The 57,345-nt window shown below is 43.1% G+C and carries 65 protein-coding genes, 1 tRNA gene and 2 pseudogenes; 60 read left to right on the forward strand and 8 right to left on the reverse strand.

Translation table 11 applies throughout. The annotated features are described in order from the left end of the window. The 54 genes and pseudogenes from NT010_12185 to NT010_12450 all read left to right on the forward strand — a co-directional run. Window positions 1-122 (forward strand): elongation factor Tu (locus NT010_12185; GenBank protein ID MCX5806800.1); only part of this gene is annotated, 122 nt, incomplete at its 5' end. An 11-nt stretch (window positions 123-133) separates the two neighbouring features. Continuing rightward, window positions 134-439 carry a 30S ribosomal protein S10 gene (gene rpsJ / locus NT010_12190; GenBank protein MCX5806801.1) on the forward strand — a complete coding sequence of 102 codons (306 nt, stop codon included), beginning with the start codon at window positions 134-136 and terminating at the stop codon, window positions 437-439. 10 nt (window positions 440-449) lie between these two features. After that, window positions 450-1,073 (forward strand): 50S ribosomal protein L4, encoded by a 624-nt coding sequence (gene rplD / locus NT010_12195; GenBank protein MCX5806802.1) that lies wholly within the window; start codon window positions 450-452, stop codon window positions 1,071-1,073. Then, window positions 1,070-1,357, forward strand: coding sequence for a 50S ribosomal protein L23 (locus tag NT010_12200; GenBank protein ID MCX5806803.1), 288 nt, complete (start codon window positions 1,070-1,072; stop codon window positions 1,355-1,357). The genes rplD and NT010_12200 overlap by 4 nt, the downstream gene beginning before the upstream one ends. After that, window positions 1,357-2,184 carry a 50S ribosomal protein L2 gene (gene rplB / locus NT010_12205; protein ID MCX5806804.1) on the forward strand — a complete coding sequence of 276 codons (828 nt, stop codon included), beginning with the start codon at window positions 1,357-1,359 and terminating at the stop codon, window positions 2,182-2,184. The genes NT010_12200 and rplB overlap by 1 nt, the downstream gene beginning before the upstream one ends. A 10-nt stretch (window positions 2,185-2,194) precedes the next feature. Beyond that, a complete protein-coding gene (rpsS, locus tag NT010_12210; GenBank protein MCX5806805.1) occupies window positions 2,195-2,485 on the forward strand; it encodes a 30S ribosomal protein S19 in 291 nt (96 codons plus the stop codon). A gap of 5 nt (window positions 2,486-2,490) precedes the next feature. After that, a complete protein-coding gene (gene rplV, locus NT010_12215) occupies window positions 2,491-2,823 on the forward strand; it encodes a 50S ribosomal protein L22 (GenBank protein MCX5806806.1) in 333 nt (110 codons plus the stop codon). Between the two features lie 13 nt (window positions 2,824-2,836). Next, window positions 2,837-3,481, forward strand: a complete 645-nt coding sequence (gene rpsC / locus NT010_12220; GenBank protein MCX5806807.1) for a 30S ribosomal protein S3 — start codon at window positions 2,837-2,839, stop codon at window positions 3,479-3,481. After that, entirely contained in the window at window positions 3,481-3,897 is a 417-nt protein-coding gene (gene rplP / locus NT010_12225) for a 50S ribosomal protein L16 (GenBank protein MCX5806808.1), read from the forward strand. The genes rpsC and rplP overlap by 1 nt, the downstream gene beginning before the upstream one ends. Continuing rightward, on the forward strand, window positions 3,894-4,088 hold the full coding sequence (gene rpmC / locus NT010_12230; GenBank protein ID MCX5806809.1) for a 50S ribosomal protein L29: 195 nt from the start codon (window positions 3,894-3,896) through the stop codon (window positions 4,086-4,088). The genes rplP and rpmC overlap by 4 nt, the downstream gene beginning before the upstream one ends. Window positions 4,089-4,169: 81 nt before the next feature. Further along, on the forward strand, window positions 4,170-4,481 hold the full coding sequence (gene rpsQ, locus NT010_12235; GenBank protein MCX5806810.1) for a 30S ribosomal protein S17: 312 nt from the start codon (window positions 4,170-4,172) through the stop codon (window positions 4,479-4,481). Beyond that, window positions 4,462-4,830, forward strand: a complete 369-nt coding sequence (rplN, locus tag NT010_12240; GenBank protein ID MCX5806811.1) for a 50S ribosomal protein L14 — start codon at window positions 4,462-4,464, stop codon at window positions 4,828-4,830. The genes rpsQ and rplN overlap by 20 nt, the downstream gene beginning before the upstream one ends. 7 nt (window positions 4,831-4,837) lie before the next feature. Further along, a complete protein-coding gene (gene rplX, locus NT010_12245) occupies window positions 4,838-5,161 on the forward strand; it encodes a 50S ribosomal protein L24 (GenBank protein ID MCX5806812.1) in 324 nt (107 codons plus the stop codon). A gap of 29 nt (window positions 5,162-5,190) precedes the next feature. Next, the gene (rplE, locus tag NT010_12250; GenBank protein MCX5806813.1) at window positions 5,191-5,718 is read left to right on the forward strand and encodes a 50S ribosomal protein L5; all 528 of its coding nucleotides are present in this window, start codon (window positions 5,191-5,193) and stop codon (window positions 5,716-5,718) included. Between the two features lie 11 nt (window positions 5,719-5,729). Continuing rightward, window positions 5,730-5,915: a type Z 30S ribosomal protein S14 gene (locus NT010_12255; GenBank protein MCX5806814.1), complete on the forward strand. Its 186-nt coding sequence runs from the start codon at window positions 5,730-5,732 to the stop codon at window positions 5,913-5,915. A 10-nt stretch (window positions 5,916-5,925) separates the two neighbouring features. Further along, entirely contained in the window at window positions 5,926-6,327 is a 402-nt protein-coding gene (rpsH, locus tag NT010_12260) for a 30S ribosomal protein S8 (protein ID MCX5806815.1), read from the forward strand. A gap of 8 nt (window positions 6,328-6,335) precedes the next feature. Beyond that, entirely contained in the window at window positions 6,336-6,875 is a 540-nt protein-coding gene (gene rplF, locus NT010_12265) for a 50S ribosomal protein L6 (protein MCX5806816.1), read from the forward strand. A gap of 10 nt (window positions 6,876-6,885) precedes the next feature. Then, window positions 6,886-7,251 carry a 50S ribosomal protein L18 gene (rplR, locus tag NT010_12270; protein MCX5806817.1) on the forward strand — a complete coding sequence of 122 codons (366 nt, stop codon included), beginning with the start codon at window positions 6,886-6,888 and terminating at the stop codon, window positions 7,249-7,251. 32 nt (window positions 7,252-7,283) lie between these two features. After that, window positions 7,284-7,772: a 30S ribosomal protein S5 gene (gene rpsE / locus NT010_12275; GenBank protein ID MCX5806818.1), complete on the forward strand. Its 489-nt coding sequence runs from the start codon at window positions 7,284-7,286 to the stop codon at window positions 7,770-7,772. Between the two features lie 3 nt (window positions 7,773-7,775). Then, window positions 7,776-7,961 carry a 50S ribosomal protein L30 gene (rpmD, locus tag NT010_12280; GenBank protein ID MCX5806819.1) on the forward strand — a complete coding sequence of 62 codons (186 nt, stop codon included), beginning with the start codon at window positions 7,776-7,778 and terminating at the stop codon, window positions 7,959-7,961. Beyond that, window positions 7,962-8,405: a 50S ribosomal protein L15 gene (gene rplO / locus NT010_12285; protein MCX5806820.1), complete on the forward strand. Its 444-nt coding sequence runs from the start codon at window positions 7,962-7,964 to the stop codon at window positions 8,403-8,405. It abuts the gene before it with no gap. Further along, window positions 8,405-9,712, forward strand: a complete 1,308-nt coding sequence (gene secY, locus NT010_12290) for a preprotein translocase subunit SecY (GenBank protein ID MCX5806821.1) — start codon at window positions 8,405-8,407, stop codon at window positions 9,710-9,712. Before rplO ends, secY begins: the two co-directional genes overlap by 1 nt. 18 nt (window positions 9,713-9,730) lie before the next feature. Further along, entirely contained in the window at window positions 9,731-10,480 is a 750-nt protein-coding gene (map, locus tag NT010_12295) for a type I methionyl aminopeptidase (GenBank protein ID MCX5806822.1), read from the forward strand. Between the two features lie 6 nt (window positions 10,481-10,486). Next, on the forward strand, window positions 10,487-10,705 hold the full coding sequence (gene infA / locus NT010_12300; protein ID MCX5806823.1) for a translation initiation factor IF-1: 219 nt from the start codon (window positions 10,487-10,489) through the stop codon (window positions 10,703-10,705). A gap of 65 nt (window positions 10,706-10,770) precedes the next feature. Further along, complete coding sequence (gene rpmJ, locus NT010_12305; GenBank protein MCX5806824.1) at window positions 10,771-10,884, forward strand: 50S ribosomal protein L36; 114 nt, start codon at window positions 10,771-10,773, stop codon at window positions 10,882-10,884. An 11-nt stretch (window positions 10,885-10,895) separates the two neighbouring features. Continuing rightward, complete coding sequence (gene rpsM / locus NT010_12310; protein MCX5806825.1) at window positions 10,896-11,264, forward strand: 30S ribosomal protein S13; 369 nt, start codon at window positions 10,896-10,898, stop codon at window positions 11,262-11,264. An 11-nt stretch (window positions 11,265-11,275) separates the two neighbouring features. Continuing rightward, complete coding sequence (rpsK, locus tag NT010_12315; GenBank protein ID MCX5806826.1) at window positions 11,276-11,665, forward strand: 30S ribosomal protein S11; 390 nt, start codon at window positions 11,276-11,278, stop codon at window positions 11,663-11,665. Window positions 11,666-11,676: 11 nt separating this feature from the next. Beyond that, window positions 11,677-12,297 carry a 30S ribosomal protein S4 gene (gene rpsD / locus NT010_12320; protein MCX5806827.1) on the forward strand — a complete coding sequence of 207 codons (621 nt, stop codon included), beginning with the start codon at window positions 11,677-11,679 and terminating at the stop codon, window positions 12,295-12,297. A 29-nt stretch (window positions 12,298-12,326) separates the two neighbouring features. Further along, window positions 12,327-13,346, forward strand: coding sequence for a DNA-directed RNA polymerase subunit alpha (locus NT010_12325; GenBank protein ID MCX5806828.1), 1,020 nt, complete (start codon window positions 12,327-12,329; stop codon window positions 13,344-13,346). 15 nt (window positions 13,347-13,361) lie between these two features. After that, window positions 13,362-13,706: pseudogene (rplQ, locus tag NT010_12330) on the forward strand (50S ribosomal protein L17). A 148-nt stretch (window positions 13,707-13,854) separates the two neighbouring features. Continuing rightward, window positions 13,855-13,925 (forward strand) — tRNA-Gln (locus tag NT010_12335). A gap of 184 nt (window positions 13,926-14,109) precedes the next feature. Beyond that, entirely contained in the window at window positions 14,110-15,948 is a 1,839-nt protein-coding gene (locus NT010_12340; protein MCX5806829.1) for an ATP-binding protein, read from the forward strand. Further along, the gene (locus NT010_12345) at window positions 15,935-16,315 is read left to right on the forward strand and encodes a response regulator (protein ID MCX5806830.1); all 381 of its coding nucleotides are present in this window, start codon (window positions 15,935-15,937) and stop codon (window positions 16,313-16,315) included. Before NT010_12340 ends, NT010_12345 begins: the two co-directional genes overlap by 14 nt. A gap of 5 nt (window positions 16,316-16,320) precedes the next feature. Continuing rightward, window positions 16,321-17,826, forward strand: a complete 1,506-nt coding sequence (locus NT010_12350; GenBank protein ID MCX5806831.1) for an HD-GYP domain-containing protein — start codon at window positions 16,321-16,323, stop codon at window positions 17,824-17,826. Next, on the forward strand, window positions 17,823-18,170 hold the full coding sequence (locus NT010_12355; protein MCX5806832.1) for an STAS domain-containing protein: 348 nt from the start codon (window positions 17,823-17,825) through the stop codon (window positions 18,168-18,170). The genes NT010_12350 and NT010_12355 overlap by 4 nt, the downstream gene beginning before the upstream one ends. Further along, complete coding sequence (locus NT010_12360) at window positions 18,167-19,876, forward strand: ATPase, T2SS/T4P/T4SS family (GenBank protein ID MCX5806833.1); 1,710 nt, start codon at window positions 18,167-18,169, stop codon at window positions 19,874-19,876. The genes NT010_12355 and NT010_12360 overlap by 4 nt, the downstream gene beginning before the upstream one ends. A gap of 13 nt (window positions 19,877-19,889) precedes the next feature. After that, complete coding sequence (locus NT010_12365; protein MCX5806834.1) at window positions 19,890-21,035, forward strand: type II secretion system F family protein; 1,146 nt, start codon at window positions 19,890-19,892, stop codon at window positions 21,033-21,035. Between the two features lie 156 nt (window positions 21,036-21,191). Beyond that, the gene (locus NT010_12370) at window positions 21,192-21,758 is read left to right on the forward strand and encodes a type II secretion system protein (GenBank protein ID MCX5806835.1); all 567 of its coding nucleotides are present in this window, start codon (window positions 21,192-21,194) and stop codon (window positions 21,756-21,758) included. Between the two features lie 81 nt (window positions 21,759-21,839). After that, a complete protein-coding gene (locus NT010_12375; protein ID MCX5806836.1) occupies window positions 21,840-22,394 on the forward strand; it encodes a GspH/FimT family pseudopilin in 555 nt (184 codons plus the stop codon). Between the two features lie 20 nt (window positions 22,395-22,414). Further along, window positions 22,415-22,849, forward strand: a complete 435-nt coding sequence (locus NT010_12380; GenBank protein MCX5806837.1) for a hypothetical protein — start codon at window positions 22,415-22,417, stop codon at window positions 22,847-22,849. A 2-nt stretch (window positions 22,850-22,851) separates the two neighbouring features. Further along, window positions 22,852-23,463: a type II secretion system protein gene (locus tag NT010_12385; protein MCX5806838.1), complete on the forward strand. Its 612-nt coding sequence runs from the start codon at window positions 22,852-22,854 to the stop codon at window positions 23,461-23,463. A gap of 4 nt (window positions 23,464-23,467) precedes the next feature. Continuing rightward, complete coding sequence (locus NT010_12390) at window positions 23,468-25,834, forward strand: SMP-30/gluconolactonase/LRE family protein (protein MCX5806839.1); 2,367 nt, start codon at window positions 23,468-23,470, stop codon at window positions 25,832-25,834. 52 nt (window positions 25,835-25,886) lie between these two features. Beyond that, window positions 25,887-26,981 carry a pilus assembly protein PilM gene (pilM, locus tag NT010_12395; protein ID MCX5806840.1) on the forward strand — a complete coding sequence of 365 codons (1,095 nt, stop codon included), beginning with the start codon at window positions 25,887-25,889 and terminating at the stop codon, window positions 26,979-26,981. A 77-nt stretch (window positions 26,982-27,058) separates the two neighbouring features. Next, a complete protein-coding gene (locus tag NT010_12400) occupies window positions 27,059-27,562 on the forward strand; it encodes a PilN domain-containing protein (GenBank protein MCX5806841.1) in 504 nt (167 codons plus the stop codon). A 3-nt stretch (window positions 27,563-27,565) separates the two neighbouring features. Beyond that, the gene (pilO, locus tag NT010_12405) at window positions 27,566-28,117 is read left to right on the forward strand and encodes a type 4a pilus biogenesis protein PilO (protein ID MCX5806842.1); all 552 of its coding nucleotides are present in this window, start codon (window positions 27,566-27,568) and stop codon (window positions 28,115-28,117) included. 4 nt (window positions 28,118-28,121) lie between these two features. Next, on the forward strand, window positions 28,122-28,628 hold the full coding sequence (locus NT010_12410; protein MCX5806843.1) for a hypothetical protein: 507 nt from the start codon (window positions 28,122-28,124) through the stop codon (window positions 28,626-28,628). Further along, entirely contained in the window at window positions 28,615-30,303 is a 1,689-nt protein-coding gene (locus NT010_12415) for a hypothetical protein (protein MCX5806844.1), read from the forward strand. The genes NT010_12410 and NT010_12415 overlap by 14 nt, the downstream gene beginning before the upstream one ends. Before the next feature lie 301 nt (window positions 30,304-30,604). After that, on the forward strand, window positions 30,605-34,168 hold the full coding sequence (locus tag NT010_12420; protein MCX5806845.1) for a Swt1 family HEPN domain-containing protein: 3,564 nt from the start codon (window positions 30,605-30,607) through the stop codon (window positions 34,166-34,168). Further along, entirely contained in the window at window positions 34,169-37,195 is a 3,027-nt protein-coding gene (locus NT010_12425) for a hypothetical protein (protein MCX5806846.1), read from the forward strand. Between the two features lie 55 nt (window positions 37,196-37,250). Then, on the forward strand, window positions 37,251-38,204 hold the full coding sequence (locus NT010_12430) for a hypothetical protein (GenBank protein MCX5806847.1): 954 nt from the start codon (window positions 37,251-37,253) through the stop codon (window positions 38,202-38,204). A 367-nt stretch (window positions 38,205-38,571) separates the two neighbouring features. Next, a pseudogene (locus NT010_12435) lies at window positions 38,572-38,979 on the forward strand (BRO family protein). 355 nt (window positions 38,980-39,334) lie between these two features. Beyond that, window positions 39,335-39,577, forward strand: a complete 243-nt coding sequence (locus NT010_12440; protein ID MCX5806848.1) for a hypothetical protein — start codon at window positions 39,335-39,337, stop codon at window positions 39,575-39,577. Next, window positions 39,570-40,001: a putative toxin-antitoxin system toxin component, PIN family gene (locus NT010_12445; GenBank protein ID MCX5806849.1), complete on the forward strand. Its 432-nt coding sequence runs from the start codon at window positions 39,570-39,572 to the stop codon at window positions 39,999-40,001. Before NT010_12440 ends, NT010_12445 begins: the two co-directional genes overlap by 8 nt. A 263-nt stretch (window positions 40,002-40,264) precedes the next feature. Then, the gene (locus NT010_12450; protein ID MCX5806850.1) at window positions 40,265-41,191 is read left to right on the forward strand and encodes a ParB/RepB/Spo0J family partition protein; all 927 of its coding nucleotides are present in this window, start codon (window positions 40,265-40,267) and stop codon (window positions 41,189-41,191) included. Window positions 41,192-41,227: 36 nt separating this feature from the next. On the opposite strand, the gene NT010_12455 is transcribed toward NT010_12450, so the two are convergent. The 6 genes from NT010_12455 to mnmG form a co-directional block, all read right to left on the reverse strand. Continuing rightward, on the reverse strand, window positions 41,228-41,590 hold the full coding sequence (locus NT010_12455; GenBank protein ID MCX5806851.1) for a type II toxin-antitoxin system HicB family antitoxin: 363 nt from the start codon (window positions 41,588-41,590) through the stop codon (window positions 41,228-41,230). Further along, the gene (locus NT010_12460) at window positions 41,587-41,847 is read right to left on the reverse strand and encodes a type II toxin-antitoxin system HicA family toxin (protein ID MCX5806852.1); all 261 of its coding nucleotides are present in this window, start codon (window positions 41,845-41,847) and stop codon (window positions 41,587-41,589) included. The genes NT010_12455 and NT010_12460 overlap by 4 nt, the downstream gene beginning before the upstream one ends. A gap of 59 nt (window positions 41,848-41,906) precedes the next feature. After that, on the reverse strand, window positions 41,907-45,110 hold the full coding sequence (gene carB / locus NT010_12465; GenBank protein ID MCX5806853.1) for a carbamoyl-phosphate synthase large subunit: 3,204 nt from the start codon (window positions 45,108-45,110) through the stop codon (window positions 41,907-41,909). A 93-nt stretch (window positions 45,111-45,203) separates the two neighbouring features. After that, on the reverse strand, window positions 45,204-46,370 hold the full coding sequence (carA, locus tag NT010_12470; GenBank protein ID MCX5806854.1) for a glutamine-hydrolyzing carbamoyl-phosphate synthase small subunit: 1,167 nt from the start codon (window positions 46,368-46,370) through the stop codon (window positions 45,204-45,206). After that, window positions 46,367-47,035: a hypothetical protein gene (locus NT010_12475; GenBank protein MCX5806855.1), complete on the reverse strand. Its 669-nt coding sequence runs from the start codon at window positions 47,033-47,035 to the stop codon at window positions 46,367-46,369. Before NT010_12475 ends, carA begins: the two co-directional genes overlap by 4 nt. A 255-nt stretch (window positions 47,036-47,290) precedes the next feature. Next, a complete protein-coding gene (gene mnmG, locus NT010_12480; protein MCX5806856.1) occupies window positions 47,291-49,153 on the reverse strand; it encodes a tRNA uridine-5-carboxymethylaminomethyl(34) synthesis enzyme MnmG in 1,863 nt (620 codons plus the stop codon). A gap of 393 nt (window positions 49,154-49,546) precedes the next feature. On the opposite strand from mnmG, the gene NT010_12485 reads away from it, so the two are divergent. The 5 genes from NT010_12485 (at window position 49,547) to NT010_12505 (ending at window position 54,522) form a co-directional block, all read left to right on the forward strand. Next, the gene (locus NT010_12485) at window positions 49,547-50,464 is read left to right on the forward strand and encodes a cation diffusion facilitator family transporter (GenBank protein ID MCX5806857.1); all 918 of its coding nucleotides are present in this window, start codon (window positions 49,547-49,549) and stop codon (window positions 50,462-50,464) included. A 286-nt stretch (window positions 50,465-50,750) separates the two neighbouring features. Then, entirely contained in the window at window positions 50,751-51,602 is an 852-nt protein-coding gene (locus NT010_12490) for a protein-glutamate O-methyltransferase (GenBank protein ID MCX5806858.1), read from the forward strand. Then, a complete protein-coding gene (locus tag NT010_12495) occupies window positions 51,599-52,078 on the forward strand; it encodes a chemotaxis protein CheD (GenBank protein MCX5806859.1) in 480 nt (159 codons plus the stop codon). The genes NT010_12490 and NT010_12495 overlap by 4 nt, the downstream gene beginning before the upstream one ends. Window positions 52,079-52,141: 63 nt before the next feature. Next, window positions 52,142-53,203, forward strand: a complete 1,062-nt coding sequence (locus NT010_12500) for a chemotaxis response regulator protein-glutamate methylesterase (GenBank protein ID MCX5806860.1) — start codon at window positions 52,142-52,144, stop codon at window positions 53,201-53,203. A gap of 104 nt (window positions 53,204-53,307) precedes the next feature. Then, window positions 53,308-54,522 (forward strand): response regulator, encoded by a 1,215-nt coding sequence (locus NT010_12505; GenBank protein ID MCX5806861.1) that lies wholly within the window; start codon window positions 53,308-53,310, stop codon window positions 54,520-54,522. A 91-nt stretch (window positions 54,523-54,613) separates the two neighbouring features. On the opposite strand, the gene eno is transcribed toward NT010_12505, so the two are convergent. Further along, entirely contained in the window at window positions 54,614-55,894 is a 1,281-nt protein-coding gene (gene eno / locus NT010_12510; GenBank protein ID MCX5806862.1) for a phosphopyruvate hydratase, read from the reverse strand. A gap of 159 nt (window positions 55,895-56,053) precedes the next feature. On the opposite strand from eno, the gene NT010_12515 reads away from it, so the two are divergent. Next, the gene (locus tag NT010_12515) at window positions 56,054-56,806 is read left to right on the forward strand and encodes a DsbC family protein (protein ID MCX5806863.1); all 753 of its coding nucleotides are present in this window, start codon (window positions 56,054-56,056) and stop codon (window positions 56,804-56,806) included. A gap of 97 nt (window positions 56,807-56,903) precedes the next feature. Here the strand turns inward: NT010_12515 and NT010_12520 are convergent, their stop codons facing one another. Next, the gene (locus tag NT010_12520) at window positions 56,904-57,089 is read right to left on the reverse strand and encodes a hypothetical protein (protein ID MCX5806864.1); all 186 of its coding nucleotides are present in this window, start codon (window positions 57,087-57,089) and stop codon (window positions 56,904-56,906) included. Window positions 57,090-57,345: the final 256 nt, after the last annotated feature.

Here is a 57,345-nt window from a genome sequence, read left to right on the forward strand (position 1 = left end):
ATAATGTAACTATCATTGTTGAGCTTGTTACCCCCATTGCCCTTGAGAAAGAACTCCGTTTTGCTATAAGGGAAGGTGGAAAGACTGTTGGAGCCGGCGTTGTCACTGAGATTATAGAGTAGAGGGGAAAAAGATGAGGCAGAGAATCAGGATATGCCTGAAGGCCTTTGATCATGGATTGCTTGATCAATCGGTAAAAGAAATAGTGGATGCTGCAAAGAAAACCGGGGCACATGTTGTTGGACCTGTTCCATTGCCAACAAGAATACAAAAATTTTGTGTGTTACGTTCGCCGCATATTGATAAAAAATCGAGGGAACAGTTTGAAGTGAGAACACACAAAAGATTGATTGATATTGTTGATCCGACACAACAAACAGTAGATGCCCTGATGAAATTGGAACTTGCAGCAGGTGTTGATGTGGAAATAAAGTCCTGAGGAGTTTATAATGGCAACGGCAGATTTGCTTGATATAAAAGGCGAAAAAATAGGTGAAATTGAGATAAAGGATGAAGTGTTTAATGTCGAGGTTAAAACCTATCTTATGCATGATGTTGTAAAAATGCAGCTTGCAGGGAGAAGAAGAGGGACAGCATCGACAAAAACACGAAAAGATGTAAAAGGAAGCGGAAGAAAACTTTTTAAACAAAAGGGAACCGGAAGAGCCAGACAGGGGAATATAAGGGCGCCTATTCAAGTGGGTGGTGGTGTTGTATTCGGACCACATCAAAGAGATTACAGCTATTCTGTGCCTAAAAAAGTAAGACGAAGTGCATTAAGATCAGCTTTAACTGTAAGATATACAGAATCTAATATGAAGATACTTGATAAACTTGCCTTAGAAAATTTTAGTACAAAGACATTTAAAGGAATAGTTGATATTCTAAAACTTACAAAACCACTTTTTATTATTGACAAAAAAGATGAAATTATCGAAAAATCAGCGAGAAACATACCTTTTGTTAAAATACTAAGAACTGACGGTTTAAACGTATACGATGTAATAAAACATGAACAGCTTATTTTTACGCTGGATGCTCTGCGGAAGGTTGAAGAGGTGCTGGTACAATGATTGAGTACGATATAATTATAAAACCTATAATAACAGAAAAAAGTTCTTTTTTGAAAGAAACAGGAAATCAGTATGTTTTTGAAGTTCAAAGAGATACAAATAAAATAGAAATTAAAAAGGCAATAGAAAAACTTTTTAAGGTAAAGGTTGTTTCAGTGCAGGTAGCGAAAATGCAAGGCAAAACAAAAAGAGTTGGAAAGTTCTCAGGAAAAAAGCCTGACTGGAAAAAGGCAGTTGTTAAACTGAGTCCAAAAGACAAAATAGCTATTTTTGAGGGTGCATAATGGGTATACAGGAATATAAGCCAACATCTGCCGGTAGAAGATTCATGAGCATTAATACCTTTGAGGAGATTACAAAGGATAAACCGGAAAAATCTTTATTAGAACCTGTTAAAAGATCAGGCGGCAGAAATAATTATGGCAGGATAACAACAAGACATATTGGCGGTGGACATAAAAGAAACTACAGAGTTATAGATTTCAAGCGGAATAAATATGAAATTCCCGGTAAAGTTGCAAGCATTGAGTATGACCCGAACAGATCTGCAAACATTGCACTTATAAATTATGTTGATGGTGAAAAAAGATATATTCTTGCACCGCTTAAGTTAAAAGTTGGTGCCGTGATTATTGCAAGTAAAAAATCGGATACCGAAATAAATGAGGGAAATGCGCTTCCTTTAAAATATATCCCAGCCGGAACATTTGTTCATAACGTAGAAATGAAGCCAGGAAAAGGTGGACAGATTGCACGAAGTGCAGGTAATTATGCACAGCTTGTGGCAAAAGAAGGTGCGTATGGACATGTAAGATTGCCATCCGGAGGAGTAAGGCTCATACTTTTAACTTGTATGGCGACAATTGGACAGGTAGGAAATATTGACCACGAGAATGTCACTATAGGCAAGGCTGGCAAAACAAGATGGAAAGGTACAAGACCTACTGTCAGAGGAACGGCTATGAACCCCGTAGATCATCCATTAGGTGGCGGCGAAGGAAGATCAAAGGGCGGAAGGCATCCATGTTCTCCCTGGGGGCAGTTATCTAAAGGCTTAAAAACAAGAAAAAATAAAAGAACTGATAAATATATAATAAAGCTAAGAGGTTAGGGAGGTACATGTGGCAAGGTCTTTAAAGAAAGGGCCATTCGTAAATGAAAAGTTAATTGAAAAGGCCTTAGCAGCAAAGGGGACGAAGAGCTCAAAGGTTATAAAAACATGGTACCGAAGTTCAACTATCACACCAGATTTTATTGGGCTGACTTTTGCAGTTCACAATGGGAAGAAATTTATACCAGTTTTTGTGACAGAGGAAATGGTTGGTCATAAGCTTGGCGAATTTTCTCCGACGAGAATATTTCATAGCCATTCAGGAGACAGGAAAGCAAAAGTTGTGAAAAGGAAGGAATAAATAAAATGGAAATTGTGGCAAAAGCGAAAATGATAAGAATTTCTCCACGAAAAGTCAGAATTGTAGGAGAAGTTATAAAGAAGAAAAACGTCAATGATGCAACAGGTATTCTCATGTATATGCCTCAAAAGGCGTCTTTTATCCTTAAAAAACTTCTTGATAGTGCGATTGCCAATGCAAAGCAAAAAAAGTATGTGGATATAGACAGTCTTTTTGTTAAGAATGTAATAGTCGATGGTGGACCAATGTTGAAACGGTTTTTACCGAGGGCTATGGGAAGGGCATCTAAGATAAGAAAGAGATTAAGCCACATCACCTTGGTGCTGGATGAATCTTAATATTGGAGGTTAAATGGGTCAAAAGACACATCCTTATGGTTTTAGACTGGGAGTAATTAAAACTTGGGATTCTAAATGGTTTGCAGCAAAAAATTATGCAATTTTTTTGCATGAAGATATCAGAATCAAGAAGTTTCTGAAAGAAAAATTGCACCAGGCAGGTATATCCAGGGTTGAGATCGAAAGAGCGGCCAATAAAGATAAAAGAGTAAAGGTGAATATATTTACAGCCAGACCCGGGCTTGTTATCGGAAGAAAGGGTGCAGAAGTAGAAAATCTTAAAAAGGAACTGCAGAGGATTACGGAGAAGGAAGTTATATTGAATATTACCGAAGTGAAAAGACCCGAGGTAGACGCTCAGCTTGTTGCAGAAAATGTAGCGTTGCAGCTTGAAAGAAGAGTATCCTTCAGAAGAGCGATGAAGAGAAATGTGTCTCAGGCCATGAAATTCGGCGCAAAAGGAATTAAGGCAATGTGTGCAGGCAGATTGGCAGGGGCAGAAATGGCACGTACAGAGTGGTATCGAGAGGGACGCGTTCCGCTTCAGACAATCAGGGCTGATATAGATTATGGTTTCGCAATATCGCAGACAAAATATGGTGTCATAGGCGTTAAGGTGTGGATTTTTAAAGGCGAAGTGTATCAGGAGGCAGTGTAATGCTTTCACCTAAGAGGGTCAGGTATAGAAAACAGCAAAAAGGAAGAATGACAGGTACTGCCAGCAGAGGCAACGAAGTAAGTTTCGGGGATTTTGGGTTGCAGGCAGTTGAATGCGGAAGAATTACGGCAAGACAGATTGAAGCAGCAAGGATTGCTCTTACAAGGTATGTAAAAAGAACAGGAAAAGTTTGGATACGCGTATTCCCTGATAAACCAATAACAAAGAAACCCGCTGAAACGAGAATGGGAAAGGGCAAGGGCAGTACTGAAGGATGGGTGGCCGTTGTATTGCCTGGAAAAGTACTGTATGAAATAGAAGGCGTCCCTGAAGATAAGGCGAAAGAAGCCTTACGGATAGCATCATTTAAACTTCCAATAGGAACAAGATTTATTGCGAGAAGTGAGGAACAATGAAAGCTAAGGAACTGAGAGAGTTGACAACAGAGGAGCTCAAAAAAAGGAAAAAAGATTTTAAAGAGGAGCTTTTTAATTTAAGATTCCAGCATTCTACCGGTCAGCTTGAGAATAATGCAAGAATAGCTATAATAAAAAAAGATATTGCAAGAATAGAGACAGTTATCAGGTATAAGCAGATAAACAGTTAATAATAAATGAAAGTTTGTTATTCGAAAAAGATAGCAGCAAAGAGGCAGTATTTATAAGCTTACTATAATTTGAGGTTAAGCATGGAATTGAAAGCTGACGCAAACAAAAAGAAGATAACAGGTGTGGTAGTTAAAAATAAGATGGATAAAACGGTAATAGTAGAAGTTTCAAGATCATTTAAGCATTCGATGTACCACAAGTATATCAGTACAAAAAAGAGATACAAAGCACATGATGAGGAGAACAGATGTTCAATGGGAGATAGAGTCTTGATTGTTGAATCAAGACCATTAAGCAAAGAGAAAAGATGGTTGGTAAAAGCGATTATTAAAAAAGTGGAGCCCATTCTTGTTCAGGAAGAGGTGGTGAAGGATGATTCAGGAGAGAACTAAACTTGAGGTTGCGGATAATTCAGGCGCTAAAAAATTAGGATGCATCAGGGTCCTTGGGGGTTCTAAAAAGAGATATGGAACCGTTGGGGATATTATTGTAGCCTCTGTAAAAGAAGTGATCCCGAATTCAAAAGTTAAAAAAGGTGATGTTGTTAAAGCTGTGATAGTAAGAACAAAGAAAGAAATCAGAAGAGTAGATGGTTCGTATGTAAAGTTTGACGACAACTCTGCTGTAATAATAAATCAATACAATGAACCGATAGGAACCAGGATTTTTGGACCAGTAGCAAGAGAGCTACGGGCAAAGAAATTCATGAAGATCGTGTCGTTGGCACCCGAAGTAGTGTGAGGATAATATGGAAAAGCAATATCACGTAAAGAAAAATGATCTTGTTATGGTAAAGACAGGTAAGGATAAAGGAAAAACAGGAAAAGTATTAAGAATTGCCAAGAAAAAAGATAGATTGATTGTTGAAAAAGTAAACATGATAAAAAAACATGTGAAACCAAGCCAGAAAACAAAAGGCGGAGTAATGGAGAAGGAGAGTCTAATCCATGTTTCAAATGTAATGATTTTTTGCGAAAAATGTTCCAAACCTGTAAGGATAGGCAAAAAGATACTTGAAGACGGGAAAAAAGTTAGATTCTGCAAGAAATGTAATGAGGTTATTGATAAGTAAGCAGGAGGCATTAGTTGAAAACGGCATATATGGATTTTTATGAAAAGGAAGTAGTAACGGCGTTAATGCAAAGATTCAAATACAAAAATGTTATGCAATTGCCGAAAATTGAAAAGATTGTCATAAATATCGGTGTTGGCGAGGCAATTCAGAATGTAAAGACTCTTGATGCTGCTTCAGGTGATATTGCAATGATCTCAGGCCAGAAGCCGGTTATAACAAAAGCGAAAAAATCTATCGCTTCTTTTAAATTAAGAGCAGGTATGTCGATAGGTTGTATGGTAACACTCAGGCGGGAAAGGATGTATGAATTCCTTCATAAACTTGTCTATATTGTTCTTCCAAGAGTGAGGGATTTTAAAGGTGTTTCCCCAAAATCCTTTGATGGAAGAGGAAACTATACTCTTGGATTAAGAGAACAGACTATTTTTCCTGAAATTGATTATGATAAAGTAGACAAGGCAAGGGGTATGAATATAACAATTGGTACAACAGCTAAAACAGATGAAGAGGGTTTTGAGCTTTTAAAGCTTATGGGTATGCCCTTCAGGACTTGATGGAGGAGTAGATGGCAAGAAAGTCAATGATTGAGAAATGGAAAAAAACTCCTAAATATAGCACAAGATTCAGGAATAGATGTGCTATATGCGGCAGACCAAGGGGTTATCTGGGAAAATTTCATATGTGTAGAATATGTGTAAGGAATTATTCCTTAAGAGGAGAAGTTCCTGGAGTAACTAAATCAAGCTGGTAAGGGGGCATGTATGTCAATGAGTGACACTATAGCTGATATGCTTACAAGGATAAGAAATTCGATAATGGCTCGCCATGAGTCGGTCGATATTCCTTATTCTAATATGAAGTTGGCTATATCTAAGATATTGAAAGAAGAAGGATATATTAAAAATTATAAAATATTTGTTGATGATATGAGGAAAAAGTTTTTGAAGATTTATATACACTATGATGCAAACAATCAAAGTGTGATTACAGGTTTGAAAAGAATCAGCAAACCAGGAAGAAGGGTATACTCAAAGGTCGATGAAATGCAAAAACTTTCAAAACGTTACGGTACTGTGATTCTTTCAACCTCGAAGGGGTTGATGACAAATAAAAATGCAAAGAAGAATAACACAGGTGGTGAACCCCTCCTGTTGGTATGGTGAGGTGTGGTATGTCAAGGATAGGTAAAAAACCTATTGTATTGCCTGATGATGCGAAACTGGTTTTTAAGGATGATGAAATAACAGTATCAGGGCCAAAAGGGTCATTGAATAGAAAGCTGCTTGAAGGATTAGAGCTGTCCTTTGATGGAAACATTTTAACAGTTCTGAGAAAAAGTGAAGAAAAGAAAATAAAGGGATATCATGGCCTAATGAGAACCTTAATTTCAAATATGGTTGAAGGCGTTCATAATGGTTTTGAAAGAAAGCTTGAAATAGCTGGTATTGGATATCGAGCTGAATTGCAGGGAAGTAACATTATATTTAACCTCGGATATTCACATCCAATAATATTTCCATTGCCAAATGGGATAAATGCACAGGTTGATAAGCAGACATTAATAACAATAAAAGGTATAAATAAAGAGCTTGTTGGTGAAGTTGCAGCAAAAATAAGGGCTCTTAGAAAACCCGATGTATATAAAAATAAGGGTGTAAAATATGCAGGTGAAGTATTAAGGAAGAAAGCAGGTAAAACAGGAAAGAAGTAAGGAGTAGAAAATGCAGACAAAAGATAAAGCCGAAGCAAGACTGAAAAGAAAAAAAAGAATTAGAAAGAAAGTAGCTGGAAGTCAGGAGAAGCCGAGGCTCTGTGTATATAAAAGCTTAAGCCAGATTTACGTGCAATTGATTGATGATGTGCATGATAAGGTTGTGACCGGTGTTTCCACTCTGAATAAGGATGTGAAGGCACAGATCAAATATGGTGGCAACATAGAGGCAGCTAAAAGAATTGGTGAAAGTATCGGTAAGAAGGCAATAGAAATGGGATTTACAAAAGTTGTTTTTGATAGAAACGGTTTTAAATATCATGGCAGAATAAAGGCACTTGCAGATGCGGCAAGAGAAGCCGGTCTAATATTTTAAGAGGAGGCTTTCTATTGGTTGAGAAAAGGCGCATAGAAGTGGATGGAATTGAATTACAGGACAGGCTGGTATATATAAATCGTGTTGCTAAGGTTGTAAAAGGCGGCAGGCGTTTCAGTTTCAGCGCAATAGTTGTGGTTGGTGATGGTAATGGTCATGTAGGATATGGTTTGGGAAAGGCAAACGAAGTGCCTGATGCAATTCGTAAGGCAATAGAACGTGCAAAAAAGGATCTCGTAGAAGTTCCTGTTTCGAACGGTACGATTCCACATGAAGCCAAAGCGAAGTATGGTACAAGTCAAGTATTTATGAAACCTGCAAGTGCAGGAACAGGTGTTATCGCCGGAAGGGCGGTGAGGGCTGTAGTTGAGGTGGCGGGCATAACGAATATACTTACTAAGTGTTATGGTTCAAGAAACTATCATAATGTTGTGAAGGCCACAATAAAAGGCCTTTCTGAGTTAAAATCGCCTGAGATGTCGTTGAAGCAGCGAGGAAAAATTAAGGTTGAGGAGGCTTAAAAGGTGTCTTATCTCAAAGTAAAATGGATACATAGCATTAACAGCTGTACTAAGGACATGAGGGCTACGGTAAAAAGTCTTGGTTTTAAAAGGCTTTATGAAGAAAAGGTTGTAAAAAATACGCCCGAGATAAGAGGAATGGTAAAAAAAGTAATACACCTTGTAAAGGTGTTGGAGGATGTTCGATAGATGAAACTTTCAGATTTAAAACCATGTGAGGGATCAAAAAAGAAAAGAAAAAGAGTAGGAAGAGGCACAGGTTCCGGACACGGTACCACAGCTACCTATGGCAACAAGGGTCAGCGGGCAACTAGTGGAGGTACAAAGGGAAAATGGTTTGAGGGTGGCCAGATGCCTCTTACAAGGAGAATCCCAAAGAGAGGGTTCAGGAATCCTTTTAGAAAAGAGTATGCGCTCGTAAAAATAGTAGATCTTGAAATATTTAAGGGTAAAGAAAAGGTGGAAATTGAGGATTTTTTTACTACAGGATTAGTAAAGGAAATAAAATCAGGCATAAAGTTGTTATCTGATGGAAATATTGATTTTTCAATAAAAGTAGCTGTACATAAGGCATCTAAAAAAGCTATTGAAAAAATTCAGGCACAGGGCGGAGATGTGGAGGTATTGATTTAATGGGAGGCTTCCAGAATATTGGCAAGATCCCGGAACTTAAGCGTAGAATTATAATTACACTTGCCTTGCTTGCGGTATACAGGATTGGAGTACATATACCTACGCCTGGCATAGATGGGCAGGTACTTGCAGGAATTTTTGAAAGGGCAAAGGGCACACTACTCGGTTTCTTTGATATGTTTGCCGGTGGAGGATTAGAACGACTTTCTGTTTTTGCACTTGGGATTATGCCGTATATCAGTGCATCTATTATTTTACAGCTTTTAACAGTTGTGGTACCGACGCTTGAACGATTATCAAAAGAGGGTGATGCCGGTAAAAAGAAAATAACTCAATATACAAGATATGGCACTGTTCTTATCGCTCTTATACAGGGTTTTGGAATCAGTATTGGGCTCGAGCAGATGCGCGGAGCAGCAGGAGAGCTTGTTGTGTATAATCCTGGTTGGGGCTTCAGACTTATGACCATGATTACACTTACCGGTGGAACATCTTTTATTATGTGGCTAGGCGAACAGATTACGGAAAAAGGTATAGGGAATGGTATATCCTTGATTATATTTGCCGGTATTGTTGCAAGGATGCCAAATGCAATAGCCGGCACCATGAGCCTTGTAAATTCCGGTGAAATGAACTGGTTTGTTATTATTTTAATTGTTGCGATGATGCTGGCTGTCATCGCCTTTATTATTTTTATGGAAACATCACAGAGGAGGATACCTGTTCAATATGCAAAAAGAGTTGTAGGAAGAAGGGTATACGGAGGACAGGCAACCCATTTGCCCTTGAAGGTGAATACTGCCGGTGTTATACCGCCAATCTTTGCTTCATCTATACTTATGTTTCCTGCAACTATTGCAAGCTTTATAAATCATCCATATATGAAAAAATTTGCAGAACTACTCACTCCTGGTACTATATTGCATGAGTTTATGTATATAGGTTTTATAGTATTTTTCTGTTTTTTTTACACTGCAATTGTGTTTAATCCGGATAATGTTGCAGATAACATGAAAAAATATGGAGGTTATTTACCTGGGATAAGGCCAGGCAAAAAAACGTCTGAATATATTGAGAAGGTGCTTTCAAGGATAACTTTTGTTGGAGCGATATATATCTCTTTTGTCTGTGTTCTTCCAACCCTGCTTGTAAAAAAGTTTAATGTTCCTTTTTATTTTGGTGGTACAGCACTTCTTATTGTGGTCGGAGTTGCCCTTGATACTATTCAGCAGATTGAGTCCCACCTTATACTTAGGCATTATGATGGACTTGTCAAGAAATCTGCGCGTATTAAGGGAAGAAGATAAGGTGCTGATAGTTGCAACATGATTTTATTGAAAAATGCTCAAGAAATCGAGAAGATACGAACAGCAAGCAAATATGCGATTGAAACACTATTTTATTTAAAAGAGTTTATTAAAGAAGGGATTAAGACGCTAGAACTTGAAGCTTTATGCGAAAACAGAATAAAAAAATTAAAAAATGCAAAACCTGCTTTTAAAGGTTACAATGGTTATCCTTTTTGCCTTTGTGTTTCTGTAAATGATGAAGTTGTTCATGGGATGCCGGATGAACGTATAATAAAGGATGGAGATATTGTAAGTCTTGATTTTGGCATTTTTTATGATGGTTTTTGTGGTGACGTTGCATTGACTAAAGGTGTAGGAAAGATACCTTCAGTGGTAGAGAGGCTTCTTGAGGTAACAGAAGAATCTCTTTACAAGGGAATTAACGAGGCCAAGGAAGGAAATAGGTTACACGATATATCAAATGCTGTTCAAACATGTGTTGAAAATGCGGGTTTTTCGGTAGTAAGAGAATTTGTTGGGCATGGGATTGGAAAAAATTTACACGAAGATCCACAAATACCCAATTTTGGCGAAAAAGATACAGGAATCCGATTGAAAAAAGGAATGGTTTTGGCAATTGAACCGATGGTTAATATGGGTGAAAAAGAAGTCATTATAAAGAAGAATGGATGGACAGCAGCAACAAAGGATGGCTCGTTATCGGCCCATTTCGAACATACGGTTGCAATTACAGGAAATGGACCTGAAATATTGAGCAAAATATAGGGGAATATGCCAAAAGGAGAAGGAATAGAAATAGAAGGAACAGTGATTGAACCATTGCCAAATGCGATGTTTCGGGTGGAACTGCCCAATGGACACAAAGTGCTTGCCCATGTATCTGGAAAAATGCGTATGCATTATATAAAAATATTGAGAGGTGATAAGGTAATCGTTGAATTGTCACCTTACGATTTAAGCAGGGGCAGGATTATATATAGAGCAAAATAGGGGCAGGATTATATATAGAGCAAAATAGGGGCAGGATTATATATAGAGTAAAATAGGAGGTTGTTATGAAGGTGAAACCTTCAGTCAAGAAGAGATGTGATAAATGTAAAATTATTAAAAGAAAAGGTGTGGTTAGAGTAATATGCGATAATCCTAAGCATAAACAGAGACAAGGGTAAGGAGGTAAAACTTGGCAAGAATCGCTGGTGTTGACATACCGAGAGATAAAAGGATAGAAGTTGCTCTGACCTATATATTTGGTATAGGTAGGCATTTGTCCAGTAAAATACTCTCAGAAGCAACTATTGATCCGAATAAAAGAACCAATGTGTTAACTGAAGAAGAGGTAGCAAAAATAAGGGATATAATCGAGAGAGATTATAAAGTTGAGGGCGATTTACGAAAAGAAGTAAGTGTAAATATAAAAAGACTTATGGATATAGGTTGTTATAGAGGGTTGAGACACAGAAAAGGCTTGCCGGTGAGGGGTCAAAGAACAAGAACAAATTCAAGAACACGAAAAGGCCCCAGAAAAACGTCTATGAAAAAAAAGAAATGAGGTGAGCACATATGGCCAAAATCAAAAAAAGTACTAAAAAAAAGGTTAAAAAGAATATTCCGATTGGTGAAGCATACATCCAGTCGAGTTTTAATAATACAATTATAACTATTACAGACCCACAGGGAAATGTTGTTTCATGGTCGAGTGGAGGTGTTGTAGGTTTTAAGGGCTCGAGAAAAAGCACACCTTTTGCAGCTCAGCTTGCAGCAGAAAATGCTGCGAAGAAGGCAATGGAAAACGGATTGAAAACGGTAGATGTGTTTATAAAAGGGCCTGGTGCCGGCAGGGAAGCTGCATTGCGAGCACTTCAAGGTGCAGGGTTAAAGATACATCTGATAAGAGATGTTACGCCGATTCCACATAACGGTTGCAGACCACCAAAAAGAAGAAGAGTGTAAGGAGGAAAACCTTGTCAAGATATGTTGGACCATCATGCAGGTTATGTAGAAGAGAAGCTAGTAAGTTATTTCTCAAAGGTGAAAGATGTTATACAGAAAAGTGTGCAATGGAAAAGAGAAATTATCCGCCAGGTGCCCATGCTGAAACAAGGAGTAAAACACTTGAATATGGTATCCGTTTAAGAGAAAAACAGAAAGTGAGAAAAATATATGGCCTTGGTGAAAAGCAATTTAAAAGATTTTTTACAATTGCAGAGAGAAAGCCGGGAATAACAGGAACTAATTTTCTTATACTACTTGAAAGAAGACTAGATAATATGGTTTATAGACTTGGATTTGCTACGTCGAGGAAAGAAGCGAGACAAATTGTATCGCATAATCATATATCCGTTAATGGAAAAAAAGTAAACATCCCCTCGTATTTTGTGAAGGAAGGTGATGAAATAGGAATAAGAAATAAAGATCTCCAGAGTGTAAAAAACGCCCTTGAATCTGTTGTGAGGAGGGGAGTTCCTTCCTGGTTGGAATTAGATAAAGACGGTGTGAAGGGAATAGTAAGACTGTTGCCTTCAAGAGAAGATATTACAATGCCTATTAAGGAACAGCTTGTAGTAGAGTACTATTCAAGGTAGTTTTATACCCCCAAAGGAGGGTGCTGCATATGTTTGAAAAAAATTGGCAGGAATTGATAAAGCCAACAAAGATTGAAATAGAAAAAAAAGAGAGTGATTATGTAAAGTTTTCTTCAGAGCCCTTTGAGCGAGGCTATGGCGTAACCATAGGAAATTCGTTGAGGAGAATACTACTCTCATCTATTATGGGTGGCGCTATAACTTCAGTATGGATTGATGGTGTTGACCACGAATTTTCTACAATCAGAGGTGTCAAAGAGGATGTTACTGAGATAATACTTAACCTTAAAAGGGTAATTTTAAGGATAAGCGATGATAAGCCGAAAGAAATGAAGATCGATATTGCAGAAAAAAGGGAAATTAGAGCGAGAGATATAATTCATGACAGCAGTGTAGAAATCATGAACCCTGACCATTATATTGCCGTACTAAGTGATGAAGCAAAATTATATATGACCATGAAAGCAAGAATTGGGAGGGGCTATGTGCATGCGGAGTCGAATTATAGTGAAAATGAACCAATTGGAACAATACCGATAGATGCAGTATTCTCGCCAATAAAAAAGGTAAGTTATAATGTTACCCCAGCAAGGGTCGGAGAAAGAACCGATTATGACAAATTGACTATGGAAATCTGGACGAATGGAAGCGTGGATCCCCTGGATGCACTCTCTTTTGCGGCGAAGATTTTAAAGGAACAGATGCGCATATTTATAAACTTTGAAGATGTAGAGGATTTGAACGGAGTAGAAGGAAAGCAGATTGAAAAACAGGATTTTAATGAGAACCTGTATAGAAGTGTAGAAGAACTGGAGCTTTCTGTTAGAAGTGCAAATTGTTTAAAGAACGCAGATATTAAATATATTGGTGAACTTGTTCAGAAGACAGAGCAGGAAATATTAACAACTAAAAATTTTGGAAGGAAGTCCCTGAATGAGATAAAGGAAATTCTTTCCTATATGGGATTGAGGCTTGGAATTAAGCTTGAGAGTTTCCCGTCACGGGACGAACTGGATGAGATGGCACTGAAAAGAAAAGATCATATATAATAGAGGATTATAACCATGAGGCATTTGAGAACTGTAAGCAAATTAAGTAGGAATAAAAGCCACAGAAGAGCATTATTAATGAATATGGCAAATTCTCTGTTTCAGCACGAGAGTATAAAGACCACGGATACTAAAGCTATGGAGTTAAGAAGAGTAGCGGACAGGCTTATTACATTAGCAAAAAGAAAAGATCTCCACTCCATGAGACTTGCCTTTGCTTTTTTGCGTGATAAGGAAATGGTAAGGAAGCTATTCACCGATATCGGAGACAGATATGTATCAATAAACGGCGGATACACAAGAGTACTTAAGATTGGAAGGAGAAAGGGCGACGCAGCTCCTATGGCTCTTATTGAACTAACCCAGAAGAAAGAGAAAGAAGAAACAGAAAAGGAAGTAAAGAAAGAAAAACAAGAAAAAGAAAAGAAAGTGAAACAAGAAAAAGAAAAGAAAGTAAAGAAATTAAAGAAAGAGAAACAAGAGAACAAGTAATCTTTCAGTATTCTACTGGGAGATCGTTCAACGGCAGGACAACGGACTCTGACTCCGTGAATCAAGGTTCAAATCCTTGTCTCCCAGCTTAACAATATTAAGGAGATAACCGAATGAGGTTATCCTTTTTATTGTGCGAGTAAAATAGTCCATCATCTGTTCATCAATTTTAAAATTACAGCTTAATAAATTCATGTTAAATCCGAATATACTTGTGTAGTATGAAATCACTTCACAAAGTGTGATTCACGAGCGAGGTAATGTAGGATTTATGAAAAATGTAAAGATCGGCGCTGCGATTATTGTCATTTTATTGTTAGCCACCACTCTTTCCGCATTTCTTCTGACCAGCTATGAGAAAAAGAGACAAGTTCAGGACATTAAGGATAAAGGCACCTATCTGGTGAACCTTATCTCTCTCTATCCCATCAAAGACTTCTCTTCCGAAAGGAGGGATTTTTTCCTGAGAACACTCATGGAATCCACAATGAGCCAGGGGATCTTATACCTCATCATCCACAACGAGACCGGGCAGTCGTTTATCTCACTGGTTCCGGCTGAAATATCATCCCAGATTCCTGAAAATATTCAAACCGCATCTGTTCAAGCGACAACGCTGACAACGCAGATATATCGCCCACAGGGCTTACCATACACCGTCTACGAATTTGCCAAATCCATTTTCAGTGGCGGCCAGAAAATAGGCATTGTTCGTCTCGGACTAAGACTGCCATCGATAACAATGCTTTCCAAGGAACGAGCCAGCCTCATAACAATGATCGCATTCTTCATTTTCATTGCTCTGCTCGTGGCCTATTATGGTATGAATTCAGCCCTCAGGTCGTTGAAAGAAATGATGAATAGGAGAAATCATGGTCAGGATATGGATGCCGGCCACATGCCTATCGACCAGTCATCCTCAAAGGGGGAGCAGGTTATTCCCATTTTGAGAGATCTTGAACGGTCGCTTGCCGGCATGGATTACAGACTAAGTACAATGACTGAGGACAACCTTAAGCTAATATCGAAACTCGGGGCCAGCAGTTTTGAGAAAAACCAAATTATTAACGTCCTTGATTCAATAAACTTTGGCATAGTGGTAACCGATTTTCAGGATCATGTAACCTTAATAAATGAATACATGCTCAAACTTATAAACAAAAGCCGCGAAAACATTATCAATAGCACTCTGGAGCATATTTTTCCACAGAAGGAAGTCATTGAATTTATATCACGCAATGAGATGGGGGAGTCCACTATGGGAAGAAATGCAATTGAAACGGAATTTCCAGATCATGCAGCCGGGGAGAACTTTCAGATTTCCCTATCGCGGCTTGCCTCCGGAGAAAGGACTGCCATAGGGAAAATGATCTCCGTGAGAAACATCACTGGCATAAACATTGCGAAGAGGGCACAGCAGGAGTTTATAGCTCACGTGGCCCATGAATTGAGAACCCCCTTGACAAATATCAGGGCCTACACGGAAATGCTCATGGATGGGGAGGTGGATAATCCAGAGATGCAGAAAGAGTTTTATAACACCATCAGTCTGGAAACGAATCGCTTGACCAGCCTAATCGAAAACCTGCTCAATATGTCAAGAATGGAAATGGGGAATATTACACTTAACAAAGGTCTTTTAAGGACAGAATGGCTTGTCAGTGATTGCTTCACAACAATTGAAGTTTCAGCTCAGAGCAAAGGTATTACGTTTGAAAAGCAGTTACCCGATAACCTGCCAAATTTTATTGCAGATAAGGAACTTATTAAAACGGCGATTATTAATATCCTTGGAAATGCCGTCAAATATACCCCGGAGAACGGTAATATCCGATTTTCCATGGAAGAACTTGGTGGTTCTATTATTTTCGACATCGAAGATTCAGGATATGGAATGTCTCAAGAGGATATTCCGCATGTCTTTGAAAAATTCTATCGCTCGGGCAATTCAGAAATAACTGCCCAGACTGGTAGCGGCCTGGGTCTTGCTATCGCCCATGAAATTATCCATCTTCATGACGGAGAAATAGAGGTTCAGAGCAAGCTTGGAGAGGGAAGCCGTTTTACCATCCGACTCCCGAAGGAGGAGTATATTGTTGGCAAAGCCTAAAACTGTTCTGGTTATTGATGATGATGTACACATCAGGCGAATTATCGAGCTTAAGTTGACAAGAAGCGGATACCGCGTTCTTACTGCCCCGGACGGTGTGGACGGCTTGGAACTGGTTTATAGCATGAAGCCCGATGTTGTGATCACAGACATCAATATGCCGAGACTCAACGGGGAAGCTTTGTGCAGAAAGACGAACCTATTAAAAAAGGAAACCAGTTTCCTGACGGTTGTCATGACGGCCCGGATCAACCCCGAGGATCAAAACTGGCTGGCGGAAATGGATGATACGCGCTTCTTCGAGAAGCCCTTCAGTCCGACGCGTTTGGTTGCCTGTATAGACGAATATTTCCTCAATGTGAGCTGAAAGCAATGGAGCGATTCAAAGACTTATTGAAGAATTTTTCGGAGATCTCCCAGGTCTACTTTGCAATAGGCGATGGGAACGAGCTTATGGTGACTGTTCAACCTGAACAGAATAACGGTCATTTTCAAGAATCCATAAGGAGGTTCTCCGCAGGAGTTCTCGATGGGGATAGATTAAAGTCCGGGCTAATGGGCCAATATGACATTTACGGCATACCAGTAAAGACAGGCGACTCCTCGGCTGTTGCTCTTATTGCATACAAAGGCAAGGATTCGGACCAGGTCAATGGCTCTGAGCCTGAGAAAATGAGAAACCTTGTCCATGGCTTGGCTGGGATAATGGAAGACTATTATGCTGCCCGGAGAGAATCAGAGGAGTTAGCCGATGAATTGGCTCAGGGATTTGAGACAATATCCCTTTACTCCCGAATCACTCCTCAGATCACGGCTTTCGGCTTTTCCGATAATATGCTTAGTAGCCTTACCCAGGATCTCCTTGAAACAATGCGGGCGGACCTTGTTTTCACGAATATATCTGCGCGGGAAAGATACAACCAACTGGCGGTAAACGGGCGTTTTTCAGGGGGAGTGGCAGATTTGCGGAGATTCATTGAAAACCTTATTGATGCTATTCCCTCAGATGCTTCAAGCTTGAAAAACAAGTATTTCGTTGTCAATGATTCTAAATCCGATGGGGCCTATGAAAAACTTCATCAGGTACCGTACCGCTTTCTGGCAGCTTCGATTGAACACCAGAGTAATTTTTATGGCTGGCTCGGTGTAGTATCCTTTAACATGGAAGAAATCTTTCGTCTCAGTGAACTGAGAATGTTGACTACCGTGGCGAAACAGATAGCAATTACCTTATCCAACATCGACCTTTACAATGAACTGGACCGGTTTGTTGTCAATGTCGTCAGATCCCTCGTCTATGCCATTGAGGCCAAAGACACATATACAATGGGTCATTCGGAAAGGGTAAATCAGTACTGTATGAAAATGGCCTACAAACTTCGTCTGAGCAAAGAGGAAAGGAGGACCCTGTTCTGGTCGTCCATTCTGCATGACGTGGGCAAAATAGGAATTTCCGAAAGAGTACTGAATAAGCCTGGGTCCCTGACGGATGAAGAATACGAGGAGATCAAGACACACCCGGAGAAGGGTTATAAAATTCTCAATCCCTTGAATCAGTTGCAGGAATCTCTCCAGGCTATCCTCCACCATCATGAGCGGTATGACGGGACAGGATATCCGGGCAGGCTTAAAGAAAATGAGATTCCCCTGCAATCCCGGATTATTGCAGTGGCCGATACCTTCGATGCTATCACGTCCGATCGATCCTACCGCTCTCACAAAACGGCCGAGCAAGCTTTAGCCATTTTGGATGACGTGGCAGGCAGGCAGCTTGACCCTGAAATAGTTCAGGTATTCAAAACCGTGTATGATAACGGAATTGTGTCTGAGACCGATGAAATTCTTTTCGAAGAGATGAGACAGGGTAAGGCAAAATGACATCACCAAAAATTCAGACGACGACGGTCGGCATCAATGTGGTTGTGACAATAAAAGAATCCCTGACATTTAAGACCTGTGAAGAGCTGGAAACGATATTTAATCAGCTGATCAGGCAAAACAAAAACAGAATTGTGCTTGAATTCGGAGATGTAAACTTTATGGACAGTCAGGCTCTGGAACTCTTATTAACTATGCACGAGTCGTTGATGAATTCCGGTGGAATTCTAAAAATATTCGGTCTGAACGGGGTCTGTCGCGATATTCTTGTTACGACCCGGCTGATCAATCTTCTTAACATATATTGGGATATGCAGGAAGCACTCCGAGAGGAGTCTCCATGACCTTTCGTTTCCCCACAAGAAAGAAGCTTGGAGAAATTCTTGTAAGACGGGGAACTATAACCCCCGAGCAGATGAACGAGTATCTCCGGATGCAGAAGGAGGTCAAAAAACCTCTGGGAGAACTACTTGTCGAGCAGGGGGTAATAACGAGCCAGGAACTGACGGGATTTCTCGGGGAACAGCTCGGAATTCCCCATGTGTGGCTGCGAAAGGGCCTCGTTGATCCCAGGATAGTACATATCGTTCCAAAAGAGAAAGCTTCTCAGTTCCAGGTGGTTCCCATGTTCCGCGTGAGAAACATATTAACCTTGGCCACTGCAGACCCGCACGCCATCTTTGTGTTTGATGAAATAGCCAAAATTACGGGATTGAAAGTCCAGCCGGTTCTTTGCCGTTCTGATGATATTCTGGAAGCAATTCGCGAATGCTACAATGAAGAGGTGAGCATCGATGAGGTGATGACCAGCATCGATGAAGCGGCCATTGAGGTGGTCCGGTCCTCACCGGAACGGGCTGTCAGTGAAATAGCAGAAATGGCGGAAGGGAGCCCCGTCATCAAGCTGACGAACATGATCATCATGAAGGCCATACGAGACGGCGCAAGCGATATCCACATCGAACCGCAGGTTGATCAGTTCCGGGTCAGAATCAGGATCGACGGACTCCTGTATGAGCTTATGTCGCCTAAACAGGAGATGCATCCAGCCATTGTTTCAAGGTTGAAGGTTATGGCCAATCTCGATATTTCAGAAAGGCGGATTCCTCAAGATGGCCGAATTCAAGTGATGCTTGACGGGAATACCATCGACCTGCGGTTTTCCTCATTACCCTCCATTCATGGTGAAAAAATTGTCTTAAGAATTCTCGATCAGAGGAAAGCGATACTGGACATTAACAAGCTAGGTTTTGAAGAGGATATTCTGACGAGGTTCAAGTCTCTTTTGAAGCGGCCTCATGGCTTGGTTCTGGTTTGTGGCCCCACAGGAAGCGGTAAGACTTCTACACTCTATTCGGCAATATCTCTCCTCAACACGCAAGAGAAAAACATTGTCACGATTGAAGACCCGGTGGAGTATCAACTTAAAGGCGTCAACCAGAATCAGGTAAGGGAAGCTATAGGCCTGACATTTGCTAAGTTCTTGAAACATACCCTGCGTCAGGACCCGGACATCATTCTCGTTGGTGAAATCAGAGACCGTGAGACAGCGGAGATTGCTATTCAGGCTTCCCTTACCGGCCACCTGGTGCTCTCCACAATACATACAAATGACAGCATCAGCGTAATTACACGCCTTCTCGAAATGGGTATAGAACCGTATCTTATTTCTTCCGCCCTTCTTGCCTCCATGTCACAGCGTCTGGTCAGGATGACATGCCGGGACTGCGAAACCGGCTATTTTCCTCCGGCCACGGTGCTTAAAGAGCTGGGCGTTGATGAAGGTAAGCAGATGAGACTGTCAAAAGGCAAAGGGTGTGCCAGTTGTTATGATTCAGGATATAAGGGACGGACGGCTATTTACGAGCTTCTGGAAATGGATGATGGATTGCAGGCCCTGATTCTGAGCAACCCCACTACCGATGCCCTGCGGCGGTATACCAGAGAAAAGGGTTTCAAGACGCTGAAGCAGGATGGCTACAGAAAGGTCTTGCAGGGTATAACGACCATTGAAGAGGTCGCGCGGGCAGCTTCTACGGAAACATGGTGAGGGGGAAACCTCTATGGCAATTACTCTGACGCGAAGCACCCCTGCTCCTGCAGTAAATGGAGCGACGGGATCCTCGGCGGCTTCAACCGCTTGGAAGAAGAGCCTCTTTAGCGTTTTTAGCAAGCCCGTCAGTACGAGCGAACTGATTTTTTTCAATTCCCAGCTTTCACTCATGATGGAAATAGGCATATCTCTGCCAAACGCTCTGAGAGCTGTTAGCGATCAGACTAACAATGCTGCATTCCAGGAAATAGTTCTCGCCATGCTCAAAGATCTTGAGGAAGGGAAACAGTTATCGGATGCCATGAACAGCTATCCCGAAATATTCAGTGCCGTTTATGTCAGTATGGTAAGGGCGGGAGAAGCGGGTGGCTTTTTGAAGAAAACCCTTGACGGTATTATCGTAATGCAAGAAAAAAGACAGGCCCTCATTGCCCAGTTACGTTCAGCTCTCACCTACCCGGTCATGCTTTCTATTATGTCTATTGCAGTCATAATTTTTGTCCTGGTGGGAATTCTGCCAAAATTTGCCGTGCTGTTTTCAGGCAAGGAGACTCTCCTGCCTTGGACCACGAAGTTCCTGATAGCTGCCAGTAATTCTCTCAGGGGATACTGGTGGGGATATATCGCCGGCATCGCCGCAATTTGTACAGGTTTTTACTGCATCCTTCGTACCTCCTGGGCGCAGTCGTTTATTGACCGGGTTCTTGTGACCGCTCCCATTATCGGGAAGCTGACGAATAAGATATATACCTGCCAGTTGTTGAGGACAATTGGTCACCTGCTTGAAAGCAGTGTTACCATCGTGGACGCTTTGGCTGTGACAGGAGCCACATTCAGAAATCGTTATTATGTCGAATTTGTAGATCAATTGAGGCAGCATGTTGTGGAGGGGGGGCAGTTCTCCCGTCTCTTTGCCACTAATCCCTACATAATGGAATCGGTGAAGCAGATGATCCATACAGGCGAAGAAGTGGGAGATCTCCCGCGGGTGATGCTACGTCTGGCTCACTTCTATGACGGTGAAGTGGAGCGGGAACTGAAGACCGTAGGCTCATTGATTGAGCCTCTGGCTTTGGTGTTTCTCGGGGTGGTGGTTGCCATCATTGTTTCCTCGGTGATCCTGCCAGTTTTCAGAATAGCCGGCGCTGTTCAATGAGGTACCTGACCCAAATGAATCCTGATTTTCAAAGCAGGTTAATAATTAAAAAAACTATTTGGTTTTTGGGACTTAAGCAAATCTTTTTTTTTCCGATATTATATTATATATTCTGATATGTAAGAAGCGTTTAAGAATATAAGACAGGAGGTCTATATGACAAAATGCAGGGATCAGTTCTACAAGGTAAAGGATCAGGGAGGGTTTACTCTTCTGGAAATGTTAATAGCGATCGTTATCCTCGGAATTCTCGCAGCTATCATCATTCCGCAAATCACCACGTCATCCGATGATGCCAAGGTTAGTGCAACCAAGTCCAATCTGGCAGCTATGCGGGGCGCAATCGAGCAATACTATGTGCAGCACAATCAAACATATCCCGGTGCCAAGGATAATGCCGGGGTTGCTACCACAGACCCCACGGTCTGCGCAACGGCTTTCGTGGATCAGTTGGCAAAATACTCACAGGCTGACGGCAAAGCAGCTTCCGACCAGGCAAGTCTGACCGCGCCTATCTTCGGACCTTACATGAAGGGTGCGGCATTGCCGGTCAATTCCTTCAGCAATCTGGCTACAATTGCCTGTGATACCACTACCACTGACATTACCACGAGGACTGTAGGCGGCGGAACAGGCTGGAAATTCAACGTCAAGACTGGCGTATTGTTCGCCAACGATGGTGGCAGCACTGGTTCACCGTCAGTTGCACATAAGGATTATTAGACAGGGTCTTTCACGTGAATGGTGTCTGCGGAGCCTCCTATGGGCTTCTGGAGGCACCTTCATAAGTAGCAGAGTAAAATAGTGAAGAACTCTCTCCCATGCAAACTGTTTATTGACAGAAAAGGGGTAATACTCCTTGATCTTCTCATAGTGGCAATAATTCTGGCTATCCTGGGAATGGTTGCAATACCCATTTTTTCCTCCTTTATTGCTGACAATAAATTAGAAGGATCGGCGGGAGAATTGGTGGCCGGTCTACAGTATGCCGGAAATCTGGCAGTGCAGTATCAGAGACCCTTCGGTCTTTGTGCCGATGTGGCAGGGAACTGGTTCAAGGTCTTTGATACGAGTCCTTCGCCAAACCCGACGCCCCCGGCAAGACCGGACAATATACCTCCCGTTGACGAGAATGGTATCGTACTCAATCCATTTGACAAGACCTGGTATGTAAAGGACTTTGACACGATGGACATCTATAAGGGAGTTCAGATCACTTCGATTCCTTCGGGGGGTACGGTTCAATTCTATCCCGACGGCCATTCCGGTTTTACTGACAGCGTTTTTTCAATCAGCTATGGAGGAAAGCAGAAGACCATAACGGTAAACGGCACAACAGGTCTGATTACGGTGCAGTGATGTCGAGGACGGCAACAGGAATGAAAAGAAGAGTCCCTGATCCATTTGTTAAGGGTATGTCTAAGACGGCCGGCTTTACGCTCTTCGAGGTGGTTCTTGCCATCTTCATACTTCTTACAGCTATTGTCCCCATGATAAACGCCTTTGGACCCTCTCTTTTTGCCACAGTTTCCGAAGAAGCTACCATTGTCTTCACCAATTACGCGAGACAGACGCTCAACCGGGTTGCCGTTCTTGATTTCAAAATACTCAACAACCTTGTTCTGAACAATCAGGCAAACCCTGTTAATCTGAATATTCTTTTTGCAGACGGAAAAGAAGCCTTTTCCCTCAGAGGCACGAACTATATTCCGACGGTAATAATCACCGATGCCAGCGCAGGAGCCGGCGGTTTGCTTGAAATAACTGTCACACTGAATCAGGTCGTCCTGAAGACCCTGAAGGCGGATTACTGAGAATGGATATGGACCGAAAAACAGGCGGTTTCACTTTGATGGAAATGCTCATCAGTATCGTTCTTCTCGGGATTATCATGTTCGGTCTGGAAGGGCCGCTAAGCACTGCCCTCTCCTCTTACAAGGGCACGAAGGGAAAACAGGATTTGCTCGTAAAAGCTCGTTTGGCCACAGAGCGCATGGTCATGTTCGTCCAAAAAACAGACCGAATCGAGAATCCCACAGGAACAAATGAAGAAGTTCTCAAGATCAGCGAACGACTGCTTGACACGTACAATAACAACAGCCATGCCTATATAGTCGCGGGAGACGGAAAGCTGGACGCCGACAACAATGGCGATGGAATCGTAAATGTCGGCACCGACGATTCCGTAGAGTACATCACATATGATCTTGATAAATCTGACAGCGCCAACTGGAAACTGATGGAACAGTTGCCCGATTACAGCTCTGCCCCGAGCGGACTGCTCACGAAGAAAGTGGTCTGTGAGCATGTGACCGAGTTCAAGGTGAGTCGTTTCTCAAACAGCCTTGTCGAAATCCGTCTGTCCGTTAATGAAGGAAATACGGGCTTGAGCCTTCAAACGAGAGCGCGCGCGAGGCTCATGGAATGATGGCATGAGAAACGATAAAGGATTTATCCTGATTACGCTTCTCTTCATGCTTCTTCTTCTTTCCGTTACGGCCTTTATGCTCAACTCACGTTCAGGGCTACAATCGCGGATGGCGTATAACCAGACGCAGGCTGTTCAAACGCACCTGGGCCAGGTGTCGGTCCTTGAAAAAACTATCTGGAAGTTAAACCAGAGCCCTGGATGGCGGACCCTGAATGAAAGTTTCCCTTATAATGGCACGGCTTATACCGGCACGGTCCTGGACAGTTCAGGCGTAGCAGGATACTCCGATGCTGTTACCATATCCGTAAAGGCGCCGGGAGGAGCGGGTCCTCTGAAGGAGTCGTTTCGCTACTACATGGATACACTCCCTCCCTTCATTAACAAAAAACCCTACCGTCTGAGAGCAGACGCGGCGGGTACCCTTTATTTTGCTGACACCGACAGCAACTCAATATGGAGAATAAATGCTGCTTCAGGGGCGATCATCCGGGTGGTGGGCAATGACAACAGCGGATTCAGCGGCGACGGAGGGCAAGCAATTCTGGCCCAGTTGAACGGGCCCCAAGGTCTTTGTATCAGTTCAACCGGAGAGATGTATATTGCTGATACAAGGAATCACCGCATCAGAAAAGTAAGTTTCGGGGGTATAAGCACTTATGCCGGGAATGGCACGAACGGTTACGGCGGAGACGGTGGTTCCGCCCTGAATGCAGCCCTGTCGAACCCGAAGAGCTGTGCTGTTGATTCTACGGGAAACCTTTATATTGCCGACAGCGGCAACTGCATGATCCGTAAGATTGATGCCACCACGAAAATTATTACTCTTGTGGCAGGCAGAGTAGGCGAAGATGGACATCCTGATTGCGGTTTTAGCGAAGGTCTGGCAACCAAAGCCAAATTGAATAATCCGAGTGACCTCTACAAGACCAGTTCAGGCGATATCTATGTTGCCGACACGGAGAACAACAGGATCCGCAAATTCAAGGAAGGAGGGAATATGTCGACGGTTGCCGGTAGCGCAGGGTCGGGATATTCCGGAGACTATGGGCCGGCAACGGCGGCACTACTGAATGGTTCCGCCGGGATTTTTGTTGACTCTGCAAATAATATCTATATTGCCGATACAGGTAATCACTGCATCAGAAAAGTCTCTGCCGAAACAGGGACCATCACCACTGTGGCTGGTACAGGATGGGCAGGGTATTACGGGGATGGTTTATTTGCATGGTGGGCTAGACTGGATAGTCCAGCTGGTGTGTATGTGAATAGTACAGGAGATATGATCATCTCGGATACGATGAACTCTACCCTCCGAAAAGTGGCAGCCTCCACCGGGATTATTTCCACTATGGCCATTACCGCCTCGTCCGGTCTGAATGCACCCCGTGGGATGGTGACCTATTATGACCGTAACGAAGGCAAAATGTACCTCTATATCGTTGATATGAAGAATCACCGTGTCCGTAAGCTGGACATCCTGACAAACAAGCTGACGACAGTAGCCGGTACAGGAACTGCGGGTTTTTCAGGCGATGGCGGGGCAGCGACCGGCGCCACACTCGATACACCCGGCGGCATTGCAGTGGACAGTTCGGGCAATCTCTTTATTGCCGACACCAATAACAGCAGAATCCGCAAAGTAGATTTCCTGACAGGGATCATTATAACCGTTGCAGGCAAGAACATTAGTGGTTATGATCAAGATGAACATGCAGCTACAAGTGCCAAATTAAATAAACCTTCCGACGTTTTTGTTGATGCTTCGGGAACGTTTTTCATCGCCGACACACAGAATCATCTGATTCGCAAGGTAGATACTTCCGGTACGATTCACACTGTTGCAGGCACAGCCCGGATTGCGGGATATTCGGGAGATGGAGGGTCGGCAACATCGGCACAGATAAGCTCGCCGGGCGGAGTTTTCGTGGATGTTTCAGGAAATGTCTACTTTGCGGATACCGGCAATAATAGTGTACGAAAGGTAAATACCTCCGCCATTATCTCCACTGTTGCCGGAACTGGATTGGCCGGGTACTTGGGCGACGGCGGTGCAGCCACAAGTGCGACGCTCACCAGTCCCACAGATGTGAGGGTCGACGGTTCAGGCAGTCTCTTTATCGCTGACAGCGGAAACCATGCCGTGAGGGTTGTGACCGGCTATGATGGTAAGATCAAGACCTTTGCCGGGGTCTTTCCAAAAAGCAGCGGTTTTAACGGCGACAATCAACCTGCTGTCGCAGCAAAGATGAACGGGCCGAGCGGCGTAGTACTGTCCGGGACAAATGGAAACGGGAAGATTTACATTTCCGACACGGTCAACAACAAAATACGCGTGCTTATGCTCAGGAAAGTGAAGGAACTCTATTGATTTTTGAGGAGTATTTGACAATTTCTATGTAATAGGATATGGTTAACCATACATGATATTCGACATTGAGTCACGCTATCCCATCGGTATCGACATCGGTGCAAAATATATTGCTGCGGCACAGTTGCGTGACGAAAAGGGAAAGAAGGTCCTTCGTGGCTTACATTACAGGAAGCTTGATGCAGGCACTGAAAACGATGATATTCTCGTTTCTGCCCTGAGAGAAATCACAAAGAGCAAGGTCTTTGCAGGCCGCCGGGTAGTACTGAGTATCCCGTCAAAAAATCTATCCATTTTTCCTATCCATTTTCAGATAGAGAAGACAGGCTCACTTGAAGAAGCTATTCTCAGAGAATCGGAAAAATATCTTCCTTTTCCTCTTGAGGATGCTGTTATCGACTACCCTTCTCTCCTGTCGGAGGAGAGCGGTGATTTCAACCAATATAAGGCTTTAATTGTGGCAGCCCGGCGTGAGGACCTGAAGAAGTACATGGCTCTCCTGAAAGATGCAGGTTTGCACGTTGACGTATTCGATTTTTCCGTGTCGGCCCTGATCCGCTTGCATTACTATCTTTATCAGAAGGGGCCGAATCCCGTTATCCTCGGCCATATCGGCCTTTCAAAAAGCCTCTTTGCAGTTGCTTCCCAGGAAAGTATCGTTGTTCAACGCGATGTAGGTTGGGGCTCAGAGGTCATGCTTGAAGAATTTCTATCCAGTATTGATATTTCCCACGATAACGGCAGTGCGAAGGCGATTTTGAAGCGGCATGGGCTTTCCTATGAGGACCATGATCCTGCTAAAGCCGATCAGGAGAAAGATTCAGACACAATCGGTATAGAGCGTGCCGTTTATCAGATTATCACACCTCACATTGATGAGTTTCTCCACGAAATGGATAAAGGCATAAGTTACGCAAGGGTTGAAGCACGAAGCCCTGAGTTTGAAGGGATCTATCTCTACGGCCAGGCGGGCATTGTCTCCTCACTTGATAAATACATCGAAAGGCGAATGAACATAAGAACTGAAATTGTGAACCCTCTGGATAGAATTCCCCTGTCGGATAAGCGGCTGCTTGCTGCTATACCGGATGACGCACCCCTCGCACTGGCCCTGGGTTTATCAATGAGGAGGGTCCCCTGGCTTTAAGAGAGATCAATCTCATTCCTCCTGATATTTCCTCAAACCGTGCTGTAAAAAGGCACATTGTTCTTTGGGCCGCATGTTTGATCCTCTCATTAGGCATCCTTTCCGGCCTCTTTGTGATTCATGGTTATGTAATCAATGTGCAAACGCAAACATTGAAAGAAAACAAAGATATAGCCGGTCGGTTGGCAGCCAGAAATGATGAACTGAAACGCTTACAGAGCGATCAGGAAAAACTTGATCAGAAACAATCGGCTCTCGCAGCCGTGAAATCAAAGAATCCGCCTGTCACTCAGGTTATTTCCAAATTGTCGGCCATTATGAACGATGAAACCTGGCTGTCGCAACTGGTCATAGATCCCGGAGAGGAACAGGATAAAGAAGCCCGGCTGGTTCTCACGGGCTTTTCAATGTCTAACGAGCGCCTGGGAGATTTCTTGAGCCGATTGTCCACGGAGCGGCCCTTTAAAACAGTGGTTCTCAAATTTGCAAGCGAATCCGAAGGCGATGAGCCGGGTCAAAAGGCCACATCCGGCAAGGGCAGGATCAGGTTTCAGATCATATGTCAAATAGGCAAAGGATGAACGATGAAGGTAACTGTGAAGGCAATTGACAGATTCTGCCTTGCAGCAGCTATTCTGGTTCTGATATTATGTGGCTACTGGTTCTTCACCAAGAGTCTTGGACAGGAAAGGTTATATCATCAGGAAAAAGACAGCCTGACAAAACAGGTGAATGACGTGGGGGTTGCGGAAAAGAACATAGAACGGCTGAAGGCATCCACCAGATCGACGACGGAAGAGTTAAGAACCCTGGATAGACAGATCCCGGAAGATGCTCAGATCGGCCTGTTCCTCAAACAACTGGACGGACTGATGAAGAAAAGAGAGGTCGACCTGATTTTGGTCCAGCCCCAGCCCATCCTCAAGGAAAAACTGTACCAGAGGATCCCCATTAAGGTGAGCTGCAAGGGACTTTTTGTCAATATTTATCATCTTCTTCAGGATTTTGACACCCTGGATCGTTTCATTGTTGTAGATAGAATGACTTTAGGAAAAGCAGAGCGTGCAGGATATTGCCAGCTTGACTTGACTGCTCTTATTTTTATGAGAGAGTCTAAATTATCCGCTATAAGGTAGGGTTATGACCGTCAGGAAAGGTGAGAATAAACAGTTAAAAATAATCATTATAGCAGTCCTGTTGGTCATCCTTTGCATTGTCGGTTATTTCCGCTTTTTTTCTAAAAAATCTACGGGCACCATTGATGAGAAACCCTTGATTGCACCTGCTGTCTCCCCTTCTGTTGCACCGGCGAATAGTGCGTCTCCTCAAAAGACTGATACGCAGGAAGCGCTTTCGCAGACATCGGCTCCTGACATTGTCAGGGATGTTTTTGAGCCGGGAAAGTCGGCAAGATTGGCAGAAACGAAGCGTAAGGAGTCGGGAGAGATTCCGCCGCCGGTACAGCTTGTACTGAATGGCATGATTTATAGCGGGAAGAATCCCGTTGCGATTATTAACGGTCAGTTACAGCATGTTGGAGATCAGATTGGCGAGTACAGGATTATCCGCATCGGGCCAAAGGAGGTACTGTTGAAAGGGGAGGAAAGAGAAATCACATTGAGGGTTATTGATTATGGGAAGAAATAGACGGATTTGTTGGATCATAGGCATAGTATTCTTTTCGATGCTCATCATCACAGGACATGCGACTGTTGCACAGGACGTGCCCGGGAAGAGCCTGCCGAGACCAAAGCCTCTCCTTCAGAATATCGAGGCCCAGCAGCATGATGATAATGTATCGATTGTCCTTACATTCAAAGGTAATCCCGAGGTCGAGAAACCCGTAATAACGAAGGACAGGATTAAGTTATATTGCAGAGACACGGAGACCAGACTTGCCCACTATCAGCCCTTCAAAAGTTTCAAGTCCTGGGTCAGGTTAAAAAAAGCGGACAACAAATTGAATATAGAGTTGGCTATTCCGCCGGATCTCCCTGTGGTTCAGTACTCTCCGCCCGACGACTCGGGAAAGCTCATTGTTACTTTTCGTAAGACCAGTCAGGAACCTTCCAGTCCGGAGAGGAAAGAAGTTGCTACTGCCACGGACCTGCTTAGCCTTAACTTTTACGAAAGTGACATCAGACAAGTTCTCCTTGGAATAGCGATGAGCAGAAGTCTCAATGTGGTCATGTCCACGGAGGTGGTGGGAAAAGTTACCGTTAACCTCGACAAGGTGTCTCTCGACGAGGCTATTTCATCGATTGCTCTGGCAGGGGGGTTCAGTTGCAGGCAGGAAAAGGGCGTATACTTTATCTTTAAGCCGAAGGACAAACCGGACTCACAGACGGACAGACTCCAGGTGAGGGTCTTCAAACTCAATTTTGCCAGAACGGACAAGGTTCAGGAAATCCTCTCGGCCATTCCGGGAATACGGATAGTAAGAATCCATGAAGACACAAAAACCATCGTTGTTGAAGATACGCCTGAGAACATAGCCAAAATCGAGACGATAATCAATGCCTGGGACGAATCACCGAAACAGGTCCTCATTGAAGCAACGATACTGGAAGTTCAGCTCACCGATGATATGAAATTGGGCGTGGACTGGAAGGCTGTCATGGGGACTGTAACCCTCAATACCGGGACAAATTTCAGCGGCCCGGCGGCAAAGGGTATAGCAGGCGTAGTTACTTCAGGCGTGGGCAGCCTGCATGAGTTTACCAGTGCTATAAACGCTTTGCAGAGTATAACAAAAGTGAATACCCTGTCAACGCCAAAAATTCTGGCAGTTCACGGGAAGCCTGCCAGAGTGCAGGTCGGCGGAAAGCAGGGCTATAAAACGACTGTGACTAATCTGGGAGTGACGACGGAGCAGATCCAGTTCCTTGACACCGGCACTATTCTGGACATAACCGCCTATATAGGCGATGAGAATAATATCCTCCTGTCCGTGCAGCCTCAATCAAACAGCGTGGCTATCGACGCGGTAACTCAAATTCCCACGGTCAGCACAACAACAGTATCAACGACCCTGCTCGCTAAAAGCAACCAGACGGTATTCATCGGCGGCCTCATCCAGGATTCTGTTACTAATACCCGTACGATGATCCCCTTCCTTGGGAAGATTCCGGTTCTTGGACACCTTTTTGGTTATACCAACCCGAATATACAGAAAAAGGAACTCGTTGTTCTCATCACCCCTCGACTTATGGAGAATGAAATAAACCGGGCGACCGACGAAGCAGAGCAGAAGATCGAAGGAGTGGATAACCAGTACCGGAAGAAACCTCCAAGCGCGTACAGGGAGTTTTTCAAGAATTGACCGGACTTGGAGTTTTACATAATGATACGAGTAACCCTTCCATGCGCACCCATTTTCGCATAGGTAATACCAATGTTGGCGAGAGCATTGCCTTTGCCTCGTACAAAGGCGTAACCGGAAGTGCCCCGCTACCGCTTTATTCTTGAGTTAAACATCTCCCGCAGCCTGGAAAAGGATCACCTATTTTGTCCTAAAACTAACATAACCATTAAATTTCATTGACAAAACAGGTTCATAGAGATAGGATTTTAAAAATCACATTATATAATATAGACTTGCTGTCCATCACAAGGGGAGAGATATGGATAATGACCTGCCTGGATATTTGCAAAAGGTGTCTGTCGGTTTATCGGGTTATCTGGAGAAGGTTCTTCCCGCAATTTACGATGATTGGTGGCAGGATGGGGTATTATCGTCCCTTTCCTTCAATCAACGACGCCGCCTTGAGCAGCAAGGACCAAATTCCCTTTCCTCTCTGGACCTGGCTGCCCTGCTGCGCATACTGGATCAGAATTGGTATCAGGTTTCTGAAAAAAAGTGTCTTTCTCCCGAAGCCCGCCATTTCCTCAAGGAGATGCAAACAATTCGCAACCGGTGGGCACACAAAGGGACGGATGGGTTCCCAGCCGATGATATATACCGGGATTTGGACACATTGCAACGTTTTACCGTAATTATTGAAGCAAACCCTGACCTGATTCAGCAAATAGCCACTGCAAAACGTTCCCTGCTGGTTGAACAACCTTCTCCTACCGGCGCTGCAGAAAATTCCTCCTTAGTAACAGTACAATCTGCCTCAGATATCAAAGTGGGTCACATTGTCTGCCTGAAGACTGACCCCTCTGTCCGTGGAGCTGTGATTGAGGTATTGTCGGGTGAACCCGAACCTCGTTACCGAGTCTTTGTAGATAGGGAAATCAGGGTTTTTTATGCTTCACAGATAACACCTGAAACGCAGACCGACAGTTCTTTCCATATTTTGACGAATAAACAGTTTCGTTGCTATCTCACCGCCTTACAGCTTCGCCACCCAAGTGTATCTACTCTCTACTCGATGAATTCCGCTCGTGTTGATTTCATTCCTTATCAATTTCGCCCTGTCCTCAAATTTATCCGATCCGACCGCCCTCGTTTGCTTATTGCCGATGGCGTTGGTGTGGGTAAGACCATTGAGGCTGGTTTGATCCTTCGTGAACTCCAGGCACGCCGCGACATCCGGTCGGTGCTTATAATATGTCCCCGACCCATGGTTACCGAACGTAAGTGGGAAATTGAAATGAAACGTTTCGAAGAAGAATTCGTCCATCTGGATAGTAAAACACTGCATTATTGTATTACAGAGATGGACCGTGACGGTGTATGGCCTACCCGTTATGAAAAAGTAATCGTGCCTTATTCACTTTTTGACAAAGGCTTACTTGAAGGAACTGAACCAAAAACCCGTAGCAAAAGGAAAAAGGGACTGGAAGGTCTTGACCCGCTCCCGAAATTCGATCTTGTGATTGTTGACGAAGCCCATCATATCAGAAACGAAGCAACCTATAGTTACAAGGCTGTAAAGTTTTTCTGCGACCATGCCGAAGCTGTTGTTTTTCTCACGGCAACCCCTATCCAGATGGGCAGCAACGATCTTTACGTATTGCTTAATGTTCTCCGTCCCGATCTCATTATTGACAAGGAAGCATTCAGACACATGTCTGAACCTAACCCCTATATTAACGAGGCTGTTGCGGCAGTTCGCAGCCAACAGCCGGGATGGACTGAGATTGCCTCCGGGGCATTGGAACAAGCAACTAATACACCATGGGGCCATGCGATTCTTTCCGATGATCCTGAATTCAATTCAGTGCAAAATAAGCTTTTACAGGATCATTTAAGCGCAGAAGACAGGATCACCTTGATTCACAAAATAGAGTCCTTTCACACCTTTTCAGGTATTATTAACCGTACCAGAAGAAGGGATATCGGTGATTTCACTATAAGAAAACCTCAAACAGTTGAAGTGCCTTTCACAGATGAACAAAAAGAGTTGCATGACCGTATACTGGAGGTCCAGGCAGATATCTTTAGACGACTCCACGGGGACATAAATGTTCGATTCATGATGACAACAATCTGTAGGCAGGCAGCGAGCTGTCTCTTCGGGCTGGCTCCTCTGCTTAAGGATATACTCGGCAGGCACATTGACGAACTGTTATGGGATGAAGCCGATGATATGTATGAGCCCACTTCTGCCATAAAACCGGAAAAAATTAAAACTGAAATTTTTACAATACTGGATCTTGCGAAGAATCTTGAACCGATTGATCCTAAGCTACAAGCTCTCAAAAACATCCTCGACGGCAAACAACGGACGGCAAACAACAAAGTAATGGTTTTCAGTTGCTTTCGGCATACGCTCAATTATCTCCATACTGCATTGCTAAATGAAGGATTCCGTGTTGGTTTGATTCATGGAGGAACGCCGGATTCTGATCGTGTTGATATGCGTGAACGTTTTGAGCGTTCTCTGGAAGACAATGATGCCTTTGATGTGCTTCTTTTTTCAGAGGTCGGGTGCGAGGGTCTGGATTACCAGTTCTGCGACTGCATCGTCAACTATGATCTGCCTTGGAACCCGATGCGGGTGGAGCAGAGAATCGGGAGAATAGACCGAAGAGGCCAGTGCAGCGAAAGCGTGGTAATATTCAACCTTGTAACGCCTGGCACCATAGATGCAGATATTTACGAACGCTGTTTGCTTCGTATTGGTGTATTTAACAATGCCCTTGGCAGTTGCGAGGAGATACTTGGTGAAATAGCCCATGAAATAAATAATATAGCTCAAAATTTTTTGCTTACTGAGGAAGACCGTAAAAATAAGTTCCAACAGCTTGCCGACAACAAAATCAGATTAATACAGGAGCAGGAAGAATTGGAACAGGAACAGATTGAGCTTTTCGGTATAAGGTTGCCTGAAGATCAGTTGAAAAAGGAGATTTCCGATGCAACAAGTTTCTGGCTTTCCCAGGATTCTATACATGATCTTGTACTCTCCTATTTGCAGGAGACCCTTGGAACTGGTAAAGACTTCATTCTTGGAGAAAAGGTTCTTAAGAACCTTCGTCTTTCCCGGGAAGACCGTGACAGATTATTGAAAGACTTTCAGAGACTGCCAAAACCGACCCCTGCATTTTACCGATCCTGGGAAACATGGCTGAAAGGTGACAGCCCTTACCTTGAAGTGACCTTTGATGCTGCTGCAGCATCAGGTCATTCGAAGGCCGCTTTTATTATGCCTCTCCACCCTCTGGCAAGACAGGCTGTGCTTGCCATGAAAATAGAAGAGAAAATGTTCACAACGTTGAAAGTGATTGAGCCTGCAATTAGTCCGGGTATTTACCCCTTTGCAGTTTACCAGTGGCATATCCGTGGTATCCGGGATGACCTGCACCTCCAGGTTATTGCTGAATCGGACGAACTTGCCCGGTTATTGCCTGAACTTCTTGAAAGAGCTGAAGATGATAAAATCAATAATGAAGCTATTGCCGATGTTTCAATCTGGACAAAACTCGACAACCGACATTATCATCAATGGTCTGCTGCCAGAGATGAACACATTAGACAGACTCAGGAAATAGCCCGATTTCGGCGCGAAAGTCTTTCTTCCAGCCATAAAGCAAGAATTGCACTTCTCATAGAACAGTTGGACACAGTAAGTAATGAAAATATACAACGGATGCGGCAGTCGCAGATAGTCACAGCCGAGGCGGACTATGCCCGGAGAAGCCAGGAGATTGATATAGCTATGGAACGAGCAGATATAACCGCCCAGCCAGTGGTGCATGGGGTTATAAGAATTTGTAAATATGAGGGAGGTCTATAAATGCCGAGTGCCTATGACAAAATCAGAGAAGATAACATCTTGGAATACGGCCAGGGGACTCGCCATCTGTCCTTTCTTGGCAGGCTCTATACTGACAGGACTCACTTTGTCTTTGAACTCTTGCAGAACGCTGAGGATGCCGGAGCTTCCCGAATCCTGTTTAGACTTTTTAATGATAGACTGGAAGTGACTCACGATGGTCGTCCCTTCAATGAGCTCGACGTCAGAGGCGTGTGCGGTGTCGGTGAGGGCACGAAGGCGGATGACCTAACACAAATCGGGAAATTTGGAATCGGTTTCAAATCTGTTTACGCCTATACGTCCAAGCCGGAAGTTCACTCGGGGGCTGAAAGCTTTAGAATCGAGAGTTACGTTCGTCCTTATCCTGTAGAACCAAGAAGAACTGGAGATTCATGGACTACCCTCTTTGTTTTCGCCTTTGATGCAGTTGGCATCGATCCGGAAACAGCATGCCGCGAGATCAGCGCGCGTCTACGCAACTTAAGCGCCAGAACTCTCCTGTTTCTCCGAAAAATCAACGAAATTGAATATAAATTGCCGGACCTGACAGATGGTGTTTATTTGCGTGAGGAAGTAGTTAGGGGCCCTGCGAGGCAGGTTACCGTTATCGGTCAAAATAACGGTTTGGATGAGGATGAGGACTGGCTTGTCTTCGAACGGCCAGTACCGGTCCCTGATGGCAGCTATCAGGTTCTGGTTGAGATCGGTTTCCAGCTTAAAACCAGTACTAAAAATGAAGCAGAAATTATTTCAGGGATGAAAGATGTACCGCTGGTGGTCTATTTCCCGACCGAGAAGCCGACCAGATTCAGTTTCCTTATTCAGGGCCCGTACAGAACAACTCCCTCGCGTGACAATATTCCCAAAGAGGATGATTGGAATAAAACTCTTGTGCAAGAGACAGCTCATTTACTTACTGATGCATTACCAAAACTAAAGGATTTAGGGCTAATATCTGTCTCTCTTTTAGAAGCGTTGCCTGTAAGGATAAATGATTTCCCAAAAGATAGCATGTTTTATCCGATTGTCGATGCTGTTCGGAACGCGCTCATTAACGAAGACTTACTCCCAGCAGATGATGGAACCTTTGTATCCGCGCAAAACGCAAAGCTATCTCGCGGTGCTGATCTGAGGAAGCTTTTGAATCAGGACCAACTTTACCAACTGTTCCAGTCAAAGAATATGATCAAATGGTTGGTAGGGGAAATAACGCAGGACCGTACACCCGACCTCCGCACTTACCTGCTGAACGAGCTTCATATCGAGGAGGTCACTCCAGACAGTTTTGCAAGGAAGATTACCCAATCGTTCCTGGCGAATCAGGGTGACAATTGGTTTGTAGACTTCTATGAATATCTTTCCGGTCAAGAGGGTCTCTGGCGTCCTTCCCGCTGGGCTGGGGATGCGGCAGGGCTTCTCCGATCCAAGCCTATCTTGCGGCTCCAAGACAACAGTCAAGTTGTGCCTTTTCGGTCCGATGGTGTAACACTAAATGCTTTCTTGCCTCCTCCGGAAGAGACTGATTTCCCTATTGTAAAGCGGACAATTGCCAACCATGGAAAAGTAAAGGATTTCCTTGAGCGACTAAAATTAAAGGAGCCTGATGTTTTTGATGACATCGTGAGACAGGTTCTACCCAAATACACGGGACCAGATATGTCGTCTATTTCATCAAGCGAACATGTGTCCGACATTCAAAAGATCCTGCGCGCGTTGAAGGCAGACTCAGAAGCTGGAAAAAGGAAAGTGACACAGGCCGCAAGTCGGACGCCGTTTTTAAAAGCTGTCGATCAGAATGGTAAAGTATCATTCAAAAAACCGGTGGATATATATTTTCCAACGCAAGAGCTTTTGGACTATTTCCTCGGAAATCCTGATGTGTGGTTCTTAGACGAAATCGAGGGTGGAGAGGAGTGGTGTGAGATTGGAGTCGAGAACAAGCCACGCTTTATGAAAATTAGGATTGCCCTGCCTTGGGACGAAAAAATAAGGCTAATGGGCAACCAAGGACATACAAGGGACATCGAAACAACCGATTACACACTCGATGGGATAGAAAATTTCTTGTTGAGATTTTCGGAAGGGAAGAATCAGTTTGATATATATTCACTAATTTTGTGGAATTTCCTCTTGCAGCATCTCAAAAAAAGTTCTCATTACCGATTCTATGAAGGTGAATACAAATGGTTTTATTATCAAGAACGATCCGTCATATTTGATGCTACCTGGAAAAAACAACTTTACAACAATGCGTGGTTGCCAAAAGATGGCGATGATGTTCCTCATTTACCAAGCGAACTGCGTTTAGTTGACCTTCCAGATTCATTCAATCGTGACGAGAAACTGGCAAATCTGTTAGGGATGAAAGAGGATGTTGTTGCTATCCTCGCGGAAGAGGCCGGTGTTAAAGCTGATGATATTGAGCTTATGAGGCAACATCCAGAGGAATTCCAAAGATGGAAAGATGCGATTGTGGCACGGAATAACAAGTCGATATTCCCTACAAGGCCGGTATCTAACCCGGAGCGGCGACGCGAAGCACTTGTCGAAGAGCTTACCGAAGCCCCTGAGAAGGAATACAAGCTACGAACAAGATCAGTTCGGGTTACCGAGGCAACTTCATATACACGTAAGTGGCTTAACGAGCAGTACAGAAACGACGACACAGACGAGATGTTTTGTCAAATATGCCAGAAAGAGATGCCCTTCAAAAAGCACAATGGTGAATATTATTTTGAAGCTATTGAAGCACTTTCTAGAGATTATTTCACTAAAGAACACGAAGCCCAGTTTCTTGCCCTTTGCCCAGTGTGTGCAGCCATGTACAAAGAATTCATCACGAGCGAAAAGCTACAAAAGGAGCTTCTGAAAGAATTGTTGCTTAATTCAGAAGAGCTCGAAATCCCGCTTCAACTTGGTGAGCTAAGCACATCCATCAGATTTGTCGAAACCCATCGAGAGGATTTAAGAACCATCATTCAAAAGTATTCTGAAAAGGATGATTGATATGTCCGCCAAGAAGATAATCTACTTTAAATTTTCCTAAGACGAGGAACAGACAATGAAAATGAAAAAAACTCTTATAGTTTTGGGTGCTGGAGCCAGTAAGGATATACATGAACCCTTCCCTACAGGATACGAATTAATTAAAGAAATCAATTACCACCTGACAACAGATTGGATTTGCCCACCTGAGACAGATAAAGGTCCTTACCTGTCTGCCCTGATGAATGAAATCAATAAGGTTTTTACATATAATATAATGAGTTCTGTTCATGTTTTAAGAAGTAAACTTTGGGAAGTAGTACTACACTATGAACATGAATATTTAAGATCTTTGAACATTTCTGGGCCAACAATAGATCACTTTATCTACGAAAAAATCCAAAATGGTAAATTGGATAATAATGCAAGAAATGTGGCTCGATTTGCTATAGCATATTTGATTAAAGGATTGGAACTAGCTTTATTCGAAAAAAATATGCCGATTCAAAAGGAAAACTGGATTGAAGAACTATTTAAAAAGCTGAGCAAGTATCCGTTCGACGAGGTTCTGGAAAAACTAAATGTTGTAACCTTCAATTATGATCGTGTTTTTGAATATTTTGCCTCGGAGTATATTAAGAAATATTATCCCGGCGAGTCAGATAGTCGAGGACAGCAGTTCATAAGATCAAAAGTATGCCATGTTTACGGATCGTTAGGAACATTCACTGAGACTCCCTTCGAGCTCAAAAATAATGAGACAGACAAGATGAAAACTGCATATACAAACTGCAACCTTATGGATTACAGCGGAAAGCCGATACAGTGGCCAGCAGGTACAGATTTTGAAAATATCTATTTCCTCGGTTTTGGGTATGATAAGGAGAACCTAAAGCGGATTAATTTGGACGGTTTCATAACGGCAATTAAAAAAGGTACAGGCAAGGCAAATATCACAAATCCCTATTTGATAGAGGTAGTTCCTAACAAAAAATGTTTTCAATTCTGCAAAGAGGATATAAATGTATGAATCCATCATCTCGAGGAAAAAGAGAAAGGGGTCGCGCCTTGACACGGGACAGGAAAGGTGATTAGCATCGCGATTGTGGAGGGGAGAGATGTTTAAACCGAAATATACCATAACTTCCGAAATTCCTAATAATCTCACAAAGACAGTAGAGGCAAAGGCAATGTTTGAAAACGCTTACCTCATTCCCATCCGGTCAGCATCACCATGAAAAAGATGCAGGACATCCCGGAAGTGAAGTACCCCGCGGCAATGGCAGGACAAGACCGCGCTAACTTTCTCAGAGGAAACTCCGAGGTATTGACCCGCGGGGCAATACGCATCATCGAGGGGGTCGATCAACGGTAGATAAAAAAGGAGATGAATAGCAATGACAGAGAAATCATTAGCTGTTTTTGAAGGAAAACAAATCCGCCGCCACTATGATGAGAATACCGAAACATGGTATTTCTCAGTGGTTGATATTTTGCAGGTTCTAATACAGCAATCTGATTATCAGGCGGCTCGAAACTACTGGAAAGTTTTAAAAAACCGTTTAAAAAAAGAAGGCAGTGAGTCGGTTACAAAATGTAACCAACTGAAAATGGAATCTGCAGACGGAAAAAAATACCTGACCGATGCTGCTGATCCGGAAACATTGTTACGGCTTATTCAGTCTGTTCCAAGTCCCAAAGCAGAACCGATAAAACTATGGTTGGCAAAGGTGGGATACGAACGGTTACGGGACATGAGCGATCCTGCGCGCTCACTCGACCACGCCCGTGAATACTGGCAACAGATGAAGGGGATATGGGGTAAGGTCTTGTTTTTTGCATTCGAATGGGCGATGGACAGCCATAAGGATATAAATAACTCAGCAGATGCAGGTGAGTGAAAAGGTAAGGCTGGGAAGAAACATAAAAGGGGATAGCTCAGAACGATGAAAGTCAAGGAATCTGAAAAACATAAACTGAAACAATGAATTACCACGAGGCAAGTCCATGGGTATCAAAGGTAAAATAGTGACGGCCTCTTATACGAAGCAAGTTTCCGGGAATGGATCCGAGGGCATTCAATTTGTTTGAAATTATGCAAGGGAAAGTATAAACTCTATATCATTTATACTTGTAACCCCAGGAAGTAAGGAGGTTTTTATGGCTACGAGAACTCTAAAACTCGACATTTCTTTTCAGGAACTTCTTGCTGTTGTGGATCAGCTTGAATTGGATGAAAAAATGTTTCTCAGGAGAAAGCTGGACAAGGAAAAGGTCCCTTCCTGGCAGGAGCGTTTTGGAAGAGCACTTCAACAGCTCGGCAATAAAAATAAAAGGTTCACAGCAAAGGAAGTGCTAACCGATGTCGAACAGGCCATTTCCGATGTAAGAAAAAATGCATAGAATTAAGGCTGTTTTAGACACCAATATTATTGTCAGTGGTATCGTATCACCAAAGGGCTCAACAAGAAAACTTCTTGAACTATCAAAGGAAGAAACATTCAAAGTTGTGACCTCGATTTTGATAAATCGGGAAATCCTTGAAGTTCTCCATAGGAATAGCATATACACGAAATATGGCCTCAATGAAGCTATCATAGATGACATCGCTTCTTTTCTTTATGAGGGTACAATTTTAACAGAAGATTCGTACGAAATTATGAAAATCAAGAAAGATCCGGAAGATGATAAATTTATCAACTGTGCCGTTGAAGGGGAAGCAGACTACATAGTTTCCGGCGATAAACATCTGCTTGATCTGAAACATTATAGCGGTATACAGATTGTTAATGCAACCAGCTTTTTGAGAATCCTGCAAAAAGCATGACGCTAATTCCAATAAGGAACGGCATCACGGGGGATTAAAGGCAGTGAATAGTGTGCGGTTTAATCCCGCTTTATGCGGGACATAGTATATAGTGAACAGTGGTAAGGGCGCTAAACGGGTTATGACTTCTTGGTATCTCAACCTTTTCTGTAAAGTTACTCCTTGATAAATAACCCCAGCAAAGGGTGTGTGTGTTGCTATTCACTATGTCCCGCATTAAGCGGGATGAAACCGTTCACTGAATTTCAAAAAGGGGGAACTATATGGCAACTAAGAAAACAGTTGAAAGTACGGAATTTATGTACCTGTCTCTGGAAAGCATTATAGTGGAAGAACAGGTTCGTTCAGGGATCGATACGGAGAGTGATTCCTTCAAGGCACTCATGGAATCGATTAAAGACCGGGGTGTATTAGAACCTGTCCTTGTAACACCAAAAGACGGCAAATACCTGCTGCTATGCGGGGAACGCCGTTATCTTGCAGCCCAAAAGCTTGATCTGGAATCCATCCCTGCTCGTATCGTCAATACGATCACCCAGAAGGATGAGATACTGGCTTATCAGTTGACGGAGAACCTTCAGCGGGAAGACCTGAATCCCATCGATCAGGCAAAAGGGATACTTACATATATTCAGGCAAAACATCCCGATAAGGGATTCGATGTGAACGGGGTGATGAACGAATTAGTAAGCTATGATAGAAGACCTGACGGAGTATCTGCCGAAATTGCCGCAACGTTTGCGGCAATTCTTGAAATCTCCGGAAAGTCAACAAAGACGCTGTTCAACGGACTATCACTTTTAAAACTTTCTCCTGAAATTCAGGCCGAAATCAGGTCAGGAAACCTGCCTGTTTCCCAGGGGTATCTCTTTGCCGCCAACCTTGATTGCCCGGATCTTATGACGATATTTACCGACATTTTGAAGACGCCGGTTACTTACATTACCTTGGAAAGAATGCTCACTGCATACAAAAAAGTCAAACCTGAACCGACTAAAACAAAACCCATACCTGTAAAGAAACAGGTTAAAAGTATTGCATCAATAAAAACAGTCTTTGAAAAGGGTATTGGAACCTATATACGGGAAGACGTTGAAACATATCTCTATGAACTACAGGTTTTCTGTAATTTTGTACAGCAACAGAGTTTTATAACCCCATACGGCAAGAAAAGACCGCCACAGGTGTGAGCAGGGAGAAAAGGGCAGGTGAATCGAAACAGCTCTTTAATGCTCACGGTGTTTGTTCTGACTTATGTCTGCCAATTCCCGTTCGATTGCTTTTTTGATAAAATGGTTCAGTGATATTCCTGCTGTCGTGGCCTGGATAAGAGCGTTGATATGCAATTCCGGCGGTATGCGGACGTTAAAGCTGCCCTTACATGATTTTAACGGTTCTTTTCCAGTTTCCTTGCATAGAAGGATATAGTCTTCAACAGCCTCAATAAAAGCCTCTTTCAATTCCTTTACGCTGTTACCTTCAAAGGCAATGAGGTCATTGACGCCTTCAATCCTGCCATGGAATATCTCGTCATCAGCATTATAATGGACTGTTCCGATAAAATCTTTGTGCATCATAATATCTTTCATTGTAGTATCCCCTGTCTTTTCAATTCTTCAAGAATAGCATCAATCTGGTACTGCTTAAGCTCAGGATGAGGATGTGGTTTATGTAGCCTGATAATATGCTGTGTTGCATGATCTATAAATGCAATCCTCGATCCTGATGTCTTACCTGTTTTGGCCTCCTTATATCCATATACCGATAACAATCGTTTCAACTCATCGTAAGTGAAATCTTTTGGTTTAGAAATTAACCTTTTCAGGAGCTTATCAGCTTTTCCCATGATTTATAATTATAGCAAATGTTTTAAAATATGCAACCGATAATGTGTTACAAATAAATTTATTTGAAATAATCTTGCAGTGCTTTGACCTGAAGTCCGCCTTTTTTAATGTGTTCTATGGCATTAACCATGGCCTGTGCACCGGAAAGGGTTGTTGTGTATGGGATTTTGTACTGGACTGCGTTTGCCCGTATACTTACTTCATCCTGCATCGGATTTCTGCCGCTTGGTGTATTAATGATAAATTGAAGCTCACCATTCTTGATCATGTCAACGATATGTGGTCTACCTTCAGATACCTTATTGACGAAAGCTACATCGATCCCGTTGTTTGCGAGGACTTTTCCGGTTCCTTTTGTGGTAAATATCTTAAAACCCAGGTCGGACAGCTTCTTTGCGATGAATACTACATTCCTCTTATCCTTGTTTTTTACACTCAGGAGCACGTTTCCGGAAGCAGGGAGGTCCTGGCCTGCGCCGAGTTGTGCCTTGAGAAAGGCAGCGCCGAAATTCATGTCTATTCCCATGACCTCACCGGTAGACTTCATTTCAGGCCCGAGGATCGTATCAACCCCGTAAAACTTATTGAAAGGGAAGACTGATTCTTTCACGGCTACATGCGTTATCTCAACCTCTTTATCAATTCCAAGGTCTTTCAATTTTAGCCCTACCATCAGTTTGACAGCTACCTTGGCCCACTGGATGCCGGTGGCTTTGCTGACAAATGGAATGGTTCTGCTTGCACGGGGATTTACCTCAAGTACATAAATCACATCATTTCTTACGGCGTACTGGATATTCATGAGGCCTATAACGTTGAGTTTCTTAGCAAGCATATATGTGTATGTCTTTATTTTGTCGATCACCTTGTCATCGAGAGAGTAGGGCGGCAATGCACAGGCGCTGTCTCCCGAATGGATGCCGGCTTCTTCGATATGTTCCATGATGCCTGCAACTACGCAGGTTTCGCCGTCGGCAACGGCATCTACGTCTATTTCTATGGCATCTTCAAGAAACTTGTCTATCAGGATCGGTTTATCCGGTGACGCTTCGGCTGCCTTTTCCATGAAGTTCATAAGGTCGCCGTCTGTATAAACGATTTCCATGGCCCTGCCGCCAAGCACATAGGACGGCCGCACCACAACAGGATATCCTATCGTGTTTGCTACTTCTTTTGCTTCTTCAAATGATATGGCTATGCCGTTTTCGGGCTGGGTGAGGTCCAGTTCTTTAAGCAAAGTCTTGAACTTGTCCCTGTCTTCTGCCATGTCTATACTTTCCGGTGTTGTTCCTATTATGGGTACGCCTGATTTCTGCAAGGCCACTGCAAGGTTGAGCGGCGTCTGTCCGCCGAACTGAACGACTACGCCATCCGGTTTTTCACGTTCTGCAATATCAAGCACATTTTCAAAGGTAAGAGGCTCAAAATACAATTTGTCTGATGTGTCATAATCTGTGCTTACAGTCTCAGGGTTGCTGTTTACCATGATAGTTTCATAACCGAGTGCTTTCAGCGCAAAAGCGGCATGGACGCAGCAGTAATCGAATTCTATACCCTGGCCGATTCTGTTTGGCCCGCCGCCCAGGATCATGATCTTTTTTTTGTCAGAGATCCTTGATTCGTCTTCTTTTTCATAGGTGGAATAGTAATAAGGGGTATATGCCTCAAATTCGGCGGCGCATGTGTCAACAAGCTTAAAAACGCTTTTAATGCCCATACTGATTCTTGCTGCACGTATCTCTTCTTCGTTTTTGCCGATAAGAGTGCCTATCTGCCTGTCGGAAAATCCAAATCTTTTTGCCCTGAGCATAAGTTCTTCAGATAAATCATCCTGCCCGGCTATTTCTGCTTCAAACTGCACAATCTCTTCAATATTCTTCAGAAACCACCTGTCTATGCCTGTGAGCTCATAAATTTCGTTAATATCGATGCCTGCCTTTAATGCGTGGCGAATATAGAATACCCTGTCTTTGTTCGGGGTAATCAGTTTTTGTTTTATAAACAGCGGGTCATGTATACCCGGAAGTCTCTCGTCCATGATTCCGTAAACACCAACTTCAAGCGACCTGAAGCCCTTTTGCAGCGCCTCCTTAAAGGTTCTTCCAATGGCCATTGCCTCCCCTACGGATTTCATCTGCACGGTCAGAGTCTCATCCGCCCCTTTAAACTTTTCAAAGGTAAACCTTGGAACCTTGACAACACAATAGTCTATGGTCGGCTCGAACGATGCCGGGGTCTTTTTTGTTATATCATTGGGGATTTCGTCCAGGGTGTATCCTACTGCAAGCTTTGCAGCGATCTTTGCAATAGGGAATCCTGTAGCCTTTGACGCAAGGGCTGAGCTCCGGGAAACCCTGGGATTCATCTCAATGATTGTCATCCTGCCTGTATCCGGATGTACGGCAAACTGGATATTGGAACCTCCCGTTTCAACGCCTATTTCCCTTATGATCTTGATAGCGGCGTCCCTCATGGCCTGGTATTCTTTATCTGTCAGGGTCTGTGCCGGCGCCACAGTGACGCTGTCGCCTGTGTGCACGCCCATGGCGTCAAAGTTCTCAATGGAACAAATAATGACAACGTTGTCTTTTTTGTCCCTCATAACCTCAAGTTCATATTCCTTCCAGCCTATGACGGATTCCTCGATGAGGATTTCTGTGGTCATGCTGCTCTCAAGGCCTCTTAAGGCGAGGACTTTAAATTCTTCTATATTGTATGCAACCGCCGCACCTGTGCCTCCGAGGGTATAACTTGGCCTTATGATGAGCGGAAAGCCTATTTCTTTAGCCACCCACTTTGCATCATCCATATTGTGGGCAAGGCCGCTTCTGGGCACTTCGAGACCGATATTTTCCATAGCAGCCTTGAACTCTTCCCTGTCCTCAGCCTTTCTAATCGCTTTGTAATCAGCGCCTATCAGCTCTACATTATATTTATCGAGGATGCCCCTCTCTGAAATGATTGTGGCAAGGTTAAGGGCTGTCTGACCGCCGATAGTGGGAAGGATCGTATCGGGCCTTTCAACTTTAATGATCTCTTCAAGTATTTCGGGTGTAAGGGGCTCAATATAAACCCGGTCTGCCATATCAGGGTCTGTCATGATCGTTGCAGGGTTGCTGTTAACAAGGATTACCCTGAAGCCTTCCTCTCTCAGCGCCTTGCATGCCTGACTTCCTGAATAATCGAATTCACAGGCCTGGCCGATCACAATCGGGCCGGAGCCTATGATAAGTATGCTATTTATGTCTGTTCGTTTCGGCATATTGATCCTTTTTCGGCATTTAGCTCATTGCTCCTGGCTGATTTATGCGAATTTTCTTTGCCATGAACTATGAGCTATGAACCACGAACTGGTTCATATTTTTTTCTTCCTGAACTCCTTCATCATATCGGTGAATTTTGCAAACAGTCCGTATGCATCATGTGGTCCCGGTGATGCTTCAGGGTGGTACTGGACAGAGAAAACAGGGTAAGTCTCATGTTCCAGTCCTTCAATTGTATTATCGTTCAGGTTGATATGTGTTGCCTTTACTGATTCTGTTTTTATTGAATCAATGTCTACGGCAAAGCCATGATTTTCTGAAACTATATAGACCTTTCCCGTTGCCAGGTCTTTTATGGGCTGATTTGCCCCGCGGTGGCCGAACTTGAGTTTATATGTTCTTCCTCCATATGCGAGGCCAAGTAATTGTTGACCGAGACAGATACCGAAGACAGGGATTTTGCCGATAAGTTTCTTTATTTCTTCTATGGCATAAGGCACGCCTTCAGGGTCGCCGGGACCGTTAGAAAGGAGCACTCCATCGGCTTGCATTGCAAATATATTTTCTGCAGATGTACTTGCAGGAACAACCGTTACATGGCAGCCGGACTTATTGAGCATTCTAAGAATGTTCATCTTCACCCCGAAATCCATGACAATAACCTTTAATAGTGAATGGTGAATAGTGAATGGTGAATAGTCCGGACGGTTAATCCTGGACTGCGAACCCCGATCTTCTTCTCTGTTGCTCCAAATATAGGGTTCCGTGCAGGTTACTTCCTTAACAAGGTCTCTGCCGATAATGCCCTTCGATGCCTTTGCTTTCTTTACAAGACTTTCGGGATCCGAATCTATCGTGGAGATGATGCCTTTCATTGCGCCCTGAACCCTTATATGCCTCGTAAGGGCTCGTGTATCAACCTCTTCTATGGCTAATATGTTATGCCTGTGAAGGTAATTGACAATATCGTCCTGAGACCTGTAGTTGCTTGCAATCTTGCTTAATTCTCTGACAATGAATCCTTCTACCTTCGGATTGACTGATTCAATATCGTCTTCGTTTACGCCGTAGTTGCCGATGAGGGGGTAAGTCATTGTAACAATCTGTCCTTTATATGAGGGGTCTGTCATAATTTCCTGATAGCCGGTCATGCTGGTGTTAAAAACTATTTCCCCTTCCCTTTCACCCTCTATCCCGCAGCTTTTCCCCTCAAATATAGCTCCGTCCTCAAGGGCAATGAATGCCTTTGCTGCTTTCATTCGCCTCCCTTGCAAGCTTCTATGCATATGCCGCAGATATGATGGCCGAGGTTCCTTTTATTTTTGAATTGGGTAATCATGTCGTAACATCCTTTATGGTCAAATAAGGATTGAGTATCTTTTATCGATCCGGCCGGACATTTGTCGATACATGCCATGCAAGCCCCGCAATCTCCGTCAAACGGTTTGTCCGGTATAAGCGGCATATCTGTAAGGACTGCATTGTATCTGACTCTGGCTCCCAAAACAGGGTGTACCAGGAGATTGTTTCTGCCTATCCATCCTATACCTGATAAAACCCCTATATGTTTATGGGAAATATGCCCTTTCTGGTTACGCCAGTCTATAACCTGGGAGGCGCCGAAGGGTAAAGCTCTGTAGCCTTTTTTTTCAATTTCCTTTGAGAGCAGATATGCTATCATGTCGAGCCTGTAGTTCAACTGCCTGTAATGATGAAGATAGAGGGGGTTGGGCCCGTCCATTACAGTATCCAGAATACCTTTTGACAATACAAGACCAAAAGAGACGGCGAATGGTAACCTCTGTTTTATTGAATCTTCCAGGCCTACCAGTTCTTTTTCATATAGTGACATATCACCGATACCCGAAGTATCAACTCCGAAATCGGCTAACCAGATTTTAATAATGCTGTTGTTATCTTCCACTATGTCCTCAATTACTGGGGCTCACGTCGCCCCCTCCGCCTTTCCGTATGCACGAAGGATGTCCGCTCACTTATGTTCGCTTGGACGTCCGCTTGCGCTGGGACGCAAGTAAATGCATTTACGTCCTACGTCCGAAGGAGTATAGCGACTGAACGTCCTTCGTCCCTCGGGTAAATTGTCGCCCCTCCACCAGCCAGGCTGTCGGCTTTTTGACTCTTCAATTCAACATTCAAAATTCAACATTCAACATTTTATTTACAGTGTTCCTGTTTTTTTCAAATGTATCATCAATGCTGTTATGGCTGCCGGTGTAATACCCGGAATTCTGGATGCCTGACCTATGGTAAAAGGCCTGATCTTTGATAATCTTTCCACTACCTCCAGCGACAAGCCGGAAATGTCAATGTATGGGGTTTCAGAGGGAATTTTCATATTTTCAAGTCTTTTTGTCTTCTCTATCATCTCAAGTTGTCTTTCAGTGTAGCCCCGGTATTTTATATCTAACTCCACCTGATATGCAATATTTTCTTCCAGGTCGTTGAAGCTTGGTTCTATCCGTTTTATGCTGTCCATGGTCACTTCCGGTTTTTTGAGAAGTTCTTCAAGCGTGACAGGGTTTTTTATGCCTTCAAAACCGTTGTTTTTTAACATTTCAATCGTTTCAGCATTAGGCTTAAGTCTTATCGACTGCAACATCTCATGCGTCCTGGCGATCTTCTTCTTTTTTTCCACTACCTTCTCGTAACGTTCTTTGCTCACAATACCGGCGACATAACCTTTTTCCGTGAGTCTCAGGTCTGCATTGTCTTCCCGAAGCAGGAGCCGGTATTCAGCCCTTGATGTAAACATCCTGTATGGTTCGTCAACCCCTTTTGTAACCAGGTCATCTATCATAACGCCAATGTATGCCTCATCCCTGCCAAGGCAGAATATCCCCTTATCTATAACCTTTAATGCAGCGTTAATGCCTGCCATCATGCCCTGAGCTGCTGCTTCTTCATAGCCTGTTGTCCCGTTTATCTGTCCTGCGTGGAAAAGATTGCTTATCAGTTTAGTTTCAAGGGTGGCATATAGTTGTGTGGGATATACAAAGTCATATTCTATCGCATAACCCGGTCGTGTAATCTCCACATGTTCGAGACCGTTGATACTTCTGAGCATCTTTAACTGTATATCAAGGGGAAGGCTCGTGGAAAGCCCGTTCGGGTAATATTCTATAGTGTCGAGACCCTCAGGTTCGATAAATATACGGTGTCGTTCTTTATCCTGAAATCGTACTATTTTGTCTTCAATAGACGGGCAGTACCTGACTCCGGTACCTTTTATTTTCCCTGTATAGAGGGGTGATCTGTCGAATCCCGACCTGATTGCATCATGGGTTTTTTTGTTTGTATATGTAAGCCAGCAAGGAACAAGTTTATTATGGACTGTCCCTGTCAGGAAAGAAAAAGGTTGTGGCGGGTCATCGCTGTGCTGTGGCTCAAGCTTTGAAAAGTCTATTGTCCTTCCGTCAAGCCGGGGGCATGTCCCTGTTTTGAGACGACCTATATCAAAACCGAGTTCTTTGAGACACAGGGAGAGGCCGACAGAGGGTGCATCCCCCATCCTTCCTCCCTCGAAATGTTCCAGACCCACATGAATAAGCCCTCTTAAAAATGTTCCTGTTGTTATAATAACACATTTTCCAAAGAACTTTTCTCCCCACTGTGTTTCGACGCCGATAACCGTGTTGTTGTTAATCAGAAGTTTTTCTACTATGCCCTGCCGTAAGGAGAGATTTTTCTGATCCTCCAGTACTTTCTTCATTCTCAGAGCATATTTCATTTTGTCTGCCTGGATGCGGGTAGCGCGAACAGCAGGTCCTTTTTTCATATTAAGGATGCGGAACTGAATACCTGTGGCATCGATATTCTTACCCATTTCGCCATCCAGTGCATCCAGTTCTTTTACAAGATGCCCCTTGCCAAGCCCTCCTACAGCAGGGTTGCATGACATGAATGCTATATGATCCAGATTGGTTGTCAGAAGAAGGGTTTTTACGCCTATACGTGCAGCAGCAAGCGCAGCCTCACAGCCTGCATGACCTGCACCAATTACTATAACATCAAGATTGTCCATGGTATCCCAAGGTAAAACTCCCGTAAGATTAAAACCGCCATAGCTTAGCAGAAATAGCACGTTTTTTCCACTTTATCGAACGGGCCCATTACCGTTTTCTTGTATTTTGGGGATATTCCTTTAAACTAAATTATGGATTATGCGGCTGAATCTTATGGATTGCAGGGAAGGTTTTATACCAATTCGCCTTCAATCATATAACTTTGTTGCCTCCTCCTCGCACTCCTCGACGTGCTGGTAGTACGCCTGCGTCGGCTCGTCGTCGTCGCCTCGTTCTATGCATGAATCCGAATTGGTATTAGCCCTGGCGCAGACAAGACATATATTTTTGTATATAGGAGACAATTATTATTCTTGAATATTTAAACTCAATAAGCATTAAATAATATTTCAATGGATATAAAACAAAAAGCCTCTTTATTCGCGATCGTGTCTGCAGCAATCCTTGCAACAGGTAAGTTTTCCGTAGGGTTGATCTCAGGGTCTATGGCAGTGATGTCCTCAGGCCTTGACAGTTTGCTGGACGTGTTCATGTCCGGCATGAACTTTTTTGCCATAAAGAAGGCTGCAAAACCGGCAGATCATGAACATCAGTACGGTCATGGAAAAGCAGAAGATCTGGCTGCAATAATTCAATCTCTTGTTATTGTCTTTAGCGGGGCTGCAATAATCTATACAGCTATTGAAAAATTCATCGATAAAGAAGCAATTACCTATTCAAAATTCGATATCGGGGTCATGGTTTTTTCCCTTGTTTTTACTATTGCCATTTCAACTGTTCTGAAAGTGGTCGGAAAGAAAACCGGCTCGCATGCGCTCATGGCTGATGCCCTCCATTATACGAGTGACTTCTATTCCAACTCTGCTGCTATTGTTGCGATTGTTCTTGCCTATTACACGGGCAAAACGTATTTTGACTTGTTGTTTGCGGTCATAATCGGCTTAATTATTATCTTTTCCGCGATAAAGATATTCAGGGACGGGCTCTCAGGACTTATGGACACCAGCATTCCTGAAAAGATAGAAATAGAAATTCGAGACATTATTAATGCTATGCCCTTCCCCTATGCCGGGCACCACAAACTGAGAAGCCGTCTGGCAGGCAACAAAAAATATCTGGATTTCCATTTATTGATATGCAGGAAGGCGCTAATTGAAGAAGCACACAATCTGGCTGAAGCAATAGAAACGAAGATGATTAAAAAGATACAGAATATAGATGTTACAATACATATCGAACCATGCCCTAATAAATGTGAATTAACCGATGAAACGTGCGTTGTCCTGAAAATGAAGCTCCAGAAAAAATAAAATCAAAGATGACATAATCCTCTGAGGAAATCACTGTCGTAGAGGAAATAGGGGCAGGCGAGGATTTGGAGTTGGCAGGAAATCAGTAGAAAAAAGTAAATGTTTTCCAAATAAATACCGTATAAAAATAAAGCTTAATATCTGTTGTTTTTTAACCGAAAACCATAATATGGAAAATAAGGAACATGAAATGTAAGATGGTTAATTTCGACCAATCAGAATTACTCCGGATACTATTCTATTCATTCCACATTAAGATGTTATTTTTACTGTGAGGCAGATAAATATGATCAGTAACGAGCATTCACAGAGTTCAACGGTCATCATGTCCGGCAAGGACTTTTCACGTCTTAAGGATTTTATTTACAACGAGTGCGGTATAAATATCGTTGATTCAAAAAAGACTATGCTGGAGGCTCGGCTTCAGAAGAGACTGAGGAAACTGAACCTTACATCCTTTTCCAATTATTGTGATTATCTCTTCAGCCCGGAAGGCATACAGGAAGAAATGACGGACATGATAGACCAGATTACCACGAACAAGACAGATTTTTTCCGGGAGCCTGCCCATTTTGAATATCTCAGCCGCAGTGTCCTCCCGCATCTTGCCGGTACCAGAAGAAATATTTTTGTATGGAGTGCAGGCTGTTCAAGCGGTGAGGAGCCTTACACGCTGGCTATGGTGTTAAGTGATTTCGCAAATATTAACAGGGGTTTTAACTTCCTTATCCTTGCGACGGACATTTCTACGAGAGTTCTTGATAAGGCGAAGTATGCCGTTTACGATGAGGAACGAATAAACCCTGTTCCTTATGACATGAGAAAAAAGTACCTACTGAAAAGTAAGGATATGACAAAAAAAATATACCGTATTGTGCCGGCACTGCGTGAGCAGGTCAGGTTCAGACGATTAAACTTTATGGACAGAGACTTTGGCTTTCGTGAACCAATGGATGTGATCTTCTGCCGGAATGTTATCATATACTTTGATAAACCGACGCAGGAGAAACTTTTAAATAAATTTTGCCAGTATTTATCTCCTGATGGCTATCTCTTTATGGGACATTCTGAAACACTTTTCGGTATGGATGTACCCTTGACTCAGGTAGCGCCAACAATATACAGGAGAATTGCTTGAGAGTCTTCCTGAAGCCTGGAGAACTATATATCTCAGACATTCCAACCGTGGTTTCCACAATCCTCGGTTCATGTATTGCTGTGACGATATTTAACAAAAGGCTAAAGACAGGCGGTATCTGCCATGCAATGCTGCCAAAAAGTCCTTATTCAAAAGGACACGGCGTATTTCGCTATGTTGACAGTGCTATTTCTTATATGCTCAACAAATTTGAAACAATGGGCGTCAAGAAAAATGAGATTGAGGTAAAACTCCTGGGTGGTGCGGATGTAATTGACCGTCTGAATGAAGATACGGCATCAATAGGACATAAGAATATAGAAGCTGCGTTGGAGATTATCAGAAGTGAGAATCTTAAGCTTGTAGTGTCCGATGTGGGGGGTAAAATGGGTAGAAAGTTGCACTTCTATACTCACACGGGCAAGGTGTTGCTAAAACGTATAAACTCGGTCCAAAGTTCATTGTCCAAGAAATGACCGTATACAAACCAAAAAAAGGTTTGGATTACCCGGAAATGATGAATTAATTGAGAGGTACATATGAACAGAATCAAAGTCCTTATCATTGATGACTCGGCAGTAGTCCGTCAGGCGATGACGGAAATCCTTTCGTCCGATCCATCGATTGAGGTAATAGGTGCTGCCAGAGACCCATATCTTGCTGCAGAGAAAATGAAAGAGGTGGTCCCGGATGTGATCACTCTTGATGTAGAGATGCCCCGGATGGACGGTATTACCTTTCTCCAGAAGATCATGTCGCAGCACCCGATTCCGGTTGTAATGTGTTCAAGCCTGACCGACAGTGGTTCGGAAACAGCTCTAAAAGCCCTTGAATATGGTGCTGTTGAGATTATCCAGAAACCCAAAATGGGAGTTAAGCAGTTCCTGGAGGAATCGAAGATACTTATTTGCGATGTTGTAAAAGCCGCTGCAAGGGTCCGTACAAAAAAGAGCATCACGAAACCTATTCATGTAGAGCCTAAACTTACGGCAGATGCGGTTATCCCGAAAGAGATGAGTAAGGCAATGATCCAGACCACGGAGAAGGTTGTGGTCATAGGGGCGTCTACAGGAGGAACAGAGGCATTGAAGATCTTTCTGGAAGCTCTCCCCGAAGATGCAGCCGGTATGGTCATTGTACAACACATGCCGGAGAACTTCACCCGTGCCTTTGCAAACCGTCTTAACGGCCTCTGTAGGGTGTCTGTCAAAGAAGCAGAGGATAACGATACGGTTATAAGAGGACGTGCGCTCATTGCCCCGGGAAACAAGCATACCCTTTTAAAAAGAAGCGGTGCCCGATATTTCGTAGAAGTAAAGGACGGACCGTTAGTATGTCGTCACAGACCATCTGTAGATGTGCTCTTCCGTTCAGCATCCCGTTATGCAGGAAAGAATGCAGTAGGGGTGATTATGACCGGTATGGGAGATGATGGAGCAAAAGGTATGCGAGAAATGAAAGATGCAGGAGCATTCAATATTGCCCAGGATGAGTCATCCTGTGTTGTTTTCGGTATGCCGAAAGAGGCAATTAAACTTGAAGCAGTAGACAAGATAGTACCGCTGGAAGGAATTGTGCAGCTTGTCTTAAATAATACATGATAGTTTACACAAAAAGTCCGGAATGCAGGGAATGACCTGTTGCCTGTATGCTGCCGGATAAGCCTTGTGTGCTCGATCGTGTTAATTGCTACACTGGAAAAATTATGAGTGACAAGAAAAACATCCTGATTGTAGAAGACAGCAAGTCACAGGCAGAGATCCTTAATAAAATCCTCTCACAGGAAGGTTATGTTGTAACTTCAGCAAAAGATGGACTTGAAGGACTCTATGTCCTCATGAATTTAAGGCCTGATCTTATTATCAGCGATGTCTGGATGCCTAATATGAACGGCTATAAATTCTGCCGCACATTAAAGGATGATGTTAAACTTCAGGATATTCCCGTCGTATTGCTAACATCACTATCCGATACAGGATATATTGTTCAAGGGCTTGTTGCAGGAGCCGATTATTATCTCACAAAACCTTACAGCGAAAACCTCCTGCTGTCAACGGTGGATTCAATACTCTCAAACCCTGAAATGTATACAGGGGGCAAAGGGCAAGAAATATTTGAAATCAAGACAAAAGATAAAATAGTCAAAGCCTCAATAGATCCTCAGCATATATTGAACTTCCTTTTTTCAACATATGAAAATCTCCGGTATGAGAACCGGAGTCTTGTTAAAACAAAAGATGAATTAAGAATGCTTAATAACAATCTTGAAGCGAAGATAAAAGAAAAAACATACTCCCTCGAGATGGAAGTTGAACAGCGAAAATATACCCAGGAAACCCTTCATAGGGCATTGAACGGAACTGTGGCTGCTTTGTCTACAGCCGTAGAAATGAGGGATCCATATACGGCAGGTCATCAGTTGAGGGTATCACGGCTCGGATGTGCCATTGCAGCGGAATTGGGTTTGCCTGAAGAACAGATCGAAGGGATGCGGGTTATGGGGTTTCTCCATGATATAGGCAAGATCATTGTCCCTGCAGAGATTCTGAGCAAACCGAGCAAGCTTACGGATTATGAGTTTCGTTTCATTAAAGAACATTCCCAGGCCGGTTACGACATATTGAAAGGTATAGCGTTCCCGTGGCCTGTTGCGACTGCTGTTGTTCAGCATCATGAAAGACTAAACGGCTCCGGTTACCCTTCAGGTCTTGCCGGGGATAAGATCATCCTTGAGGCGAGGATAATAGGTGTCGCAGACGTTATAGAATCAATGGCATCACACAGACCCTACAGACCTGCTCTTGGTATTGGCAAAGCATTGGATGAAGTTGTGCAAAACAAGGGGATTCTTTATGACCCCGATGTGGTGAACTCATCGCTAAAATTGTTTCAAGAGAAAAGATTCAGTTTTGAAGAATGAAAACTGCAATAATTATTACGAGGCAGTATGTTTCAGGGCACAGCATGGATTACCGGGTGCCTGTATACCGGCACCCGGCTTACCGTATTTTCTAAGGTTTTATGCTATAGAATACCTCTTTTCCTCCGAAGACCGCAGTTCCTTCCATCTCTTCTTCTATTCTCAATAATTGATTGTATTTAGCGATCCTTTCACTTCTTGATGCAGAGCCGGTTTTTATCTGTCCTGTATTTGTTGCAACGACAAGATCGGCAATAAAAGTATCTTCCGTTTCTCCTGACCGATGTGAAATAACGCAGGTATATCCCGCCCTTTTTGCCATTTCAATTGTTGTAAGTGTTTCAGTTACTGTTCCAATCTGATTTAGTTTTATCAATATGCTGTTGGCTATGCCTTCCATTATGCCTTCCCTGAAAATTTTAGGGTTTGTTACAAATACATCATCGCCGACAATCTGTATCTTTGATGCGCATCTATCCGTAAATTTTTTCCATCCTTTCCAATCATTCTGAGCAAACCCATCCTCTATTGAAATGATGGGGTAATCATTTATGAGTGATTCATAGAAATCAATCAGTTTATCGCTGGTTAATACGTTACCGTCTATATGATATTTGCCCTTTTTGTAAAGTTCGCTTGCAGCGACATCCAAGGCCAGAAGTATGTCTTCTCCTGGTTTGTATCCTGATTTTTTGATAGCTGTAACGAGGGTATCGAGGGCCTCTTTTGTGGAAGCGATCTGTGGCGCAAAGCCTCCTTCGTCGCCTACCCCTGTGGCATATCCCTTGTCTTTAAGCACACCCTTCAAAGTATGAAAAACTTCAACTCCCATTCGGAGTGCCTCTTTAAAGCTATCTGCACCGACAGGTGCTATCATAAATTCCTGCACATCAAGGGAGTTCTGAGCATGGGCTCCGCCATTTGTTACATTCATGAGGGGTACTGGAATCTCTCTTGGTCTGATGCCTCCTATGTACCGGTACAGGGGTAATCCAAGATATTCCGAAGCTGCTCTGGCAACTGCCATCGAGACCCCGAGAATTGCATTGGCACCAAGGTTGCTCTTATTCTCTGTTCCATCAAGTTCAATAAGAAAATTATCAAGGAATGCCTGTTCAAGTGCATCGAATCCTTCAATCTTTGGCGCTATAGTCTGGTTTACGTTGTCTACTGCTTTCTGGACACCCTTTCCTTTATACCTTTTTGTATCCCCATCTCTCAGTTCAAGAGCCTCCCTCTCGCCGGTTGATGCGCCGGAAGGGACGATTGCCCGGCCTATAGACCCGCTTTCAAGCGCAACTTCAACTTCTACTGTGGGATTACCTCTGCTGTCCAGCACTTCCCGGGCGAAAACGTCGTATATTGTTGACATATGAACCTCCTTTATAATATGAGATGAGTGCTAAGTGCGTAGACGGTGTCTGAAAAGTCGAACACTTAAAACTCATAGCTTTGTTTCCTGCAATTTTGAGAATAACACAGTACAAAAAGGTCGTCAAATACTTTATATTATACTGCAAGGAGGAATGGTATGCTGAGAAGACTGATAACTGTTGTGTTCTTTTTATTTATTATTTTGGCGGGTTTTTCAATGTTAACGTTTGCACAGACCGATGTGGATGCAACAAAGGTAATGGAAAAATTTAAACAAGCCTTTCCGGAGATTAAGGCCGAAAGTATACGGAAAGCAGATATTGAGGGTATGTATGAGATAAGTACGCCGGGAAAAATATTATATTATTTTCCCGAAAAAAATTATCTGTTTACCGGTTCCATATGGAATTCAGAAGGTAAAAATCTGACGAGTGAGAGTAAGAGTGCTATTATAACGGAAAAAGTCAAAAAAATATCTCTTGAAAAAGCTTTAAAATTCGGAAAGGGTGAACGTATTATCATTGAATTTACCGATCCGGATTGTCCGTATTGCAGGGATGCATCAAAATATCTTTCAAAACAGGAAAATATTGTAAGATATGTGTTTTTTCTCCCGCTTCCAATGCATAAAAATGCGGAGCAGAAAATAAGGTATATATTTTGCGAGAAGGATAAGGAAAAGGCATACAAAGATGCGATGAACGGTCAACTTGACAATATGAAATTTACTGTATGTAAAAATGAAAAAGTGGAAGCGCTTATCAATGAGCATAAACATATTGCAGCCACAACGGGCATTAACAGTACTCCCCAGTTCTGGATAGACGGAAGGCACGTTGAAGGAGCAGACATACCGTTGATTGAAAAGCTTCTTGGCGGCGGTGCTAAAGAGCCGGTGAAAAATCAGTAAGCTGTTTTGTCTTGTCAAAAGTTTTCATAATATTGTTTTGTTTCTTGAGTATTTATTAACTTTTTCTCCTGGTCGGTAAGCGGCATGATTGGGATATTCATCTTCGGCGCTCTGCTTCGACTTGCGATCCTCCGACGTACATTGAGTACGTCTGCGGCCTGCAAATCTCACAGCCCATCCGAATCTGAAACATCCCTGCCATGCCGCTGACCACCCAAGCCTGATTCACATACACGTTTATGTGAATCAGGCGGAAATGAAGAAATCTTTCTTCATTTCCCATACTTCCTGTTGCCTCCCCCTTATTATGACTTTTAAGGGCATATCTTTACTCAACCTTCTTATCAATTTTTCATTCAGATTTTGACAATACCATATCATCATGATTTGTTTGATTTATTTATTTTCATCGGGTAATATTTTGTATATAAAAAAATAAAATAGGGGGATAAAAAATGGCAACAAAGAAAATAATGGAAAGCCCGGAATTTCTGTACCTGCCTCTGGGAAGCATTATAGTGGAAGAACAGATTCGTTCA

Source organism: Pseudomonadota bacterium (genome assembly GCA_026388275.1).
Classification (GTDB): domain Bacteria; phylum Desulfobacterota; class Syntrophorhabdia; order Syntrophorhabdales; family Syntrophorhabdaceae; genus JAPLKB01.

What these genes read in the sequence shown, in the direction of transcription:
- NT010_12380 (MCX5806837.1), top strand. Translation starts at nt 22,415, where the DNA reads ATGAAAAGAAGAGTCCCTGATCCATTTGTTAAGGGTATGTCTAAGACG.
- carA (MCX5806854.1), bottom strand. Translation starts at nt 46,370, where the DNA reads ATGAAAGCAGCAAAGGCATTCATTGCCCTTGAGGACGGAGCTATATTT.
- rplX (MCX5806812.1), top strand. Translation starts at nt 4,838, where the DNA reads ATGGAAAAGCAATATCACGTAAAGAAAAATGATCTTGTTATGGTAAAG.
- NT010_12365 (MCX5806834.1), top strand. Translation starts at nt 19,890, where the DNA reads ATGGCAATTACTCTGACGCGAAGCACCCCTGCTCCTGCAGTAAATGGA.
- NT010_12410 (MCX5806843.1), top strand. Translation starts at nt 28,122, where the DNA reads ATGACCGTCAGGAAAGGTGAGAATAAACAGTTAAAAATAATCATTATA.
- NT010_12425 (MCX5806846.1), top strand. Translation starts at nt 34,169, where the DNA reads ATGCCGAGTGCCTATGACAAAATCAGAGAAGATAACATCTTGGAATAC.
- mnmG (MCX5806856.1), bottom strand. Translation starts at nt 49,153, where the DNA reads ATGGACAATCTTGATGTTATAGTAATTGGTGCAGGTCATGCAGGCTGT.
- NT010_12430 (MCX5806847.1), top strand. Translation starts at nt 37,251, where the DNA reads ATGAAAATGAAAAAAACTCTTATAGTTTTGGGTGCTGGAGCCAGTAAG.
- NT010_12460 (MCX5806852.1), bottom strand. Translation starts at nt 41,847, where the DNA reads ATGGGAAAAGCTGATAAGCTCCTGAAAAGGTTAATTTCTAAACCAAAA.
- NT010_12500 (MCX5806860.1), top strand. Translation starts at nt 52,142, where the DNA reads ATGAACAGAATCAAAGTCCTTATCATTGATGACTCGGCAGTAGTCCGT.
- NT010_12515 (MCX5806863.1), top strand. Translation starts at nt 56,054, where the DNA reads ATGCTGAGAAGACTGATAACTGTTGTGTTCTTTTTATTTATTATTTTG.
- secY (MCX5806821.1), top strand. Translation starts at nt 8,405, where the DNA reads ATGGGAGGCTTCCAGAATATTGGCAAGATCCCGGAACTTAAGCGTAGA.
- NT010_12420 (MCX5806845.1), top strand. Translation starts at nt 30,605, where the DNA reads ATGGATAATGACCTGCCTGGATATTTGCAAAAGGTGTCTGTCGGTTTA.
- rplF (MCX5806816.1), top strand. Translation starts at nt 6,336, where the DNA reads ATGTCAAGGATAGGTAAAAAACCTATTGTATTGCCTGATGATGCGAAA.
- NT010_12390 (MCX5806839.1), top strand. Translation starts at nt 23,468, where the DNA reads ATGAGAAACGATAAAGGATTTATCCTGATTACGCTTCTCTTCATGCTT.
- rplN (MCX5806811.1), top strand. Translation starts at nt 4,462, where the DNA reads ATGATTCAGGAGAGAACTAAACTTGAGGTTGCGGATAATTCAGGCGCT.
- infA (MCX5806823.1), top strand. Translation starts at nt 10,487, where the DNA reads ATGCCAAAAGGAGAAGGAATAGAAATAGAAGGAACAGTGATTGAACCA.
- rplE (MCX5806813.1), top strand. Translation starts at nt 5,191, where the DNA reads ATGGATTTTTATGAAAAGGAAGTAGTAACGGCGTTAATGCAAAGATTC.
- NT010_12350 (MCX5806831.1), top strand. Translation starts at nt 16,321, where the DNA reads ATGGAGCGATTCAAAGACTTATTGAAGAATTTTTCGGAGATCTCCCAG.
- rplO (MCX5806820.1), top strand. Translation starts at nt 7,962, where the DNA reads ATGAAACTTTCAGATTTAAAACCATGTGAGGGATCAAAAAAGAAAAGA.
- pilM (MCX5806840.1), top strand. Translation starts at nt 25,887, where the DNA reads ATGATATTCGACATTGAGTCACGCTATCCCATCGGTATCGACATCGGT.
- NT010_12355 (MCX5806832.1), top strand. Translation starts at nt 17,823, where the DNA reads ATGACATCACCAAAAATTCAGACGACGACGGTCGGCATCAATGTGGTT.
- rplP (MCX5806808.1), top strand. Translation starts at nt 3,481, where the DNA reads ATGCTTTCACCTAAGAGGGTCAGGTATAGAAAACAGCAAAAAGGAAGA.
- NT010_12415 (MCX5806844.1), top strand. Translation starts at nt 28,615, where the DNA reads ATGGGAAGAAATAGACGGATTTGTTGGATCATAGGCATAGTATTCTTT.
- rplB (MCX5806804.1), top strand. Translation starts at nt 1,357, where the DNA reads ATGGGTATACAGGAATATAAGCCAACATCTGCCGGTAGAAGATTCATG.
- map (MCX5806822.1), top strand. Translation starts at nt 9,731, where the DNA reads ATGATTTTATTGAAAAATGCTCAAGAAATCGAGAAGATACGAACAGCA.
- NT010_12200 (MCX5806803.1), top strand. Translation starts at nt 1,070, where the DNA reads ATGATTGAGTACGATATAATTATAAAACCTATAATAACAGAAAAAAGT.
- rplR (MCX5806817.1), top strand. Translation starts at nt 6,886, where the DNA reads ATGCAGACAAAAGATAAAGCCGAAGCAAGACTGAAAAGAAAAAAAAGA.
- rplV (MCX5806806.1), top strand. Translation starts at nt 2,491, where the DNA reads ATGGAAATTGTGGCAAAAGCGAAAATGATAAGAATTTCTCCACGAAAA.
- NT010_12445 (MCX5806849.1), top strand. Translation starts at nt 39,570, where the DNA reads ATGCATAGAATTAAGGCTGTTTTAGACACCAATATTATTGTCAGTGGT.
- pilO (MCX5806842.1), top strand. Translation starts at nt 27,566, where the DNA reads ATGAAGGTAACTGTGAAGGCAATTGACAGATTCTGCCTTGCAGCAGCT.
- carB (MCX5806853.1), bottom strand. Translation starts at nt 45,110, where the DNA reads ATGCCGAAACGAACAGACATAAATAGCATACTTATCATAGGCTCCGGC.
- NT010_12485 (MCX5806857.1), top strand. Translation starts at nt 49,547, where the DNA reads ATGGATATAAAACAAAAAGCCTCTTTATTCGCGATCGTGTCTGCAGCA.
- NT010_12340 (MCX5806829.1), top strand. Translation starts at nt 14,110, where the DNA reads ATGAAAAATGTAAAGATCGGCGCTGCGATTATTGTCATTTTATTGTTA.
- NT010_12325 (MCX5806828.1), top strand. Translation starts at nt 12,327, where the DNA reads ATGTTTGAAAAAAATTGGCAGGAATTGATAAAGCCAACAAAGATTGAA.
- rpsJ (MCX5806801.1), top strand. Translation starts at nt 134, where the DNA reads ATGAGGCAGAGAATCAGGATATGCCTGAAGGCCTTTGATCATGGATTG.
- rpsQ (MCX5806810.1), top strand. Translation starts at nt 4,170, where the DNA reads ATGGAATTGAAAGCTGACGCAAACAAAAAGAAGATAACAGGTGTGGTA.
- rplD (MCX5806802.1), top strand. Translation starts at nt 450, where the DNA reads ATGGCAACGGCAGATTTGCTTGATATAAAAGGCGAAAAAATAGGTGAA.
- NT010_12370 (MCX5806835.1), top strand. Translation starts at nt 21,192, where the DNA reads ATGACAAAATGCAGGGATCAGTTCTACAAGGTAAAGGATCAGGGAGGG.
- NT010_12385 (MCX5806838.1), top strand. Translation starts at nt 22,852, where the DNA reads ATGGATATGGACCGAAAAACAGGCGGTTTCACTTTGATGGAAATGCTC.
- NT010_12490 (MCX5806858.1), top strand. Translation starts at nt 50,751, where the DNA reads ATGATCAGTAACGAGCATTCACAGAGTTCAACGGTCATCATGTCCGGC.
- rpmC (MCX5806809.1), top strand. Translation starts at nt 3,894, where the DNA reads ATGAAAGCTAAGGAACTGAGAGAGTTGACAACAGAGGAGCTCAAAAAA.
- NT010_12450 (MCX5806850.1), top strand. Translation starts at nt 40,265, where the DNA reads ATGGCAACTAAGAAAACAGTTGAAAGTACGGAATTTATGTACCTGTCT.
- rpsC (MCX5806807.1), top strand. Translation starts at nt 2,837, where the DNA reads ATGGGTCAAAAGACACATCCTTATGGTTTTAGACTGGGAGTAATTAAA.
- NT010_12440 (MCX5806848.1), top strand. Translation starts at nt 39,335, where the DNA reads ATGGCTACGAGAACTCTAAAACTCGACATTTCTTTTCAGGAACTTCTT.
- rpsH (MCX5806815.1), top strand. Translation starts at nt 5,926, where the DNA reads ATGTCAATGAGTGACACTATAGCTGATATGCTTACAAGGATAAGAAAT.
- NT010_12360 (MCX5806833.1), top strand. Translation starts at nt 18,167, where the DNA reads ATGACCTTTCGTTTCCCCACAAGAAAGAAGCTTGGAGAAATTCTTGTA.
- NT010_12455 (MCX5806851.1), bottom strand. Translation starts at nt 41,590, where the DNA reads ATGAAAGATATTATGATGCACAAAGATTTTATCGGAACAGTCCATTAT.
- eno (MCX5806862.1), bottom strand. Translation starts at nt 55,894, where the DNA reads ATGTCAACAATATACGACGTTTTCGCCCGGGAAGTGCTGGACAGCAGA.
- NT010_12255 (MCX5806814.1), top strand. Translation starts at nt 5,730, where the DNA reads ATGGCAAGAAAGTCAATGATTGAGAAATGGAAAAAAACTCCTAAATAT.
- rpmJ (MCX5806824.1), top strand. Translation starts at nt 10,771, where the DNA reads ATGAAGGTGAAACCTTCAGTCAAGAAGAGATGTGATAAATGTAAAATT.
- NT010_12505 (MCX5806861.1), top strand. Translation starts at nt 53,308, where the DNA reads ATGAGTGACAAGAAAAACATCCTGATTGTAGAAGACAGCAAGTCACAG.
- NT010_12520 (MCX5806864.1), bottom strand. Translation starts at nt 57,089, where the DNA reads ATGGGAAATGAAGAAAGATTTCTTCATTTCCGCCTGATTCACATAAAC.
- rpsK (MCX5806826.1), top strand. Translation starts at nt 11,276, where the DNA reads ATGGCCAAAATCAAAAAAAGTACTAAAAAAAAGGTTAAAAAGAATATT.